Source organism: Paenibacillus sp. FSL R7-0302 (genome assembly GCF_038006885.1).
Classification (GTDB): Bacteria; Bacillota; Bacilli; order Paenibacillales; family Paenibacillaceae; genus Paenibacillus_AQ.
Genome location: NZ_JBBOWB010000001.1, coordinates 5,014,034 through 5,071,704, shown reverse-complemented (window position 1 = coordinate 5,071,704; position 57,671 = coordinate 5,014,034). Strand labels below are relative to the sequence as shown.

The following is a 57,671-nucleotide window of genomic DNA, read 5'->3' as shown; positions in this document are numbered from 1 at the left end:
CGGTGTAAATGAGCTGATTACCTCATTGATGCTGAACTATGTGGCCCTGCTGGCTCTGGATTATGTGGTGTTCGGCCCCTGGAAGGACCCGAAGGGCTTCAACTTCCCGGGTTCGCCGATGTTCACCGCTGCACAGTCCCTGCCGGTGCTTGGCAGCACCCGGCTGCACATCGGGCTGGTCTTCGGCCTTGTGGCTGTGCTGATCTATTATCTGATGATCCGGTTCACCCGCTGGGGCTATGAGCTGCGTCTGATCGGCGCCAATCCCACAGCAGCCCGTTATGCAGGCATCCATATCAAGAAGCATATTATCATCGTTATGCTGATCAGCGGCGGTCTTGCCGGGATTGCCGGCATGGCTGAAGTGTCGGGGGTTACGCATAAGCTGATGCAGGGGATTTCACCGGGCTATGGCTATACGGCGATTATCGTAGCCTGGCTTGCCAAGCTGAATCCGCTGGGCCTGATTGTGACTTCGATTCTGTTCGGCGGCCTGATTGTGGGCGGCTATAGTGTTCAGACGATCGGACTGCCTTCGTCCATATCGGAAATGCTGCAGGGCGCGATCCTGTTCTTCCTGATTGCCGGCGACATGATTCACCGGTTCCGCATCCGCCGGAGCGCATAACAGCATTCTCGTACAGGAGGGAGTTCACTCATGGATTTCACTACACAGTTATTAATCGCCGCCATCTCCGCCGGAACACCGCTGCTGCTGGCTACGCTGGGAGGCATTTTGACCGAACGGGCCGGTATTATCCAGCTTGGCGCGGAGGGGCTGATGCTGATGGGGGCAGTGACGACTTGTATCGTCTACATCCGCAGCGGGAATCTGATTCTTGCGCTGCTCGCGGCGGTAGCCATTACCGCTCTTCTGGGTATGGTTCATTCGTTCTTATGTGTCACCCTGAGGGCGAATCAGACGATGTCGGGCCTGGCGATGACGCTGTTCGGCAGCGGACTTAGCGCCTATCTCGGCAAGTCCATCAGCGGGATTCCGCTTCCGGGCACTCTGCCCAAGCTGGATCTGGAGATACTGAAGCCGGTGCCGGTGCTCGGGGAGCTTTTTGGCAGGCTGGATATGCTGACCTGGTTCAGTCTTCTGCTCGTCCTTGTGCTGCATCTGCTGATTCACCATACCTCGTGGGGGCTGCATCTGCGGGCAGTCGGCGACAATCCGGCTACTGCGGACGTCATGGGCATTCGTGTGCAGCTGATCCGTTACTGTTATGTTACTGCCGGAGCGGCGCTGATTGGTCTGGCCGGTGCGGATATGGTGCTGGCCTATGCACCGACCTGGAATGAGGGGCTGACCGCCGGGCGGGGCTGGATCGCCGTGGGTCTGGTGATTTTCGCCAGATGGAATCCGCTGCGCGCTCTCTTCTGCGCCTACTTCTTCGGAGCGCTCGATTCGCTGGGCTTCCGTATTCAGTTGCTGGGGAGTGCGGTGCCGTCCTATTTTCTGAAAATGATTCCTTACGTCGTAACCATTCTCGTATTAATGTATCTGGGATACCGCAACCGCAACAAGCCCTCCGGTACGCCGGAATCGCTGGGAACGCCATATATCCGGGAACAGCGGTTCTAGGCCGGAAGGGCGCAGGCAGCAATATGCAAATTAGAGGGATGGAGGCTGGCCTATGACTATACCGGCGGACCGGTTGACTCTGGAGCAGATGAACTCGATGGCAAAAACAGACTTTGTGGAGCAGCTCGGCGGCATCTTCGAGCATTCCCCTTGGGTAGCAGAGGAGGTGTACAGCAGGCGTCCGTTCGATTCAGTGCAGGAGCTGCATGCTGCCATGCTGGAGATAGCGCGGCATTCGGAGCCGGACCGGGTGCTGGCACTGCTGAGGGCTCACCCGGATCTGGCGACAAGACTTGCAGTCAGTCCGCTCTCGGCGGCTGAGCAGCAGGGGGCCGGACTGGACCGGCTGACACCGGAGGAATTCGCGCAGCTTACCGGGTTGAACGCCGCCTATACAGCGAAATTCCGCTTTCCGTTCATCTTCGCTGTGCGGGGCAAAACGAAAGAAGACATCCTTAGCGCCATCAGTGCGCGTGTGGACCGTCCGCTTATGGAGGAGCAGGCGCAGGCGCTGCTGGAGATTGGTGCAATCACCCGTTTTCGGCTGGAGGATCTGCTGGGGGCGGAATAGAGGCAGGGCCCTGCATATTATAGGAGGAAGGTGACGCAAATGTCTGGTATGAACGGACGGCTGACAACTCATGTGCTGGATCTGTCACAGGGCAAGCCTGCTGCGGGCCTGTCGCTTCAGCTCTGGCGGCTGGATACCGGAGGGTCTGTGCTGCTGCGTGAGGCGGTTACAAATGAGGATGGCAGGCTGGACGCTCCGTTGCTGGCGGGAGAAGAAATACAGGCCGGAAGCTATGAGCTGCTGTTTATGGCCGGTGATTATTTCCGGGGCGTTCAGGCTGGTGCCGGAGAACCGGAGGCTGAGGAGGAGGAGGGAGCAGGCGCTGTAATCCCGTTCCTGGACCAGATTCCGATCCGCTTCAATATGCCGGACCCCTCCGCCCATTATCATGTACCGCTGCTGGTTGCACCTGGAGGATACAGCACTTATCGGGGGAGTTGAGACGGCAGTTAAGTGTACCGCTGCATCTAATCTTAAGCCAATAGACCGGAGGTGGGCCTATCATGAAGGAAGAAGATTATGAGCTTATCATCAGGAACGGACAGGTGGTCCTGCCCGAAGAAGTCCGCAGGCTTGAGATCGGAGTGAAGGATGGCAAAATCGCTGCACTGGGCGAAGTCTTACAGGCCTCGTCCGGGACCAGAATTCTGGATGCGGAAGGACAATATGTGCTGCCCGGCATGATCGACATGCATGTTCACTTCAATGAGCCTGCGTTCGGTCACTGGGAGGGCTTCCGCAGCGGGTCGGCTGCTCTTGCGGCCGGCGGCTGCACCTGTTATGCGGATATGCCGCTGAACGGGAATCCGCCGACAGTGAATCTGGAGGCGCTCCGGCTGAAGGCGGAGGCCGCAGCGGGGAACTCGGCGGTGGATTATGTGCTATGGTGCGGACTGGTGCCCGGGAATCTGGAAGAGCTGGAGGGACTGGCGGCAGCGGGCGTTACCGGGTTCAAGGCGTTCATCTCGAATCCCGGCGGTGAAGGCGAGGGCCGGTTCCGTGAGGTGGACGATGATACCCTGTATCAGGGGATGCACCGGATCGCCGCAACCGGCGGGATTCTCGCCCTGCATGCGGAGAGTGAAGCGATGACCTCGGCGCTGGGTGTGGCTACCCTCCGTGCGGGCCGCAGCGGTGCGCGTGATTTTGCCGCTTCGCGTCCGCCGGAAGCGGAGCTGGAGGCTGTAGCCAGGGCGCTGCTGTACAGTGAGCGGACCGGCTGCAAGCTGCATTTCGTCCATATCAGCACAGCGGCAGCCCTGGAGCTGATTCATGAGGCCAAGCTGCGCGGTCTGGATGTTACCGCAGAGACCTGTCCTCATTATCTCATCCTGGATGAAGACAGCATGGAGACTCTCGGGGCGCTGGCGAAATGCGCTCCGCCCCTGCGCAGCAGCAGTGAACGGGACCGGCTGTGGACGGCGCTGGCTGCGGGCCGGGTGGATCTGGTCGCCTCCGATCACTCCCCCTGTCCGCCTGAATTGAAGCTGGCGCCCGGGCTGTCCTTCATGGAAGCCTGGGGCGGAATATCGGGAGCGCAGAGCAGTCTGGAATTGATGTTCCATGAAGGTGTTCATGTACGAGGCCTGCCGGTTACGCAGATCTCGGCGCTGCTCTCCGGGCTTCCTGCCCGGCGGTTCGGGCTGGACGGGCGTAAGGGCTCCATCACGCCGGGGCTGGATGCCGATCTGGTGCTGCTTGATCCAGATGCAGCTTATACCCTGCGTGCAGAGGATCTGTTGTACCGCCACCGGCATAGCCCTTATGTCGGAATGACCTTATCCTGCAAGGTGACGGCAACGATCTGCCGGGGCAATATGGTCTATACTGCCGCGGAAGGCGTTATTGCCGACAGCGGAGGAGAATGGCTGCGGATCAGGCACAGCCAGCCGGGGCTATGAAGTCGCCGGTCCCGCAGGTCCCGGCCGGAGAGATGCTGAAGCTGCTGGACGAACTCGCAGCCTACAGCGCTCCGGGTCCTGGAGTTACCCGGCTGCTGTATACGCCGGAGTGGCAAGGGGTTCAGCAGTTTTTGCAGGAGAGAATGGCTGGACTCGGGCTTGAGGTCAGGATGGATCAGGTGGGGAATGTCTATGGCACACTGGCCGGTTCTCAGGTCAGCGACAAGGTCATCCTGACCGGCTCACATATCGACACGGTGGTGAACGGCGGACGGTATGACGGCGCTTATGGGGTAGCTGCTGCTGTAACTGCGCTGCACTATCTTCTGGAGACCTTCGGTCCGCCGCTGCGGACACTTGAGGTGGTATCCTTCTGTGAGGAAGAGGGCAGCCGCTTTCCGCTGACGTTCTGGGGCTCGGGGAATGTGACCGGGCTGTATAACGGGAAGGAATGTATAGACTGCGCAGATGCGGATGGAATCACGCTGGGGGCAGCGATGGCGGCCTGCGGCCTGGCAGGGGATGAAGGGTTGGCCGCTGAAGCTGCGGCGGGTCTGGAGGGAAGCTTCTGGCGCAATAATAGTCCTGTGCGCAGTGATATTGCCGCATATGTCGAGCTGCATATTGAACAGGGGATTATTCTGGAACGGATGTCCCGGAGAATCGGGGTCGTGCAGGCTATCGCCGGACAGCGGCGGTATCTTGTCAAGGTCGGCGGGACGGCCAATCATGCAGGGACTACGCCGATGGGGTTAAGACAGGATGCACTCGCCGGGAGTGCGGAGATGCTGCTGGCGCTGGAGCGGTCCGCCCTGGCGGCGGGTGATCCGCTGGTAGCCACAACGGGTCGGCTCGAGGTCTATCCGGGTACATCCAATGTGATTCCCGGCGAAGTGCAGTTTACGCTGGATATCCGGCATAGCGAAGCCGGGGTGCTGGAGCGCTTCTGCGGAGCAGTCCTGGCGGAGTTCGCAGAGCTTGGGCACAGGCGCGGCCTGACGCTTGAGGTACAGCCGCTGTTGGAGACAGCCCCGGCACACATGGACCAAGAACTGCGCGCGGCTCTTGAAGAGATCTGTCTCCGGCAGGAGAAGCCTTACCTGAGCATGGTCAGCGGTGCGGGACATGACGCCCAGCTGTTCGCCCCGCGCTGCCCGGCTGCGATGATCTTCGTGCCGAGCCGGGGCGGGATCAGCCATTCGCCCTGGGAGTATACCTCCCCGGAGGATCTCACTGCTGGACTGGAAGTGCTGACGGCCATATTATATAGATTAGCTTATGAATAAGAGGCGCTGTTCACTGCAGCGACGACCAAGCTTCGGGTTGTAATTCTAATTGTGTTATAAATAGCGGGATCTGATCACTTGAAAGCCTGGAGGGGGAGAGAATCATGAAGCGGTACGAAGATTTGTCACCGTCCTTGCGGTGCATTATGACCCCCGGCCCCGTGGAGGTTGATCCGCGTGTGCTGCGGGCGATGTCTTATCCGGTGCTGGGACAATTCGATCCTGAATTCACAGAGATCATGAATGAGACGATGGAGATGCTGCGTGAGCTGTTCGCCACCAGGAATCAGTGGGCGTATCCGGTAGACGGGACTTCGCGTTCCGGGATTGAGGCGGTGATGGTCAGCCTGATTGCGCCGGGGGACCGGGTGCTGGTTCCGGTCTTTGGCCGTTTCGGTCATTTGCTCCATGAGATTGCTGAACGCTGCGGGGCTGAGGTACTCACGATAGAACAGACTTGGGGCCGTGTCTTTCCGCCGGAGGAGATAATTGAGGCTATACGGCGCTTCAAGCCGGATGTGGTGGCGATGGTTCACGGTGAGACCTCTACAGGCCGTGTGCAGCCGCTGGACGGGATCGGGCGGGCCTGCCGGGAGCAGGATGCGCTGCTGATTGTGGACGCGGTGGCGACGATCGGCGGGGTGCCGGTAGAGACAGATGCCTGGATGCTGGATGCCGTGGTCGGCGGAACGCAGAAATGCCTGTCCATCCCCTCGGGCATGGCCCCGGTGACGTATAATGACCGGGCCGAGGCCAAGCTGCTGAAGCGCAAGCAGGTAGAGCGTGGACTTAGAACTGACGCCGCTGCTGTCAGCGAGCTGCCCGTAGTGCGCAGTAATTACCTCGACCTTAGTATGCTTCAGGATTACTGGAGTCCTCGGCGGCTCAATCACCATACGGAGATGACCTCCATGCTATACGCTCTGCGTGAAGGTCTGCGGCTGGTCCTGGAGGAAGGGCTGGAAGCGCGGCATGCCCGGCACAGGTTCCATGAGCAAGCCCTTACTGCCGGACTATCAGCTATGGGGCTGGAGCTGTACGGAGAGGCGGAGAGCAAGCTGACGGTAGTCACCTGTGTGCTCATTCCGGCGGGGATAGACGGGGAAGCCGTCCGTTCCATGCTGCTGCACCGTTTCGGTATTGAGATCGCCAGCTCCTTCGGACCGTTACAAGGCCAGATCTGGCGGATCGGTACCATGGGCTTCAGCTGCCGGGAGAATAATGTGTTGCGTCTGCTTGGCGCGCTGGAGGCCGTGCTTATCCGCCACGGGTACGCGGTACCTGCCGGGCAGGGCGTTCAGGCGGCACTTGACGTATATGATTCAAAAGTAAGATAATCATACAATGCGATTTGTTTAAGTGACGGCTTGCGCCCCGGAAGGGGTGTCAGGGCCGTTTTTTCTAAAAAGATAAGAGTAAATAACAAAATTATATAAATTGAACTTAAGTATTTAAGTTAAGGGGAAAGTGGCGGAGGGGAATTTTGGAACTGGAGGAGCGGTAGCGACCGCCTTTGTCTGCGGATTTCAACCGTTAAAAACGGGATAAATCAAGAAATCTGCAGAAGGGCAGCGGCCGGAAGTCCAAAACTTCTCTGGAGTCACGACTCATCCCAAAACATCAAAGTCATTAGTTCAATTTATATAACAACCGGAAGGGAGTGCACATGATGACTTATACACGACAACCATTGGCCGACTGCGTGCCTGAGCTGGTAGCTACAGCCCGCGGAGATCAGAAGGCTACACTGGTCATTACAGGCGGCAAGCTAGTCAATGTCTGCTCCGGTGAGATTCTGGACGGCATGTCCGTCGCTGTACAGGGCGGGCGCATTGCATACGTCGGCAAGGACGTCTCCCATACGATTGGGGAGAGAACGCAGGTTATTGATGCGGCGGGCAGATACATTGCTCCCGGCTTGATTGACGGACACTGCCATATCGAGAGCACTCAATTGACGGTGACTGAATTCGCCCGCGCAGTGCTGCCGCTGGGAACGACCGGAGGTTTCTTCGACGCCCATGAGATAGCCAATGTATTCGGGCTTAAGGGGATTAAGCTGATGCTGGACGAGATGCGGGGAACGCCGCTGGCTGCCTATATGCAGGTGGCTTCCTGTGTCCCTTCTGCGGGCGCAGAATTTGAGACAACCGGCGCGTCTATCGGACCGGAGGAAGTAGCGGAAGCCTACACCTGGGGCGAGGATGTGATCGCGCTCGGTGAAGTCATGAACTTCCCGGGTGTTGTGTACGGTGATGAGAAGATGATCGGAGAGATCCAGGCCACGCTGCGTGCGGGACGGTATGTTGACGGGCATTTCACCTGGCCGGCGAGTGACTGGAGACTTCCGGTCTATGCCGCAGCAGGGGTGACTGGGGATCATGAGTGTGTGACCGCGGAAGATGTGATCGAACGCGTGCGTCTGGGGATGTATGCCAAAATGCGCCGCGGCTCTGCCTGGCATGATGTCGCCAAAACCATCACGGCGCATACCGAGCACGGGCTGGACCCGCGCCGGATGATGCTGGTGACGGATGACCGCAGCTCCGAATCGCTGCGCGATGAGGGGCATATGGATTTTGTTGTGCGCCATGCGATCTCCCAGGGGGTGAAGCCGGTCACGGCTTTTCAGATGGCAACGATCAACACCGCTGAGCGCTTCGGCGTATCCCGCGATATCGGCTCTATCACGCCGGGCTCCTGCGCGGATATCATTCTGCTGGACGGTAATCTGGCCGATGTTCATGTGGTCATGACGATTGCAGCTGGCGTTGTTGTGGCGGAGAACGGCAGCATGACGGCTGAGCTGAGCCCTTACACCTACCCGGATGAAGTGCTGGCCTCTGTGCATTTGCAGCAGCCTCCGGTTCCCGCAGACTTCGTGATTCACGCGCCCATTGCGGAAGGTGTTCTGGCCACGCGGGTCATCCAGGTCATTGAGAATCATGTGGAGACCGGCGAGCTGATCATGAGTCTGCCAGTGGCTGGATCGGAGCTGGTTGTGCAAGACGGCCTGTGCAAAATCGCTGTTCTGGAGCGGCACAAGGGAACGGGCAACAAATCCGTAGGGGTTGTGCAGGGCATCGGCTTCCGCGAGCCTGCGGCTATAGCGATGACTGTAGCTCATGACAGCCATAATGTGCTGGTCATCGGCAATGATGATGGACTGATGGCGCAGGCGGCGGCTGCCGTGGCGGATGCTCAAGGCGGGGTTGCGGTGATTACCGCTGCCGGGACCACCTTGTTCCCGCTGGCGATTGCCGGACTAATGTCCGCAGAGCCGTTTGAGATTGCCGCCGCACAATCCGCTGCCATCAGCAAAGCACTATATGATGCGGGCTGTACGCTGAACTATGCTTTTATGACCCTGTCTCTGCTGGCCCTGGCGGTTATTCCCGCACTGCGGATCTCTGATAAAGGCCTGGTGCGGATCTCCCCCGAAGAGGGAATTCAGCTGGTACCATTGTTCGTCAGCTAAGGCAGCGGGACATCCTGCCGGGGAAGATATACTAGTATTCTAATCTTGAGCCATTCAGTCTTTCACAGACTGGGTGGCTTTTTGTTTGTTGTTTAGGAAATTAGAGTTCCTGTCTATTGTGGATGAGCTGTGCAACAATGCTATCCATACAATCGGTCGGTGAGAGAAAACGCTTAGAATTGGCAAGAGATAGGCGGAGCACCGCCAGGAAAGGAAGAGACAACATTGGATTCCACGTATAGTTCACCTAAACTCGCCGGAGGTGGGCGAACGTAGATGGAGAGCAGCAGTGCACTTGTATTAGGGTTTGATACTTCCACTCTTAAACAGCGGAGCGTGCTCCTAAGCGTCGCCGTAATTCATACTCCATATCCTGCACCGCTTTGTCCTTCGTCTGTGGGCATAAAATAGACAATAATTAACCGATTTTTAGTAGCGTGAAACAGAAAATTTTAAGTTTTTAATGAAAAGCATTAACAATAGGGGCGGAAAAGACGATAATACTTTTAAATTAGTTAAAATTATTGTCGAATCAGCAAAATTCAGCATATACAGATAGTCCAAACATGAGGAACGGGGTGCATGAGAATGATGAGATTAGAAACACAGGACATCTTGAATATCACCAGGAAGCAAATTGCCGGTATTTTTAAAATGGAGCCGGTTGAACTGAAATTTGTCAATGATTATCAGGGTGAGCAATACCTGCTGACCAACGATAAGCTGCATCTCAGCAACCAGCATTATTGGGCAAAGGTCATGGATTGTGTGTTCGAGAACCATGTCAGACCTGTTCTGATGTGTGAGGTGCTCTACTTCCTGCGCAATGAGTTTCTGGAAAGTGACATTAAGCTAATGTTCTCCTATGATTTTGCGGAGGGCTCGGAGGGGGAAGCAGCGGCTTCGGCAGAGATCAGCTTCAAGGATTCGCCGGATCTGCAGCCTGATGAGATTGCCGAATTGATTGATTTTGCGCTGACTTTGCAGGATAAGCAGTGGTTCGAGGAACTGACTGCCAAATATAAACAGCTCACGGTTCAGTAATCGTACTATTTAAAATAAAACGCCCGGCTCACAGGATGATGGCATCCCTGAGACCGGGCGTTTGTGTTGTCTTCATTCGGCGGAAGACAGCCAGCCCTGGGCGGAGCAGTCTACCCGTTCTGCGAGGAAGCTGATCCATTCTTTCGTGTCGTTCAGACAAGGGGCCACCTCCAGCATCTCAGCGTTCCCGCCGCCCATGGCGAAGAGCTCCCGGCCTTCTACGGCCAACTCATGCAGCGTTTCGAGGCAGTCCGTGACAAGTCCGGGTGAGAAAATCAGCGGCCTCCGGATTCCGCGTCCGTGAAGCTCCTTCAGCGTATCCGCAGTCGACGGACCGACCCAGGTCTCCGGCCCGAAACGGGACTGGAAGGAGAGCTGCCACCGTTCCGGGGTCCAGCCCATCGCTTCTGCGAGCAGACGGCCTGTCTCCTGGCACTGCTGCGGATAGGGATCTCCGGTCTCGGCATATCGGCGGGGAATGCCATGGAAGGACAGGACATAATAATCCGGCTCTTCACTCATTGCGCGGATCTGCCGCCGCAATAAGGATTGCATCGCTGCAATGTAGCCGGGGGCATCATGGTAGGCTTCTACGAACCGCAGCGCCGGAACGAAGCGTTTGGATACCTGCCCGTAGCGGCTATGCCGTCCCAGAGCGGCGAAGCTTGCAGCTTCATAGACGGAAGCTGTTGTTGTTGAGGAATACTGGGGAAATAACGGAAGAACGATGATACGGGTCACTCCCGAAGCTTCCAGCTTGTGAAAGGCTTCGGCCATACCGGGTGTGCTGTAAGCAAGCCCCAGCTCGACTTGATAGCTGCTGCCCAGCAGTGTCTGGAGCGCAGCCTGCTGTGCTCTGGAGTGGACGAGCAGAGGCGAGCCTTCTTCCATCCAGATCTCCTGATAGAGCTTCGCGGACCGGCGCGGACGGGTGCGCAGAATAATGCCGCGCAGCAGCGGCTGCCAGAGCAGCGGATGATAATCAATAATTCTGCGGTCAGACAAAAATCGCTTGAGATAGGGGCGGACCGCCTTGGCGCTCGGGGCGTCAGGGGTTCCGATCTGAGCAAGAATAACGCCTATACACGACTGATTCATCAGCAGCTGTTACTCCCTTCCATGAACATGACATCGTTTTAAAATATCATATTCAAGCCCAATCGCACAATATAATATATCTCACGGTTATCATATGAAGGAGGATATGGGAGATTATGAGAGGTGGAAGAAGTATATATTTTGTGTTCTTGCAAAAAAGTGATGTTTCTTATAGGGTATGTGATTTTCTACACAGAGAAAAGAGTTTCAATTTTGTTACCATCAAGCCAGAAATATTCACCAGCAGCTTGAAGTCCACTTATGTGAATTAATTCACTTCAATATGTGAATTGTTTCACCTTTTGAAAGATTGTATATATAGATGAATCTTTTCTTACACGGGCTGGGCCGAGCAGGAATGAAGGAAGGAGTGGGAGACGTTCAGGAAGAGTTGGCTGCTCTTCGTAATCACAAGGAAATGAATGGACCAAAACGGTTTGAAAACGCTACATACTACTGGGGAATAATAAAGGAGAATACGCATTTGAAAAAATTAATTTCTTTGACTGTAAGCGCAGCCTTGCTGCTCGCGCCATTTGCCTACACGATTAACGCACCTGCCTTGAACCTGAAGGTGGATGCGGTTTCAGCAGCCTCGGAAGAAGCGCCGGCAGCGACTGCTAAACCAGCTCCGAAGGCAACAGCCAAACCGGCAGCCACTCCGAAGGCAACAGCCAAACCGGCGGCAACCCCGAAGGCAACAGCCAAACCGGCAGCAACCCCGAAGGCAACAGCCAAACCGGCGGCAACCCCGAAAGCAACAGCCAAACCGGCGGCCACTCCTAAGGCGACAGCTGCACCGGCGGCTTCCGCCAAGGCTTCTGCGAAGCCAGCGGCAACTGCAAAGCCTGTAGCAACAGCAGCACCAGTTACTGTGCACAAGGATGTATATCAGGATGGAGTATATGTAGCCTATGGCGATGCGTATTCCAAAGGTACAGAGGGTGCAAAGGTAACGATTAAGGACGGCAAGATCGCCGATATCGAGCTGCTCAGAACCAGCCCGAAGATCATCGACCGCAATGCCCGTGAGAATTACAGCGGCGTGTGGGCAGCCTACGGCCTGATGAAAGACAGATTGATGGGCAAAACCAGAGACGGCGCGGCTGCGGTTGACGCTGTATCCGGTGCAACCCGTACCAGCAACGGCTGGAAACTGTCTGTTGACAGAGCTTTTGAGCGATCGCTTGCGCACCAAGCGGCTGATGCCACTTATTTTGACGGAGTCCACATGGGCGTAGACCCTGAGGCCAAATATGCAGTGTTTGCTACCTATGAAGCAAACAAGCTGACTGCGGTGAAATTGTATCCGCTGAGCGCTACCGGAGATTTCGTGGATGAGAAGACATATACGGCTGAACAGACCGCAGCGATTGCAGCAATCACTCCTGCACTGCTCGCCAAAGGTGCTGGAGCGCAGCCGGTAGCCGGCTTCGAGGCCGAGAGCAAAGCCGCAGTGAACGCCTTCTGGGATGCCGAACAGAATGCCAGCATCAACAACAAGGCTGCTTATGTTGACGGATTCTACTCTTCCTACGGTACAGCAAGAAGTGTAGGCGTAGAGAGAGCGGATGTTGTGATCCGTAACGGCAAGCTGGTGGATGTGAAGCTGTTCAGACTTGGCAGCAACCTGATCGACAGAGGGGCAACCGCCTATGCCGAGGTTGTGAAGGCTAATGCTCCGATGACAGCCAAATTGCTGGCTAACGGCTCTTATATCGCTAACTATAATGAGAAGGTAGATGGAATCTCCGGAGCCACCGAGAGCAGCCATGGCTGGAATCAGGCGGTAGAGCGGGCCTTCGAGAAAGCCTTGAAGACTCCGGGTGAAGGTCAAAGCTTCGATGGTAAATTTGCCGGTGTGGATAATCAGTCCAAGGTTATGCTGCTGGTTGATATCGATGCGGATCAGGTAACGGGCATCAAGCTGAGCCTGTTCGGCGCAGACGGCAAGCTGATTGCAGATGACAAGCGTACCGAAGAACAGAAATCACTGGTCGACAAGCTGACCGCAGGACTGCTCGCAAGCGGCGTGCAGGCTCCTGATATCGCCGGACAGGAAGCCCTGTCGGCTGCTGCGAAGGCAGCGCTGGCTGATGCTTTGACCAATGCTTCCAAAGTACAAGGCACTTATAAAGACGGCACCTTCACCGCTTATGGTGATGCTTATGACAAAGGCACCAACAAAGCAGACGTTACACTGCGTAACGGCAAGATCGTTAATGTGGCTCTGTCCCGTGTAGGCATGAACATGGTGGATCTGGGCAAAGCCGCTTATGCCGAGGTGCAAAAAGCAATTCCGGTGCTGACCGCAAGCTTCCTGGCCGCAGGCACAAGAGAAGGCGCTCAGGATGTGGATGCGGTATCCGGCGCTACGAGCAGCAGCAATGCGCTGAAGGCAGCCGTTGACAGAGCTTATGGTAAAGCGGAAATTACGGAAACGGATAAGGCCGCGTACTTCGACGGGATTTTCATCGGTGCAAGTGTGGATAAGACTGTAAATGTTATGGTTACTACTAAGTATAATGTTCCAGTAACTATGGCTGTGTACTACCTGGATGATAAAGGTAAAGTAAGATATAATCTGACGGATGATGAGCTGCTGGTGAAATACGAGATCGAGAATACCTCGAACGGCAAAGGACTGCATAAGTACGGGTACCGTGCAGCAGCCTTTGGAGCGAATGATGCCCAGAAAGCCATCTCCGCCAAAGCGGTAGAAGCGATCAAAGCTGCGCTCGAATCCGCCGGCAAATAACTGAATCCATTCACTAAGGGTTGTCTTTGGCCATACAAATGGCCGGGACAGCCCTTTTTTCAGGTGCGGACATAAATAGAAATGCCGATCGTATAGTAATTTAAAGGGATTTGGGAAGGGAGTGTCAAACCTCTAATATACACACTAATATACCCAGCAGGCCCAGGCCTGTAAGTCATAGGAGGCTTCACAATGACATTAATCAAACAGCTAGCCCCGCAGGATGAATTCACCGGTTTCTATCTGCTTAGAGAACTGGTGCTGAAACAGACGAACGGGACTCCTCCCAAGGATTACTTCGATATTGTACTAGGTGATGCCAGCGGCCAGATTTCGGCCAAATACTGGGACGTCAGCGTGACGGATAAGGAGACTTTTTTCCCGATGGCGCTGGTGAAGGTCCGGGGGATGGCTCATACGTACCGCGAGAAGCTCCAGGTCAAAATCACCAAGCTCAGACTGGTCAATGAATCCGACGGGGTATCGCTGACCGACTTCATCCGCTCGGCCCCGGTGCGTCCTGTGGACCTGGTCCATACGATTAAGAACGAGATGGCGAGTATTGCCGATCCGGAGATTGCAGCGATTGTGAACTTCTGTGTAGGGAAGGTTGAGGAGAAGCTGATGCATTATCCGGCGGCCAAGACCCATCATCATGCCTATTTCGCCGGGCTTGCTTATCACATGGTCCGTATGCTGGAGATTGGGGATTTCCTGTGTAAGCAGCGTCCGTTCCTGAATCCTGATCTGATGAGAGCGGGCATTATCCTCCATGATATCGCCAAGCCGGAAGAGATGATCTCGCAGTATGGCATTGTGTCGGACTACAGTGTGAAGGGCAAGCTGATCGGGCATATCTCCATGGCCTCCAGCTGGATTACCGAAGCGGCAATCCGCACCGGCATTGATCTGGAATCCGAGAAAATCCTAGCGCTTCAGCATCTCGTCTTATCCCATCATAATCTGGGTGAGTGGGGAAGCCCGGTCCAGCCCCAGACGGCTGAAGCGGTTGCCCTGCATCATATCGATGCGATGGATGCCAAGCTGCAAATGGTGGAGGACGCCCTTGATACCACTCCGGAGACGGAGGAATGGACGCCGTTCATTAGAGGACTGGAGAATAAGGCCGTCTACCGGCTGAAGATATAACGATTGAGACCCTTGTTTCTCTGAAAATAGATCAGGACGCAGAACGTATGCGAAAAACCGAACACATTTGGCGCTGCGATGGGAAATAAACCAGATGTTCAGGGAGACACCAGCATCATTCAGCCGTTATCTTCAGCCTCCGCTGCTGCGGCGGATTCTGCCTGTGCCTTCGCGGCACTGTCCGCTTCCAGGCCATAGTGGCTGCACAGGGCGCGGAGTCCGCCCGCGAACCCCTCGCCAATTGCAGCAAATCTCCATTTGTCCTTATAACGGTAGAACTCGCCGATAACAACGGAGATGCCTGGCATAATGTTCCGGCCAAAGGGGAATACGGCCAGTCTGACTCCCGTCCGGGAATCAACCAGTGATACGGAAGCGTTCCAGACCGGGCCCGGATTCCGGTCACCGCTGAACTCCGCAACCGTGAAGGCCAGCGCAATCCGCGTGATGGCTGCAGGCAGGCTGGTCAGCTGAAGATACAGATGTCCCATGTGCGCAGCGGGCTTAGAGCAGAAGACGGAACCGCTAGGGTCTTCCATATTCCCAGAGAAGATAAGCTCCCGCTCTTGCTTACAGCGTCCGCTCTCCCGGAGCAGGAAGGCAGCGGTCTCCGGCTGGCTCGCTTCCGGGTGCGAAGCCGGTGCATCCCACTCCACAGCGGCAAGGAGTCTGGAAGCGCTGAGCTTATCGCCGATATCGACTCGCTGCCCCCGCACCAATATGGGGACAGCCGCACCTCCGGCGGCTGGCGATGCTTCCGCCGGAAGCTTACCGGGCGATGCCGCTGGCGCTTCACCTGGCGACTGCCCGGCCACCGTTCCGCCCACCGGCAATCCTGGGCTAACATCGACCGCAGGACTGGCCGATGCCTTCTTCCCGGCGGCCGGCTTCTTCGCGGCCTTCTTGGGCGCTGCCTTGAACGGCGTATACCCGCCGTCATACATCGTCCCGGCCTTGTAGCCCTGGCTGCCGGCTAAGAGCAGCGGATCGAACTGCTGCCACTGCTCCATCAATTTCAGGAGAATCAGTGCAGAAGCTCTGGCATCCTCCAGGGCATCATGGTGCTTCAGCCGGATGCCGAAATGCGCCGAGATGACATTCAGCTTATGGGAGGGAAGGTCCTGGAGCATTTTTTTGCCGAGCAGGTAGGTACATAAATATTGAAAGCCGGGATAGCAGAGAGAGTAGTCATCCAGGCAGTAGCGCAGCACACTCATATCGAAGGCGGCATTATGCGCGATCACAATCTCTCCCTGCAGCAGCGGCTCCACCGTGGGCCACAGCTCGGCGAAGGTAGGCTGGCCTCTGACCATCGAGGGCGTAATGCCATGAATGGCAATATTCATCCCGTCGAACCGCTGCCGCGGATCAATCAGCCAGTTATGTTCCGCTGTAACGATACCGTCCCGGACTTGAACAAGCCCCAGGGCACAGGCGCTGGAGCGGCCGGAATTGGCAGTCTCAAAGTCTATCGCAGTAAAGTCCATCAGGTAAAGCCCCTATCTATCATCTAATACCTTTCATATTATAGGAGCAATGCTGGAAATACAATCTGTTCAGGTTGTGCAAGACTGCCTCGATGGGGTATACCTTATCTATGAACTTCTGGAATAGACTGCTATGAAGAGGAGATGAAGGACTTGCAGCTGTCAAAAGGTCAAAAGGTCGAACTCACCAAAGGAAGAGAGGCTCACGAGATATCCATCCAGCTTCGCTGGAACACGCAGCATAGCGGAGTGGGCGTCGATGCGGCAGCCTTTCTATTGTCGGATCAGAACCGGTGTGAACGGGATGAGGATTTTATATTTTACGGGAATCCGGTGTCGAGGGAGGGGGGAGTAGCGCATTCTGCGGAGGGGGAGAACGGGGCGGACCTGTCCATTTCGTTATCGAGAATACCTCAGCATTATGCCCGCATTGCGGTAACCTTGACGATCTATGAGGGCGAGCAGCGCAACCACCGGATGAAGGATCTGTCCGGCTTGCAGCTAACGCTGACAGACCGCAGGACTGGGGAAGAGCTGTACCGCTTCGAGTATGGGGCGGATCTGTCAGAGGAGACAGCCGTCGTAGCCGGGGAGCTGTACCGCCATCAGGGAGAGTGGAAGTTCAGTGCCATTGGCAGCGGGTATAATGGAGGACTTGCAGCCTTGTGCCGAAGCTACGGGCTTGAGGTGGAGCAGGAGTCCGGGAACGAAGCCGCAGCGGCGGCTGAGGTATTGGAGCGAACACCTGAAGTAGTGGAGCAGACATCTGAGCTAGTGGAGCAGGCACCTGAGGTGGTGAATAAGACCCCGGAGGTAATCCGTCAGCCCGAGGCGGAGCCTCCGGTGAATGTGTTGTCTTCGATTAATCTGCGCAAAAAGATCGTGGAGCTCACCCTGGTCAAAAAACAGCTCACCGGTGTAACCGCAAGAGTGGGTATCGTGCTGGACATCACCGGCTCCATGCGCAGCCTCTATGCCAGAGGGGTGGTGCAGGAGGTGGTAGAACGTATCCTCGCGGTTGCCAGCAAGTTCGATGATAACGGCTCCCTGGATGTGTGGGTCTATGATACGGAATTCAGCAGACTTCCGCCGGTTACCGAGCAGGAGCTTGGCAGCTATGTCTTCACTCATATTATGAACAACGATTCAATTCATAAGTTCGGGCGCAATAACGAACCGCCGGTGATGAATGATGTTATTGAAAAATACACCAAGGAGGAGCCGGACACGACGCCAGTGTTCATTATCTTCATCAATGACGGCGGTGTGGTCAAACTGACCCGCAAAGTCATTATGGCTGCCTCCTCGCTTCCGGTCTTCTGGCAGTTTGTCGGCATCGGCGACTCCGACTTCGAGGTGCTGAAGCAGCTCGACACGATGAGCGGCAGACTGGTGGATAACGCCAGCTTCATCCATCTGGACCGGATTGAAGACGTATCCGATGAGGAGCTGTATGACCAGCTGCTGAATGAATTCCCGCAGTGGCTGAAGGCAGCGAAGGCGAAGGGTATTCTGTAGCAGCATTCGCAGGGAAGCGTGGAACAACCGCTCAGTAGCAGCAATCACATGGAGGCGTGGTGCCCCGCTCAGTAGCAGCATTCATATTGAGTCGTGGTGCCCCGCTCTGAAGCGGCAATCACAATAAGCTGTAGTGCCACCGTACAGTAGCAGCATTCACATTGGGCCGTGCTGTTCCGGTCTGTGAGGGCATCCATATCGGGCTATGTTTGCTCCCTTACTGGGGCCGGATAGCACTGCAACGCGAGGAATGTTGCATGTTTTGCAGCTTTGATTCCCGGATACTTAGGCGTCCAAGGGGATTGTTGCAACAAATGCAGGAATTGCCCCGTTAAGCCGCCCGGAAGAGGAGAAATGCTGACTTTTAGACAACAATTTCGAATTTTGGTGCGGATGGAGAGGGGATTGTTGTCTTTTGGGCAGGATTTTTGCAATTTCCCGGCTCAAGTTGCCCCCCCCCCCAAACGTAGCCCTACACTGCTCCGCTGAATCACCGTTATAAGCCGTAATAAGCTCTACTAAGCCGTAACAAATCGATAAGCCCTAATAAGCCCCTAATGTGCCGTAACAAAAGCACAGCTTAGCCCGTTATCCTGGCTGTAGAAGTTGGTTCCGCGTGTGAACCGGCGGAGACCGGCAGCTCCAGACGGTAGCCTTTGACCAGAGTATCCCCGTTCTTCAAATCCGTTTCATAAGCCCGCTTGAAGCCTAATCCCTCGTACAATTTAATCGCAGAGGCCATCATATCCGAAGTATGAAGATTTAAGCTGGCTCCCCCTAGCGCAACAGCCCTTTCTGCGGCTTCACGGATCAGAAGTCTGGCCACCCCGCGTCCCCGGACCGCCGGAGATACGGCCAGCAGACGGATGATCGGTGTATGGATGCCAAGCTCCGGCCTGCCGTAAGCAGCCTCTGAGGAGGTGAACAGCAGCACGCTCCCTACAATTTGTCCGTCCAGCTCCGCTACAATCCGGGAGACGGGTGCATCGCCATGAACGGAGCCGAGAATAGAATCCCGGTACTCCGCCCAGAACGGTTCGGGCAGCACGGCTGCATATTCGCTGTAAGCTTCGAGCAAGACCCCGGCAATGGCTTCACGGTCGGAAGCTGCGGCTTCACGGATTACAAGTTCTGCTGAGTGATTCATCTGGTGCCTCCTGTCCGGTAATGGTGTTTTGTTATTATAATCTATAAATCCGATAAGTATAAGAGGGATTTAATGATTTTGATTAATGGATAGAAAAGTTCTATCTGTAATTGTGATCAATGTAATGGTTAAGGCCGTATGTTACACAATAAGTCTGTTGACAAAAAAAGGGCCGGTGACTAAGATATAAACAAATTCTATAGGAAAGTGCGGCCCTAATTCATTGTTAGTCGATTGGAATAGTAAAAATTATAAAATGCGGAGGGGGATTACGCTTGAATATCGAGAACATTGAGGCTTTTGTCTACATTAACCACTACGGAAGCTTCAACAAAGCGGCAGATGTGCTCTATATCTCGCAGCCGACAGTGACGGCCCGTATCCAGTCACTGGAACGGGAGCTGGACTGCAAAGTATTCGACCGGCTGGGCAAGCAGATTAACCTGACGGATAAAGGCCGCCAGTTCCTCCCCTATGCGCAGCAAATTCTGCAGGTCTATCAGAACGGCAGGCATCAGATTCAATCCAAAGGCCAAATCCCCGGCGAACTGAGGATCGGCAGCACCGTATCGGTCTCCAATTATCTGATGCCCCGTCTGCTGCTGCATTTGAAGCGGCGGTATCCCCACATCCGTATGAAGCTGACGACTGCTCCTACGGAAGTATTGATTGAGAAGCTGAAGGCGAAGGAGATCGATCTCGCTTTTATCCGCAAGGTAGTGAATCCGGCCATCCAGTCGTTCCCTTTCTGTGAAGACCCGATCTCGCTGTATGTGTATGCCGGTCATCCGCTGGCCCGCAAGGGCCGCGCTTCGATCCGGGAGATCTCTGAGCAGACCCTCGTATTCTTCGAATGCGGCTCGCTGGACTGGATGCGTCTGCACCGGGTATTCGAGAGCATGGAGCGTCCGCCGGGCATTGTCTATCAGGTGGATAACCTGGAGACCGCCAAGAAGCTGGTGCTGAAGCAAGCGGGAATCTGCTTCCTTCCAGCCTTGAGTGTGCAGGATGAGGTAGAGGCGGGAACGCTGGTAAGGGTGGATATCACGGAGACCGAAGGCATCTCCCTGCGGACCAGCCTGATCTCACTGAACGGGGAGAACGCGGAGTTCCTGGACACCCTGCTGGAGCTGGGGACGGGGACGTTGAGTAAGCTGAATTGACTTCTTGAATAACCATATTAAGAAACTCTATTAGCGCATGGCAGCGTGCAGTGATAAAGTTAATTGCATATAATCACCACTAAACAGATAGGGATTATCTAAATTGAAAAGGGGTTTGAGAGATGAACAAGACCATTTCGTTCGCATCCACACTTGTACTAACACTGCTGATCGCTGGCTGCGGCACCAATAACAGCGCAAATAACGGCAAGGTAGCGGAGGCAGCATCTCCGAATAGTCCGGAGTCCACGGCTGCTGCCGCCGATCCGGCTAAGGTGACAAAGATCGTGGTCGGCACCGGCACCGTTTTTCCCAATGTCTGCTTCATCGATGAGAACGGCAAGCTGACCGGCTTCGATGTAGAGCTGCTGAAGGAGATTGACAAGCGCCTGCCGGAGTATGAGTTTGAATTCCAGACGATGGACTTCAGCAATCTGCTGCTGAGCCTTGAGACGAAGAAGATTGACCTGGTGGCCCATGTCATGGAGAAGAACCCGGAGCGGGAGCAAAAGTACGCTTTTAACAAAGAAGCCTATGCTCACTGGAGAAACCGCATCGTTGTAGCCAAAGGCAATGATTCCATCCAGACACTGGATGACTTGAAAGGTAAGAAGGTGCTGACCGGCGCGACCAGCGCACAAGCGCAAATTCTTGAGAATTATAACAAGGAGCACGGTGCGGATTCAATCCAAATTGTCTATCAGAACGGTGCCGCCAATGATACGGTCAGCCAGATTGATTCAGGAAGAGTGGATGCTACACTTGCTGCGGATTTCGTATTGCCGATCATCGACCCGCAGAGCAAGCTGCAGGCGGTAGGTCCCGAGCTGTCCTCCGCTGATATTCTGTATGTGCTGCGCAAGGATGATGCCCCTTCGCAGAAGCTGTCGGATGCCATTGACGGTGTGGTCAAGGAGCTTAAGACAGACGGCACCCTTGGCAAAATAAGCACACAGTGGCTGGGGGCGGACGTCACCACCTCATCGGTTCAATAATGCGCAGGCCCATACAGCGGAAAGGAGGTGCAGGATGGGTGCACCGTTTGATCTAGGTTTTGTCTTCTCGTTCCTGCCCAAGCTGCTGACTACGCTGAGCACCACGCTGCTGATCGTAGCCTGTTCGCTACTCGCAGGAATGGTTGTCGGATTTATCATTGCGCTTCCCCGCCTGTATAAGGTGCCGGTCCTGAAGACCTGCGCTGAGGTGTACATCTCTTTTTTCCGGGGGACGCCCATTCTGATTCAATTATTCCTGTTCTATTACGGTCTGCCTGAAGTGCTGAAGCTGGTGAATCTGGATATGACGCGGACTCCGGTGCTGGTGTTCGTGATTCTGACTTACGGTCTGCATACCGGGGCCTTCATGTCGGAGATGATCCGCGCCTCGGTAACGGCTGTTGATAAAGGCCAGGTGGAAGCGGCTTACGCTACGGGGATGACCTCTTACCAGGCTTTTACCCGTATTGTGCTGCCTCAGGCGCTGGGAATTGCGATTCCCGTCTTCTCGAACCTGGTCATCGCGCTGCTGAAGGATACTTCGCTGGCGTTCACGCTGGGAGTGATGGAGATGACGGGCAAGGCTCAGACCCTGGGCAGCGCGACCCAGCATTTCATTGAGACGTATATTGCACTTGCTCTTATCTATCTTGTGATCAGCTTGTGCATTGAGAAGCTGCTGCTGGTGGCGGAGCGCCGGTTACTCCGGCATGAAGCTCAGGACAGCCCGGCGAAGAAGCGGTTCACTCTGCAGCGAAAAGCATCCTACCGCACAATCGTTGCGGATATGGGAGCGGGTAAAGGAGGCGGCACGTTATGAAGCTGGACCCATCGTTTATCTGGACGGCCTTCCTGCAGATTCTGGGAGCCATTCCTACGACGCTGTATATTACGGTTGTGTCGGTGCTGGCAGGCTTCGTTATTGGTACGGCTGTGGCCCTGATCCGGATTTATAGAGTCCCCGGGCTGTATCCGCTGGCCGCAGGGTATGTCACATTCATCCGCGGCACCCCGATGCTGACGCATCTGCTGCTGATCTATTTCGGGCTGCCGATGATCATCGACGGGCTTGCTGCACAGTTCGGCTGGAGCTTCCGCTCGGTATCGATACCGATGATCGGCTTCGCCTATATTTCTTTCTCCATTACAGCGGGGGCCTATATGTCCGAGGTGGTGCGCTCCGGACTGCTGGCGGTGGATCGCGGTCAGCTCGAAGCGGCCCATTCCATCGGGATGAGCACTCCGCAGGCGTTGCGGAGGATTGTGTTCCCTCAGGCGCTGGCGGCGAGCCTGCCGAATCTGTCGAATTCCGTGATCGGGATGCTGCACGGGTCTACGCTGGCTTTTACCGTATCGGTGGTGGATATCAATGCCCAGGCGCAGATTGTCGCTTCAACCAACTGGAAATTCTTCGAGGCCTACCTTGCGGCGGCGCTGATCTTCTGGGGACTGACATTCCTCATTGAGCGGGCAACGGCCCTGATTGAGAAAAGGATAAATCTATATAACCGGGGGGGAGTCGCATGATTAAGCTGTCACAGCTGTCGAAGTCGTTCGGGCGCCATCAGGTGCTGAACCAGATTGATCTGGAGGTGTCCAAGGGCGAGGTGGTGGTCATTCTCGGTCCCAGCGGCTCCGGCAAAACCACCCTGCTGCGCTGCGTGAATGTGCTGGAGAAGCCCAGCGGCGGCGAAATCTCCATTGGGGACTTCAAGCTGGACTTCCGGCACGCCCGTAAGAAGGAAATCCACCAGCTCCGGCAAAAGACGGCCATGGTCTTCCAGCAATATAATCTGTTCCGGCACAAAACCGCGCTGGAGAATGTGATGGAGGGCCTCCTGATCGTCAAGAAGCTGCCGAAGGAGGCAGCGAGGGAGAAGAGCATCGCCCTGCTGGAGAAGGTCGGCCTCGGCGCCAAGCTGGATGCCTATCCGAGCCAGCTCTCCGGCGGCCAGCAGCAGCGGGTCGGGATTGCCCGGGCGCTCGCACTCGAGCCGGAGGTCATCCTCTTCGATGAACCGACCTCGGCACTGGACCCGGAGCTGGTGGGCGAAGTGCTTGCGGTGATCCGCAAGATCGCCAAGGAAGGCATCACGATGATTGTGGTGACGCATGAAATGGGGTTTGCCCGCGATGTGGCGAATCATGTGGTATTTATGGACGGCGGAGTGATTGTCGAGGAGGGCACACCTACGGAAGTATTCAACCACCCGCGTGAAGAACGAACGAAGCAGTTCCTGAAGCGGATTACGCCGGAGCTGAACTATTCCATCTAGGAGGCATATCTATGGCAATTACAATCAGCGTACTCGACCAAAGCCCGATCTATCCGGGGGAGACACCGGAAGAGGCTTTTGCACATACGATCAGGCTGGCGCAGCTATCGGAACGCCTCGGCTTCCGCCGCTTCTGGGTATCCGAGCATCATGATTCCGAGCAGGTAGCCGGGTCTTCTCCCGAGGTACTGATCTCGCACCTGCTGGCCAGGACGGAGCGTATCCGCATCGGCTCCGGCGGAATTATGCTTCAGCATTACAGCCCCTATAAGGTGGCTGAGAACTTCAACGTGCTGGCTTCGCTGGCCCCGGGACGGGTGGACTTAGGGGTAGGACGCGCTCCCGGAGGTCTGCCGCGCAGCACACAGGCCTTGCAGCAGGGAGGCGTGGAAGCCGCTTCATTAACGGACAAAATCACGGAGCTGGACAAATATGTGCATAACCGGCTGGAGGCGGAGCATCCGCTGCACGGATTGAAGGCAGGCCCGCTCCCCGGCATTCCGCCGGAACTGCATGTACTTGGTGCCAGTGTCGCCAGTGCCGAGATCGCAGCCAGCCTGGGCTTGCCGTATGTGTTCTCCCTGTTCATCGGCGGCGATCAGGCTGTTGCTCTAGAGGCGGTGCGGGCTTACCGCAGCGGCTTCAATAGAAGCGGCGGGCAGGAGCCGCAGGTGATTATCGCGCTGGCTGTCATCGTGGCCGATACGGAAGAGGAGGCTGGAGAATTGGCCGGAGCGCATAAGCTGATCCGCATCCGTTTCGCCAGCGGCAAGCTCCTGACGCTGGCCAGCCGGGAGCAGGCCGAGGAGTTCACACGCCAGAGTGAGGAAGCGTACACGCTGGAGGAGCGGGAGCCTGAGATTACCAAGGGGACGAAGGAGACGGTACGTGAGCAGCTGCTGGCGTTGGCCGAAGCTTCCGGGGTGGATGAGTTCATCATCACTACGAATATACAGCCATTCGAGAAGCGGCAGCGTTCCTTCGAGCTGCTGAGTGAGGCGCTGGCCGAAGTGCCGGCGGAGGCATAGCGCAGTGAAGACATCTGATTAACAAGCAAGGAGGCCCGCTAATGACAAATTCAGCCACGGAATCTGCGGCACAGGAAGTACATTCGTTATCGTTCAAGGAGCGGCTGGTTGAAATCAGGCGTCATCTGCACCGGCACCCGGAGCTGTCAGGGGAAGAGGTTGAGACTACCGCATACATCACATCGCTGCTGAAGCAGGCGGGGGTGAAGATTACAGATTCCGGGCTGAAGACCGGGGTCATTGCCGAGGTCGGCGGTCAGCAGGGCGGGCCGGTGATTGCGCTGCGGGCTGACATAGATGCCTTGCCGATCCAGGAAGAGACCGGGCTGCCCTATGCTTCGCTGTATCCGGGCAGAATGCATGCCTGCGGGCATGACTTCCATACGGCAGTGCTGCTTGGAGCTGTGTATCAGCTCAAGGAGCAGGAAAGCGCCTTGAGCGGAACGGTTCGCTTCCTGTTCCAGCCTGCCGAGGAGAAGGCGAAGGGAGCGCAGCAGATCATCGCCGCCGGAGGGCTGGATCAGGTCCGTGCCGTGATCGGAATGCACAATAAGCCGGATCTGCCGGTAGGGACCCTTGGCATTAAGGCCGGTCCGCTGATGGCGGCCGCAGACGGCTTCGCTGTCAGTATCCGGGGCTTCGGCTCCCATGCAGCCGTGCCGGAGGCCGGGATCGACCCCATTGTAGCTGCCTCGCATATTGTAACGGCGCTGCAATCCATCGTCAGCCGGAATGTGAGCAGCCTGGGCAGCGCTGTAATCAGCGTCACGCAGATCCACAGCGGCAATTCGTGGAACATCATCCCGGACACGGCGGTGCTCGAAGGAACGATCCGTTCCTTCGATGGGGCGGTGCGAGGCAGGGTGCTGAAGCGGTTCGAAGAGGTGGTCACGGGTGTGGCCGCTGCGCTTGGAGCTGAAGCCAGCGTGCGCTGGATTGGCGGACCGCCGCCGGTCATCAACGATGCGCTGCTGGCCCGGCTTGGGGAAGAAACGGCAGCGAAGCTGGGCTATACCGCTGTACAGCCGGTGCCGTCACCAGCCGGGGAGGACTTCGCCTTCTATCAGCAGGAGGTTCCCGGATTGTTTGTCTTCACCGGCACGGCCGGAAGCCGGGAATGGCACCATCCCGCGTTCGAGTTGGACGAAGCGGCGCTGCCGGTAGGCGCCGGATTCTTCAGCGGTCTGGCCGTCCGTGTGCTTGAATATCTCGCGGTGGAAAGGGGTGCAGATCATAGCGGAGCGTTCTGATTATGAAGTTATTATTGTCGGTGCAGGCTCCATGGGAATGAGCGCCGGCTACCATCTGGCCCGGCGCGGTGTGAAGACACTGCTGATCGATGCCTTCGATCCGCCGCATACGGAAGGAAGCCATCACGGGGAGACCCGGCTGATCCGGCACGCCTACAGCGGAGATCCGGCCTATATTGACCTGGCGCTCCGTGCCCAGGTGCTGTGGGAAGAGGCGGAGACAGAGAGCGGCCTCAAGCTGCTGGCTCCGTCAGGTGTGCTCAATCTGGCGGACAGCCGTGTGTATTCCTTCGCCGGACGCCATGCGGAAGCGCAGAAGCGGAAGGTGCGGACCGAACAGCTGGATGCGGCGGAAATCCGCCGCCGCTGGCCAGCCCTGAACCTCCCGGAATCCTTCGAGGCTATGTATGAGCCGGATGCCGGTTACCTCTATAGTGAGCGGTGCATTACCGCTTACCGGCAGCTTGCGCTGGCTCACGGTGCGGAGCTGCTGACGAATACACCCGTGCTGAAGGTGACTGCCCGCGAAGGCAGTGTCACGGTCCATACGAAGAATGGCGATTACCATGGAGCGGCTGCTGTTCTTAGTGCCGGGGCCTGGTTCAGTTCATTGTCGCCCTTCGTTAACTTGCCGATTAAGGCGGTACGCAAGGTAGTAGGCTGGTTTGGGAGTACGCCGGATTTCGATGCCGGGAGATTCCCCGGCTTCACGCTTGGTTCAGAGGATGGCGGATTCTACGGCTTCCCCAGCATAGGCGGGGCAGGACTGAAGATCGGCCGCCATGATACAGGCGAAGAATGGAGGCCCGGTGAACCGTTGGCACCCTTCGGCAGCCTGGAGAGTGATGAAGGCGACCTTCGCCGTGTGCTCGAAGCTTATATGCCCGGCGCAGCCGGGAAGCTGCTTAAGGGCTCTGTCTGTAAATATGAGCATACGCCGGATGAGGATTTCATTATTGACCGCCATCCGGTCTATAGCAATGTGCTGCTGGCCGGAGGCTTCTCGGGCCATGGCTTCAAATTCTCCAGCGCGGTTGGCGAGATTCTCGCGGATCTGGCTGCCGGGGGACATACCGGGCAGAATATAGCTCCATTTGCATTGTCGCGCTTCAATAGCAGTGCATCCGATTTGAAATCATAGAGGGTGTGCGATGATATCTGGAGGACCGAGGAAGTGGAGCGTCCCCCCCCTTCATATGGTTAGGCGTAACGGACACTCATTCGGGGATAGTTGTAGAATGTACACTTAAAAACAGCGAAAAGGCGTACATGTATCGTATAACTGTAGTCTGTACAACTAAATCTGCCCGAATGGTTGAATATCAGAAGCAAATGGATTTTTAGTTGTACGAACTACATTTAAACAGATGACGGGTTGTAAATTAGACGTTTTAGATGTACAAAGTGCAATTAAACATAGTGGCTTGAACAACGGTAATCAAAACCTATACTGGAGGGAATCGCAATGAGCAGTGTGGAGCTAACGGGCTACTTGAATACACATGAGCAATTGGTGCGGGCGATAGAGGGGCTATCAGAAGAGCAATTAAGGTGGAAGGCGGAGCCGACAAGCTGGAGCGTGACCGAGGTACTGGCCCATCTGGCGGATCACAGCATTGTGGTCTCCTTCCGCATCCGCGATATTCTGGCGGATACGAAGGTTCAGCTCCCGGCGTTCAATCAGGATGCCTGGGTCAGCGGACAGCATAGCAATCAGGGGAAGGCCGCAGACAGCCTGGAGCTGTTCCGCAGCCTGCTGCATTATAACAGTCTGCTGCTGGGAAGGCTGAGTCCCGCAGAATGGGAGAAAAGCGGGATTAACTTCAAAGGCGAGCCGGTGCGGATTACCGATATTGTCCGCAGCTTCTCTGCCCATGTGCAGAATCATCTGGCCCAGATTGAACGGGTAAAGCAGGGAGTACAGGCTAATCAAGCTGCTCAAGCTTCACAGCAAGCGGCTCTATAAGGATATTTCTTGAGGAAGCGGGCGGTCTGAATACCAATTCGAGGAGGAATGAACATGACGAAATCAAGACAGTTGAAGCTGGGAGCTCTATTGCACGGAGTGGGAGGAAGCACCTCCATGTGGCGCCATCCCGATGCGAAGCCCGATGCCAGTGTGAACTTTGAGCTATACAAGGAATGGGTACGCAAAGCGGAGGAAGGCAAGCTGGACCTGATCTTCATTGCAGACGGTCTGTTCATCAATGAGAAGTCCATTCCTCATTTCCTGAACCGTTTCGAGCCGCTGACCATTCTTAGTGCATTGGCGGCGGTCAGCAGCCGGATTGGTCTGGTAGGTACTTTATCTACCTCTTACAGTGAACCGTTCACGGTGGCCCGGCAATTCGGCTCCCTGGATGTCATCAGCGGCGGACGGGCCGGCTGGAATGTGGTGACTTCTCCGCTCGAAGGCTCCGCGCTCAATTACAGCAAGCAGGAGCATCCGGACCATGGCAAACGGTACCGTATTGCCGCCGAATACCTGGAGGTGGCACGCGGGCTGTGGGATTCCTGGGAAGATGATGCGTTTGTCCGCAATAAGGACACGGGGGTCTTCTTTGATCCGCAGAAAATGCATACGCTCGATCACCAGGGTGAATTCTTCTCGGTGAAGGGACCGCTCAATATCGCCCGCTCGAAGCAGGGGCAGCCGGTTATTTTCCAGGCAGGTTCCTCTGAAGTCGGCAAGGATTATGCCTCCAGCGTGGCGGATGCCATCTTCACGGGTCATGACTCGCTGGAGTCCGCGCAGGAATTCTATAAGGATGTGAAAAGCCGGGTAGCCTCCTTCGGGCGCAATCCTGATGAAGTGCTGATCTTCCCGGGCATCGCACCGATTCTCGGGGCCACCCCGGAGGAGGCGGAGCGCAAATATCAGGAGGTGGCCGGACTGGTAACGATTGAGAATGCGCTGAACTATCTGGGCCGCTTCTTCGAGCATCATGATTTCTCGCAGTATCCGCTGGATGAGCCGTTCCCAGATGTCGGTGATCTGGGCCGAAACAGCTTCCAGAGCGGCACGGACAAAATCAAAAAGGATGCCAGAGAGCAGGGCCTGACTCTGCGGCAGGTTGCCCTGCAATCGGCAACGCCGCGCAGCAGCTTCATCGGGACGCCGGAGCAGGTGGCTGATCAGCTTCAGGCCTGGTTCGAGGGCGGGGCAGCTGACGGCTTCATGCTGGCTGCTGCTGTACCGAACGGGCTGGAGGAATTCGTGGATCAGGTGGTTCCGATTCTGCAGGAGCGCGGGCTGTTCCGCACCGAATACGAAAGCGATACCCTGCGGGGCAACCTCGGCTTGCCGGTTCCGGAGAACCGCTACACCAAGGTCTCTGAACCGGCCGGGCAGCAGTGATTCTTAGACAAGGAAACAAGTTCTTGGCGCTCTTTCCAGCCAAGAACTTGCTCCCGCTTATAGTGCATTTATTTGAACTCTCCCGTAACCGGTATCGCAGGATCGTAAGGGATAATAATGGAGCCCTTAAGAATCCGTTCATCCCAAGGCCGTGTTGGACATGTTGTATTGAGCGGAGTAAGTTCATAGACGAAATTGCCTACCGGGAACTGTTGGTACAGGCATAGCTTGACTAAGGATTTACCGGATGGTAATGCTCCTGAAGATGCGCTGTCAGGGGAAAGCCCCATGGAGTCAGACGCCGGCGAATGGCATACATACATCGTAATATAAGCCAAGTCCACGGTGATTTGTTGATAATAGTGCCTGCCGCTCCAATCCTGGAACAAGGCGCAGCCGGTTAATGTATTTCGTTTGCCTTGAATGACCCGCTGAACATAAACCCAGAGATTTCCCACATTGGTGTTGGTCCAAATATACACCCAGGTGTTTGTACACAAGGTTTCAGGAGTCGGGGGAATCGGGATGAACGGCGGGGTGGGATTTGACTGCGGCGGCAGGCCAATAGTCTCTAAATTGCAGGTTTGCGGGGACAGCATTTGATTTTCCAACAGAATCGCTCCTTGGCATTGAAATAAGTTATAGAATATATCTATGCGAATGCCCAGGCAAAGTTACAAATAATGGTAAAAACATATCTCTTCTAGGTCGATGCAATTTAGGACATCCTTGAAAGGGGATACAATTTAAAATAGCAATAGCACAGAAAAAGGTTGTTCCTTCTGCCAATATGGCGTTAGGAGCAACCTTTTTGGATTCAGGAAGAACGGTTATGCGCCCCTGTTCAGGTAATTGCCCGTACGGTTTGTCTTTCCACAATGGAGTGGGCACAGATTAGACTCTCCGCAGGCTCCCCCGTTTCAATCATGCCGATCAGCTTCTCTGAAGCGAGCATTCCAATGTCATACAGCGGCTGGCGAACGGTAGTCAAGGGCGGATTGACCATCCGGGCTAACCGGAGATCGTCGTATCCCATGATGGAGATATCCTCAGGCACGTTCATTCCATGCTTCGTAACGACCGAAAGAGCACCAATCGCCATTTCGTCACTGGCCGCGAAGACAGCAGTAACCTCAGGCGTTCTCCGTAATATGGCTTCCATAGCCCTGCAGCCGCTGTCGTAGGAAAAGTCTCCATACACGAGGTAACGGCTATCAAAGGGAATTCCGTGTGCTTCCAGCACTTTACGGTATCCCTCGACCCGTGGAGTTCCGGCGATGGGATCGCCCTTGGTTCCGCTGATCATGCCGATGCTGCGGTGGCCTTTGGTGATCAGATAATGGACAGCGTCATAGGCCGCCTGATAATCATCGACCTTCACATAAGGTACATTGGCATAATCCGTCTGGGAAGAGACCAACACTACTGGAACCTTCATGCTTCCCAGCATGTCGTAATACTCTTGCTTGAGCACTTCACTGGAAAAAATAATCCCGTCCACCTGCTTCTCGCGCAGAAGCTGCAAATACTTCAGCGTACGTTTGCCGTCCTGATCGGTATTACAGACCATCACACTGTAATTGCGGTCATGGACGAATTCGCCGATTCCGTGGAGCAGATCGGAGGAGAAGGTGCTTGACACATCAGGAAATAATACGCCGATGGTTTGGGTGCGCTTGTTAATCAGTCCGCGGGCGATAGCGTTCGGCTGATATTGCAGCTCTTTGATGGTCTGATCTACCTTTTGTTTCGTTTGATCTGAATATCCGCCTAAGTTATGCAGAACCCGTGAGACGGTGGCAATGGATACGTTCGCCTTTTGGGCAACATCTTTAATTGTGGGATTCATGGACTCTCCTGCCTGCTGCTTAGCAGTAAACGTTTACTGAAAATATAAGGCCTTGCTTTTTCTTTGTCAATTGAAATTAATATTTCGGGGGAATTAAGCGTTGACAAGGAAAAATAAACAGGATACCTTTAGGTGAAAGTTTACGTTGACGTATGAAATCACACTTAAAGAGCTGGACTTTACACATTTGAGTAAACGTTTACTTAAACATATCAGTATACTGAGGTAACTCAATCTTAAGTTCTGTTGTAGAAAGGATGCATGGTGAAAAACAGGAAGAACTCGCTGGGCGCAAGACTGATTCAACTGTCTGCTGCAATAACGATTCCGCTCCTCTCCGTTCTTTTTGCCGGGGGATATTATGCCAAGGGAATTGTACTCGATCAGGTATCCAGATCCTATCAGAATCTGGTCAACTCCAATCTTAAGATGATGGAGAGAAGCCTGGAGGACATTACGATTAATCTGGTCGATATTGTCGATCATGATGTGAATTTCCTTCAATTGAATCAGCCGGGGCTGACAGAGTCTGAATATTATTTTGCCCGCATGGGGATTATGCAGAGAAATCAGGCCTACCAGGCCTATTACCATAGCGTGGACATGTTCTATCTGTACTCCGGTGTTAATGATACCTTAACCCTATCCAATGTATTAGGAACGACAGAGGAGGATATGGACCAGATACGGGGGTGGATTACGGCACAGGTTCAACATGAAGAACATCTGGAGACGCTTCAGTACAAGTGGTCAATCGTTAACATTGCCGGAGATTATTATTTAAACCGGACCGTCAGCAATAATCTGGGCCATACCGCTTGTATCGGCGCGTTGATCCGGATCGACTCCATGCGCTCACCGCTGGGCAATCTCAACCTGCAATCGGGCGGTGATGTGCTGATTGTGGATAATGAAGGGAATATCTTAACAAGTCCTTCAGCATCCATGGGCTACGACTTCAAGCTGCCGGGTGAGAAAATGAATCTGAATTCTTCCTTTTCGTTTACCCATGATGGCCTGAAGTGGTTTGTGGTGTCCAGCCAGTCCTCCGCATTGGGAATCAACCTGTCTGTGGTCATTCCCGCCTCCGAGCTGCTCCAGGGACTCAATGCCTTCCAGATGATTATTAATGTGCTGCCCTTTATTATTTTGCTCATTTTACTGGTCTACTTATATTATTTCCGCCGTATGGTCATCCGCCCGATTCTGGATTTGCTCAGCGGCATCCACCGGATCCGCAACGGCGCCATGGAAACCAAGCTTCCCGATTCGAACCTGGTGGAGTTTCAGGCGCTGAATCAGGCATTTAATAGCATGGTTGTGGAAATCCAGGATCTGAAAATTGATGTCTATGAGGAACGGATTCATGCGCAGAAGGCAGAAATGAAGCATTTGCAAATGCAAATTAATCCGCATTTCTTCCTGAATACGCTCAATATTATTTTTCAGCTTGCTGATCTGAAGCGTTTCGAATTGGTCAAAAAGACAGTACGGCATATGGTGCAGTATTTCCGCTTTATGCTTCAGGTCAAGGATAACCGCATTACTTTGGGACAAGAGCTTGAACATCTCCGCAATTACCTGGAAATTCAAAAGATGCGCTACCAGCAGTCGTTTGAGTTTCAGATCACGGTTGCCGAAGAGCTTAGCCGCGCCTCCATACCGTCCTTAATCGTACAGCCCTTTGTAGAAAATGCCATGCTTCACGGCATGAGTCTGAAGGCAGAGATCTTTCATCTGGAGATTTCGGCGGGTCTCTCAGAAGAAGCGGCCGGTACAATGATCATTGAAGTCGCGGATAACGGAAAAGGCAGCAGTGCAGAGAAGCTGCAGGAGCTGAATTCGCCGGATTACAACCCGGCCACAGATGAAGGGCATATCGGGATCTGGAATGTGAAGCAAAGGCTGGCGATGATCTATCAAGGGAGAGCCGGAATTCACTTCAGCGGCAATCAGCCGTCCGGATTCCGTGTGCGGCTTAGCCTGCCTATTGAATATACAGAAGGAGAACGTTGAGCCATGCGATTATTGATTGTAGATGATGAACAATTCGCGGTGGAGGGGCTGCTCTACTGCTGCGACTGGAAGGCGTATGGGATTGAAGAGGTCTTGACGGCGAACAGGGCCGACAAGGCCAGGGAGCTGCTGAATGATCAGAGAATAGAATTGCTGATTTGCGATATTGAGATGCCGGATGAAGACGGACTTTCACTGGTTGGCTGGGTGAGAGAGCACTCTCCCTGGACGGAATCGATATTTCTGACCTGTCATTCCGAATTCTCCTATGCCAGGAAAGCCGTTAACCTCGGGAGCTTTGATTACTTGCTGAAGCCTGTTGACACAGAGGAGCTGTTGTCAGCTGTATCGGGGATGATGGCGGCCATCCGTGAGAAGGAAGAGTATGAGTCCTACAACCAGATGTATCATAAGTATCTGAATCTGTGGCAGCAGGAGAAGCCGAAGCGGGTAGAGCGCTTCTGGCAGAATTTGTTGTCCCGCAGCATCCTGTCGTTCGGGGATTTCTTTGACCGGGAGCTGGCGGGTGCGGGGGTAGGGTTAAATCCTGACGATCAGGTGCTCCCGGTTCTGATCAGTATTGAGGAGTGGTCCAAACCGCTCAGCCCGCGTGATCAGGAAATCATGGAATATGCGGTGAAGAAAGCGGCGGAGGAATGTTTTACAGAAGAGCTTCCGGGGGAGGCCATCACCGATAAGAGCGGGGTTTTGTTCATTCTGCTGTATGCCGGAGGTGTGGAGGGAGAACCTGCGGCTAAGAAGATTAGCCTTCAGCAGCTCACGGCCATAGGTAAACGTTTTATCCAAGCTTGCCGGGAGTTGTTCAACAGCATTGTAACCTGCTATGTCGGCTCGTTCAAACCCCTTCAGGAGCTGCCGGGAATGTGTGAAAGTCTAAAGACTATGGAGCGTGACAATATCTCCCGGACCCAATCCGTGCTCGTATACTTACCGCAGGACCAGATGCTGTCCGCCAATTCTAATTCGGAGGATATCCTGCTGGATGATCTGATCTCTTATATGCTGAACGGCAAACGTGAGTCCGCTGTGCAGTTCATTCATCATCTGACAGCGAAGCTGGAAGCCAATCCTTGCTTTCAGGGAAGACATCTGGATGCCCTGCATCAGGATACCCTGCAGATTATCTACCGCTTCCTCCAGGTAAGAGGAATCAATGCGGGAAGCATCGCCCTGTTTACAGACTGGACAACCGCCCGGATCCGGGGACTGCTTCAATACAGGCATTGGGCTGAAGGAATCGTATCGGCGGTCATGGAAGCGGAATTCGAGCGGCAGGAGAAAGGCGGTGTGATTGAGCGTTCCATCCGCTACATCCAGCAGCATGTGGAGGAGGAGATCTCCAGGGCCAGTGTCGCTGACTATGTGGGCTTGAACCCGGCTTATCTCTCCAGGCTGTTCAAGAAAGAGACCGGCCAGAATCTTATTGATTTCCTGATTTCGGTGAAGATGAACCGCACCCGCGAGCTTCTGGACACCACGGATATGCCGGTCAGCGCGATCGCGCAGCAGGTGGGCTACAGCAATTTTTCACATTTCACCAAAATGTTCCGCAAGCAGTTCGACGTCAATCCCCAGGAATACCGCAATGTCACAAAACGAATAGATTAAGGTTATAAAAACGGCAGAGCAGCTGCAGGCCACTCCTTATAATGAAGCCATAACCCAATAAGAAGGTGTGGAACTATGGCTTCGGAAATCAACTCAAAATGGAAAAGCATATGGAAGTACAGGGCCTTGGTCGTGCTGGCACTGCCTGGTGTGCTGCTGATGCTGATCAATAACTACCTGCCCATGTTCGGTATTTTCCTGGCCTTCAAGGACCTGAATTATACGGCAGGAATCTGGGGCAGCAAATGGATCGGACTGGACAACTTCAAGTTTCTGTTTGCTTCGAACGACGCCTGGCTGATCATCAGGAATACCTTGCTGTACAACCTTAGCTTCCTGATCATCAATACGATACTCGCTGTGATGCTGGCCCTTCTCCTTAACGAGGTCAAGAATAAGCTTGCCTCCAAGTTCTTTCAGAGCACAGTAATCCTGCCCAATTTCATCTCCATGGTCATTGTCGGCTATATCGTGTATGGATTTCTGAATCCGGAGCTGGGATTTATTAATAAATTCATTCTGGAGCCCTTCGGAATTGATCCTAGAAACTGGTATGCGGAAGCAGAGCATTGGCCTTATATCCTGACCCTTGTCAACACCTGGAAGGGTGTGGGGTACTCGGCCGTTGTCTATCTGGCAGCCATTGTCGGGATCGACTCTGAATATTATGAAGCGGCCGTCATTGACGGGGCCACACGTTGGAAGCAAATGACGAAAATTACGATTCCGCTGATTGCGCCGATCATTATCATCATGACACTGCTGGCGATCGGCCGGATTTTCAACGCTGACTTCGGTCTGTTTTATCAGGCAACCATGGCCTCCGGTATGATCAAAGAGACAACGGATGTTATCGATACCTATGTATACAGGGCGTTAATGGTTACCGGTGATACGGGACTCGCCTCCTCGGCAGGGCTGCTGCAATCGGTAGTTGGCTTTACACTTGTCATTACCGTCAACCTGGCCGTCCGTAAATTCAGCAAAGAAAATGCTTTGTTCTAGAAGGAGAACATCATGGAGAAAAAACGAACGAATCCCTTTATCCTTATTGTCCTGTCCTTGTTCAGCCTTGCCTGCCTGATCCCGTTCTGGCTTATCTTTATGATCTCGGTCGCCGACGAAGACTGGGTAACTGCGAATGGATACAGCTTCTGGCCCGGTAAATTCAGTCTTGTCGCTTATCAGTATTTATTGGAAGATGCCGGGAAAATATTGCGGGCCTACGGTGTCTCTGCTTCGGTAACACTGATTGGAGTTGTCGTCAGTCTGTTTGTGACTTCGGCCATGGCCTATGCATTATCGCGGAAAGAGTTTCCGCTCAGGGGTGCTTTAAGCTTCTACATCCTGATCACGATGCTGTTCTCCGGCGGCTTGCTGCCCTGGTATCTGGTCTACACCCGGTTCCTGCATGTTCAGGATACGCTGATGGCGCTTATCATTCCGGGTCTGATCGGCGGCTTCAACGTGATCATCATGCGGACCTTCTTCACGAACAGCATACCGCCTTCCCTGATTGATTCCTCTCAGATCGACGGGGCAGGTGAATTCCGGACCTACTTTAGCATTATTCTGCCGCTGTCCTTGCCTGTAATGGCCACAATCGGGTTGTTCACCACCGTATCCTACTGGAACGACTGGTTTACAAGCCTGGTCTTCATCCAGAATGAGAAGCTGTTCTCGCTGCAATATCTGTTGACCAAAACCTTAATGAACGCTTCGTTCCTGCAGACGATTGCCAATAAGGCTTACAGCTCAACCGCACAGGTCACAACGCCGCTTGAATCCATCCGGATGGCGATGGCGATGATTGCAATCGGACCGCTGGTGCTGGTATTCCCTTTCCTGCAGAAGTATTTCGTCAAAGGCCTTACCGTAGGCGCTGTGAAAGGCTGATCCCAGTATAATGCTGGATTAGTATAAGCAAGTTCAGAAGGATGAGGAAGAATACAGAAGGATTCCAGGGAGGTCTACTATTTATGAAGTGGTTGAAAAAGAGTTCTGTTGTATTGACATCGCTTGTGCTGACTTCAGCCCTAGTAATCGGCTGCGGCGGGAATAATGCTGCCAATTCACCGGCGGGCACAGCCCAGCCGGGAGGCACTGCCAGCTCCGAATTGAAGCCTTACGAAGTGGTCATGGTATTCCCCGATGCGCCGCAAAACGATAATCAGCGGGTACAGGATGCGATGAATGATTATCTGGCACAGACCTATCCGGACATGAACATGACGGTCAAGCTGAATCCCATCGACTGGGGCGCCTGGAGTGATAAAACGAACCTGATGATGGCCTCCGGCGACAAAATGGACCTGCTGTTTACAGCGGATTGGCTCGGATTTCAGCAGCAGGTGACCAAAGGGGGCTTGCTGCCGCTGGATGATCTGCTCGCTAAATACGGCCCGGACATCGAAGCTGTGGAGAAGGACTATCACGGGCCGGCTAAGCGCGGCGGCAAGCTGTACGGTATTCATACCCACCAGGAGCTGGGCGGTGCGCAAGGGGTTTATTTAAATAAAGAGCTTGTAGACAAGTACAACTTCGATCTGACTGCACTGAAGTCCGGTAAAGTCGAGGATCTGGAGCCCATGCTTCAGACCATCAAGGAGAACGAACCGGGGATTACGCCTCTGGTGGCACCGAGCTTTCCTCTCGAAGCGTACTATTCATCCACGAATCTGGATTCTATTGTGAGTATTGCAGCGATTAACACCGTGGGAACAGCGGCAGATGATTATACCGTCATCAATTCCTACTCGACTCCGCGGTATCTGGAGCTTGCCAAGCTTACCAACAAGTGGTACAAGGCAGGATACATTAACAAGGATGCACTGACACCTGGTCTGGACGCCTGGAAGAAGATTCAAGCGGGTAAGGGCTTCGCCTTTGTCTCAGACATGGATATTATCGCGGATATGGAGATCGGCACAGCAGCCGTATCACCCAATGGTTCGATTAAAGCGGGCCGTGAGATGCTGCAAATTCCGCTTAATATTGACCGTTTGCAGACAGGGAAGATGACAGCAACCATGTATGCGATTGCAAAAAGCTCTGGCGATCCGGAACGTGTCATGATGCTGCTTAACCTGTTCTACAAGGACAAGAAATTGCTGACCCTGTTCAACTTCGGGATTGAAGGCACCCATTATGTGCTCCAAGACGGGCAAATTGCGCTGCCGGAAGGCAAAACGACAGATAATGTCGGCTACTACCATGATATTATGTGGCAGCTCGGCAATCAAATGCTCAACTATACCCGTGTAGGCGAAGATCCGAATAAATATAAGAACTACGAGAAGTTCAACGAACTGGTATCCTCTAATCCTTCCCGGATCTTCGGATTTGTCTTCGATCCGGAGCCGGTAAAAAATGAATTGATCTCGATCGACAACGCCAACAAAACCTTTGTTGACGGTCTGAAGTCCGGTCAGCTCGATCCGGAGGAGTCTCTGCCTAAAATGCTGGAAAAACAAAAAGCGGCGGGAGCAGACAAAGTACTCGCGGAAGTGCAAAAGCAGCTGGATGCCTGGCTGGCTGAAACAGGCAAGAAATAAGCGAAATGACTAAGCTCAATCTACATGGAATGGAGTATTCATATGGACAATGGCGTATTAACGCATATAGATATATATCCTGATCAGGCCCAGTACAAAACCGGTCAATCTGGCAGTATCATCATTGAAGTGGAGACCCGGGAGAAGGCGGTTCTGCAACTGATTATCGGCTTCTGCAAGCTGGAGCAGCAGGTTGCTGAAGAAAGACTTAACATCAGTACGGAACCAGGCGTGAGACAGAGCGTACCCGTTCCCTTGTTCACTGAAGCTACGGAGTGGGCGGGTTACGGGGTTAAGGCTGCAGTTCTGTGCAATGAAGCTGTAGTGTCAACCGCTTATACCTCATACGATATTGCCGATCACTGGAGCCGGGCGCCGAGGTATGGATTTTTAAGCGATTTTCGGAATGAAGAATCCGGAGATGCGCGTGACGTTGACAGCATGAACAAGTTCCACTTGAATGTCATACAGTTCTATGACTGGATGTACCGCCATGATGAGCTGGTTCCGGCAGAGGATGAATTTACCGATCCGATGGGCCGGACGATGTCCTATAAGGTGGTCCGTGAAAAAGTCGCAGCCGTACACGATAAGGGGATGGCTGCCATGGCCTATGGAGCGGTATATGCAAGTCTTAAGGACTTCCTGCAGGCGCGTCCGGAATGGGGATTGTACAACCGCCAGGGAGATCCGTTTCACTTAATAGATCTGTTCTATATTATGGATATTACACCGGATTCGCCTTGGACCGATCATATTGTTGAACAATTCCGTCAGGCCGTACAGGCCGGATTCGACGGAATTCATATGGACCAATACGGCTTTCCCAAGAAAGCCGTACGCCGGATCGCTGGAAAAGAAGAGCTGGTCGATTTGGCGGAATGTTATCGGGCTCTGATTAACCGGACCCAGGCGGCTGTGAAGGAAATTAAGGCAGAGGCCGGGGTTATTTTCAATAATGTGGGTAATTACCCTATAAATAAGACGGCCTCGTCGGATCAGGAGGCGCTTTATATTGAAGTCTGGCCGCCGGTAGTCCGGTTGCGGGAGCTCAAAGGGCTGATTGATCATGCGCGTTCACTCGACCCGCACAAGCCGGTGATCCTCTCCGCCTATCTGCCCTCCTTCTACCCGGAAGCCGGACATGACAAGGAATGGGCGGAGAACGGGGCGCTGCTGACGATGGCCTCCATATTCGCCAGCGGGGGATATCACCTCTTGCTGGGTGAGGATCATGGAATGCTGACGATGCCCTACTATCCCGATTATGCAGTGATGCGGCCTGAATTTGCCACCGAGGTCAGACGCTACTATGATTTCATCGTTCGTTTTGGTGTGCTGATCCATGATGCGCAATTGGAAGATGTGTCTTATACCTATACCGCCGGGGTTAATACCGAGATTACCTTCGAGGGCAATGTCCCTTTTGCACCGAACGGAGATATTGACTCTGTCTGGACGATCATTAAGCGCAAGCCGGGCTATCAGATCCTGCAGCTGATTAATCTTGCCGGGCTTGAAGATGATTATTGGGAGCATGGTAAGAAACAGCGGCCTGAAGCTCAAAATGATGTGGTGTGCACATTGCTGATCGAACAGCCGATTGAATGCATTTATACGGCCAGCCCGGATGATCAGGCCCAGGAAGTGATTGTCCTGGATTACGAGGTAGTTCCTCACGGGCAAGGACTTGCGGCCAGATTCACTTTGCCGTCCCTGCGGATCTGGTCCATGGTTGTAGTTAAATTTAGCTTACAGGAGTGAATGGCTTGAATAATACGAAATGGTGGCAGACAGCTGTAATATATCAGATCTATCCCCGAAGCTTTCAGGACAGCGACGGGGATGGAATCGGCGATCTCCGGGGGATTATCAGCAGGCTGGACTATCTGGAGCAGCTTGGCATTACCGCAATCTGGCTAAGTCCCGTATACAAGTCACCCAATGACGATAACGGCTATGATATCAGCGATTACCAGGATATTATGAACGAATTCGGAACGATGGATGACATGGATGAGTTAATCGAGCAAGCCAAGCAGCGCAATATCCGGATGATAATGGACCTGGTCGTTAACCATACCTCGGATGAGCACCCGTGGTTCATTGAAGCCCGCAAAGGAAAGGATAACCCGTACCGTGACTACTATATCTGGCGTGATCCGGTTAATGGCGGCGTTCCCAACTCCCTGCGTTCAACCTTCAGCGGATCGGCCTGGGAGCTTGACGAAGCAAGCGGGCAGTATTATCTGCATTTGTTCAGCCGCCGGCAGCCGGATCTGAACTGGGAGAACCCCAAGGTCCGTCAAGAGGTATGGGACATGATGAATTTTTGGCTGGATAAGGGCGTCGGCGGATTCCGCATGGACGTCATTGATCTGGTCGGCAAAATCCCCGATCAGGAGATCACAGGGAATGGTCCGAAGCTGCATGAATATCTGCAGGAGATGAACCGGGAGACCTTCGGAGCGCATGATGTTCTAACGGTGGGAGAGACCTGGGGGGTGACTCCGGAAGTAGCCAAGCTTTATTCCAACCCGGACCGCAAGGAGCTGTCGATGGTGTTCCAGTTCGAGCACATCGGTCTGGATCAGCAGGGCGGGGGAGAGAAGTGGGATCTGAAGCCTCTGGATGTAAGCGAATTGAAGCAGGTGCTGGCGAAATGGCAGACCGAGCTGGGGAACGAGGGCTGGAACAGCCTGTTCTGGAACAATCATGATTTGCCGAGAATTGTATCGCGCTGGGGCAACGATAAGCAGTACCGTGTGCAGAGCGCCAAAATGTTCGCCATACTCCTTCACCTGATGAAGGGTACGCCTTACATTTATCAGGGCGAGGAGCTCGGAATGACCAATTATCCGATTGAGGATATCAGCGAAGCGCAGGATATTGAGGCCATCAATATGTATCATGAACGGATCGGGCAAGGATATGCCAAGGAAGCTATCATTCATTCCATTAATGCAAAGGGGAGAGATAACGCCCGGACTCCGATGCAGTGGGATGCTACGCGTAACGGAGGATTTACAACCGGAGAGCCATGGCTGCCTGTACATCCGAATTATGAGGAAATTAATATGGAGGCAAGTCTGAAGGACCCGGATTCGGTGTTCCATTGCTACCGTAAGCTGATTGAACTGCGGAAGCACAACCCGATTGTGGTATGGGGCGAGTTCGAACTGATGACCGGCGTGCCGGATCAAGTGTTCATGTACTTCCGCCGCTATGAAGGACAGACCTGGCTGGTAACGGCCAACTTCAGCGGGGAGCCCACCACACTGGAATTACCGGAGCTGGGTCACGCCGGATTCATTATCGGCAACTATTCCAGAGATGATGTGGATTTCAAGCAGCTGCAATTACGGCCTTATGAAGCTTTTGCTGTCATACTTGCTTAAGCTAACCTGTCTAGGCCTATTTGGAACAAAGTTCATTGCATCAAAAGGATGCCTCCCTGGTAAAAAGGGTGGCATCCTTTTTGTTATTGCTGAGCTTACACCGTCAGCTTATTTGCGGTTGCGGAGGCGTTCCAGCTCGGCTTCCACCGCGCTATTGATGGAAGATTCATGAGCCGCTGCGGCCAGCCCCGCTTGCTCGGCCATTGCTTCCTGCATAGCGATCTTGTCTTCCATCCGCTCGAATCCGCGTGAGGCTGTGCCGTTATTCAGCACCTGGCCGGGATAGCCTGCCGGAGAAGCAGTGCTGTAAGCCTGGGCTGCTTGCTTGATCTCCGCGGCCTTGCGGGCACGTTCAGCCAGCTCGGCTCTTTTGGCTTTGAGGCGCGTATGTTCTTCCTTAACACCGGCAAGCTGTACCTCCAGCGAGGCAAGCGCTGCCTGCGTCTCTTGAAGTCCGGCGGTGCATTCCTGTCCGCTCTCCGTGTAGCGGAGCTTAGCCATTACCGCCAGGCGGGCAGCAGGTTCATTGCCCTCGCTCATGAACTGTACTGCTTCCGCTTCACTGCGCTCTGCGAGCACCTTGTATTCGTAGATCCGGCGCTCCAGCACACTGGCTGCTGCCTTGAGTTCACGCTGTTTGCTTTCGGCATTAGCGATCTTGTCCTCCAGGTCCCGCAGGTATTGCCCGGTCAGCAGGATTGGATCTTCCAGTTTGTTCAGTCCTTCGTGAATAGCGGCCTTGGTTAATGTTGTGATTCTTTGGAATATGCTCATTATAATGATCTCCTTTTTATGTGGGTTGGTTAAGGTATGACGCAAGAATTTAATAGAAGGAATTAGTAGTTGAAGCCGTCATCGAATCCGCCGTAGGATTCCTGGGGAACAATTAGGCTGCCGATGATATACAGAAAGACTACAGTGCCGAAGCTGAATATCGTAGCGACAGCAACAATCAATCTTACGAGGGTCGCATCAACGCCCAAGTAGCGTGCCAGCCCTCCACATAAGCCGGTGAGTTTCTTGTCTGTTACGGAGCGGGTTAATTTTTTTGTCATAATATATCTTCCTCTCATATTAGATGACCGCCGGTGTGGCGTGTTCATTTCCGTTGTCTATGTATGTATTGTACGTAATTATTCATCTTGGCAAAACGGCCTGCAGACTGTTCTTGATTCCCGACCTTAGTCGGGGATGGGGACCGCAATAGGACGGGGAGAGGCCGGGAAAACACTTTAGATGCGCGCAGCCGTGCGGATTTTACACAATGGGGTGCTGAGGTTCATCCGGGGTTAACACTGGAGGATTAGACTGAACTCTAGCGCAGCCTAACTAACATACGGGAGGACTAGCCTCATGGGAATTCACAAGTATTTCCGGTCACTGAATGAGCTGGAGCGCATCATCCGCTGCCCGGGCAAATTCAAATTCGAGGAGCACAGCGTAGCGGCCCATTCCTGGAAGGTCGTGCAATATGCGAAGACGCTGGCCGACATTGAAGAGAAGCACGGCGCGGTGATCGACTGGAAGAAGCTGTACGAGATTACGAGCAGCCATGATTACGGAGAGATTTTTATCGGGGATATCAAAACGCCGGTGAAGCACTCCTCACTCCAGCTCAGATCACTGATCCAGCAGGTGGAGGAGGGCATGATCGACAACTTCATCAAGGAGCATATTCCGGACGAATTCAAAAGCATCTTCTACCAGCAGCTGCGCGAGGGTAAGGATGAGTCGCTGGAGGGACTGATCCTGGAGGTTGCAGATAAGATGGATCAGGTGTATGAGGCCTTCGCCGAGCTGCAAAGAGGGAACACGGAGAAGGAATTCGTGGTCATGTACCGCAATGCGCTGATCAAGATCAAGCATATTGACCTCAAGTGCGTGGATTACTTCCTGGCAGAGATTCTGCCGGATATGGTGAACGAGGAGACGCTGTCTCCGATTGATATCAGACAGATTACGGAAGAGGCGCTGGCTCTGTAGATGAGCTGTGGCTCTTTTTTTGATGCCAGACAGCCGATCCGTTAAATGCAATATGCAGCACAATGGTCAGCACTAGCGACTCCGTCACCTGCGCGAACAGCCCGAAGAAGATCCCTCCGCTCAGCGCGAACAGCATAAACCGGATACTCTCGCGGTTCAGCCGGTAATACTGCAAATGGGAGACGGCGAACAGGAACGCAGTAAGGAGAATAGCGCCGCTGACATCGATGATTCCCGTGGCATGGAGTTGCCCAAGACCCGGATGCTGCGCGAGAATGGGCAGAACCAGCCCCCGGAAGGCAATCTCTTCAAAGATCGGGAAGCACAGCACGAAGTTGACTGTATTATAAGTACCCACTGGATTATAACCGGAGGACCGGGAGATGATCAGGTTCACAAGCAGTATGATAAGGAACAGCGGAAGCACTCTCATCACCTGATGCGGCATGCCAAACGTATAGCTGCCACTCCAGAGAACGCTTCCGGCAATCATGGCGGCTCCCCAATAATAGATTGTATACCGCACCTGTGTTTTAGCGATCAGCCCGAGAACCCGCTCGATGATCCGGTAGGAAAAAGACAGCAGTACAGCAATAACGCATAACTTCAGTAATAGCATGAATGTTAATCCTCCTGAGATGGTGAAAGTGTTATGATAAAGGAAAAATAAGGATGGTGTATTTCTGTTGCAATATTTTAATCTTATACCAATTTCTACTGCATTAGTCTGGTTCAGCGTTCTGTTCCTGATCGTATGGGCTGTCGACTTCTTACAGGGCGGGTCCCACGTACAGCTTCAATCGGGTAGCCTCCGGGAGCGGACTAAAGCCATACTGGCGGATATTCTGATCTTTGCTGCTTTGAACGGCTTGCTTATGTACGTCCTTCATCCCATGAATAATCTGCTGCTGATCTCGCTTGTTGCAGCGGGACTGCTCGTTACATACTACTTGTCTTCAAAAGCGGACAGGAAGCGCTTACCCTTCCGGCCCTGGATCTTGCTGATCCACGTTTTGCTTGGCGTCAGCTTCTACCTGCTGTTCGGTATGCTGCTGATGAGCAAGCTGATCTTTACCTATAACCTTAACATGACGAATCAGTTTGATATACTCTTTTTTGTCTATGGCCAGGACCGGCCGGTGGTGTATGGGGTGCTACTGATTATGGCTGTATTGTATTTCGTAATCGGGAAGCTGCTGCTGCGGCCTCTGTATAGCTGGTGCGCGGTGAATTACTACCTGCCTGCGAGAATGAACATTAAGCTGGTTGGAGGAGAGCTTCTAAGCGGAGTGTATATTCTGCGGGACACTGATAGAAGATTCCTGACAGCGAGCGACAGCCTGAACCCGGGACCGGAGGACAGACTCTACAGGATCAACCGGGAGCGGATAGAGGTTATGGAGCGGGACTCTGAATGAAGTCGCGGGAGTAGCCGTTCGAGTATAATAGAAGAAACATAGAGTATAGACGGGACAGGAGGAGCCGGATGGGACAGACAAGGGAACAATTTAGCTGGGTAGGCAGTAATGAGATGTATTTGGATCAACCCACTACATCTGCATATAAGAGTATGGTTATTGGCCGGTACGGAGGAAACACTGCGGCAGGTGCCAATAAAAATGAAGATGGGGTATATGTATTAAGCGAGCCGGGCGGGGGCTGGGAGTTCGCGATGCTCCTGGATGCGCACAATACTGCAGAAAGTGCTGAACTGCTGGTTCGCACGATCAACGGTGAGGCAGGTGGAATCATCAGACTGCTGGCGCTGCCGGTCCAGCAGGCGTTCCGGGCGCTGGAGTCTTTTTTGCTGGCGATTTTCCAGTCTGAGGCATTTCTCAGCCAGTGTAGGCAGGTAACAGGGGAGACCGCATGCCTGATCTGTGTCCGGATGGAGAATTATCTCTGGTGGTTCTCGGTGGGGGATAATTCGCTCTATCTGCTGCATCCCGAGCTGGCGGCACGCGGGCAATATGCGCTAGGTCAGCGTAATTACTTCGAGTGGATCGGCTTCGTCAACACCTTCGCCCAGCCTGTGGCCTGTTACTCCTCCGGCATCCGCGAGCTGCGGCAGGGCCGCAACATCATCGTGATGACCACGGATGGTCTGCTGGAGGTGGGGGAAAGACTGCTGGAGGACCCGCGCAGGCTGTATGAAGCTTTTACGGGTAGAGAGGATCTGGAGGAATGTGTGGCGGGAGTATTGGCGGGGGTGCATGAACAGCTTGGGCGGGATAGCGCAACGGTGGTGGCCTGGTGCTACTATAATAGTAGAGAAGCTGCGATGCCGAGTGATTGAGGGTTATTTTCGTTTTGCAACACCTGGATGAGGCTGAGAAGAACCTGTACCAAGAGTTTTCTGTGGATGGGCTGGCATAGGACATTCGGCATGAGCCGGATAAGTTTGCCCATTTTCTAAAGTGATGTCTATTATATAATGTAGTAAAGATCAACTTAGATACAAAGCAGGTGATGAAGATGGATTTTACATTAGAAGATATCAAGGATATCTGCGGGGATACCTTTTATAAGCGCGGACGATCTTATTATAATTCGGGGCGGGTAAGCAAGCTGGTTTTGGATGCGGAGAATAACCGCTATACCGCCCAGGTAAAGGGAAGCAGAGCGTATCGCGTGCAGATCGACTTTTATTATAACTTGAATGGAGAGCCAGAAGCCCACTGTACTTGTCCCGCCTATGAGAACTATGACTGCTGTAAGCATGTGGCGGCAACACTCATGGCCATACACGCACTGCAGATCAAGAAACCGGCAGGTAGCGAAGTGCAGAAGCCGGGCTCTGCCTCCGTTGCCTCCAAAAGCAAAGATAAACGCAAATATAACCAGATGGATCTGTTGATTTCCTCACTTGCCGAGATGAAACCTGCTATGAATAGAGAGAAAGCTCCTCTGTTTGAGCATGAAGAACAATTGCAGTTTGAGTTCATCTTAAGCACGCTGTACCAGCAGCCCAGAGGATTTACGCTTGAAATGCGGGTGGGCTATAAACACCGGTATGTTGTGACGAAACTGGGACAATTCCTTGAGCATCTGGAGCAGCGGAAGCCGCTGTATTTTACCAGCAAGTTCACATTTGATGCGGAGCAGCAGCAGATAGGCGCTGCCGACCGGGAATTCCTGGAGGTCATGCTTTTACTCAAAAACTCTGAGAAATTACTTAAACCCAGCCCGAACAGCTATTATAACCCCCCTGAGACTGACGGGAGAACGCTGAAGGTCACTCCGCTGGCCTGGGACAAGCTTAAGCCGCTTCTGCCAGAAGTGAATATTACACTAAGAAGTGTGGGGCACCCGGAGGTTCCTGCTGTTCTTGCGGGCCAAGTCCCGCCGCTTGAATTCTCGATCGGCCAAGGAAAGAAGAAGGATTATGTTCTGACGGCTGCGAATATGGATAAACTTACCTTGCTTGAGGACTATTCTACTCTAATTATGGATGGGCTGATCTATGATGTGGACAGAGCAGCGCTCCGTACAATTGCACTGCTGCAGCAGCAGTTCACGGCCTCCAGCGACATTGCAGTGGCTCCCGGACAAATCGAAGCGGTCGTGCAGCAGGTGCTGCCAGCCTTAAGAAAGCTGGGGAAAGTAAGTGTGGAACAGGCAGTAAGCGAGCGAATTGTGGAGCCTGAACTGCAGGCTAAGCTGTATCTGGATTATGCGGACGGCACCTTAACGTTTCGGCTGGAATTTCATTATGAGGAGATTGTGATCAATCCGCTGGAAGAGAATAGCGTGGATGAAGCGCGCAAGCAGAAAATCCTGATCCGAAATATGCAGCGGGAAAATAAGATCGTTGATATTCTGGACAACTCTCCACTTAGACGGGAACGGCAGCACTGGGTTTCCGTAAGTGAACCGGTCATCTATGAGGCGTTATATGAGCTTGTGCCGGTTTTGGAAGAGGTTGCCGAGCTGTTTGTCACCCCGGCTGTTCAGAGACTTGTGCTGGAGCGTAAAGCTTACCCCAAAGTGAAAGCGGAGCTGAGCGAAGGTCTGGATTGGTTGGATATCTCTTTTGAGCTGGAAGGCTTGAATGAGGAGGAGACTGTTCGGGTCATGCAGGCGATTGTGGAGAAAAGGAAGTATGTCCGCCTGCGCAGCGGGGCTTTTCTGCCCATTGCCATAGACAGCTTCAGCGAATTCGGCACCGTTGCCGAACGGCTGAATCTTAGGCAAAAGGATCTTAAACACTCGGTAATCCGCCTGCCCTCCGTACAAGCTCTTCAGCTTCCAGAGCGGGGCCATGGCTTCAAGCATACAAAGTGGGGCAAGTCGCTCCGGGAATTCCTGGACCAGCTGCGGGAACCGGACAGTCTGGAATTCGAGCTGCCCGCTGAGCTGAAGCCGGTTCTCCGGGATTATCAGGCTCGAGGCTTCCAGTGGATGAAGACGTTGTCCAAGTTCAGGTTCGGCGGAATTCTGGCAGATGATATGGGCCTCGGCAAGACCATTCAGAGCATTGCTTATATCACCTCCGAGCTGGCTGAGATGCCGCCTAAGGTACAAGGGAGAGCTCCGGTGCTGATACTGTGTCCGGCTTCCTTAACGTATAACTGGAGCCATGAGTTTGCCCGGTTTGCACCAGCAGTCAACGTACTGGTGGCGGCAGGTCAGAAAGAGGAGCGCAGTGGACTGCTGGAGAGTAAGGCCATGGAAGAAGCAGATGTGATTATTACCTCTTACCCTCTTCTCCGCAGGGATATTGAGCTGTATGCCGGCACAACCTTTCATGCTCTAATTCTGGATGAAGCCCAGGCGATCAAAAATTCAGCTTCCCAGACGGCCCAAGCGGTTAAATCGCTTAAGGCTGCACGGAAATTCGCTCTGACGGGCACACCGATTGAGAATTCGGTGGATGAGCTGGAAGCTATTTTCAGCACAGTCTTCCCGGCGCTGTTCACCGGACGATTGACCTTCAAGGAGCTGCCCGCCGGACGTATCGCCAGCATCGTGTCCCCCTTTATTCTGCGGCGGCTCAAAAAAGAGGTTCTGGAGGAGCTGCCAGACCGCATTGATACTGTACAGCACACAGAGCTGCTGGACGAGCAGAAACAGGTATATCTCGCATACTTATCGAGGCTCCGTGACGATACCGAACAGGATCTGCTTGCGGACGGATTCCACAAGAGCCGGATGAAGATTCTAGCCGGAATCACCCGCCTGCGGCAAATCTGCTGCCATCCGTCGCTGTTCCTTGAGGATTATGCGGGCGGCTCCGGCAAGCTGGAGCAATTGCTGGAGATTGTGCAGGAATGCCGTGATTCCGGCCGCAGAATGCTGGTGTTCTCGCAATTCTCCAGTATGTTAGCGCTGATCCGGCAGCGCCTGGAAGAAGCGGGAGTTCAGCCCTTGTATCTGGATGGCTCGACGCCGGGCAAGGAGCGGGTGGAGTTGTGCAGGCTTTTCAACGAAGGTGAAGGGGAAGTGTTCCTGATCTCGCTTAAGGCGGGTGGAACGGGGCTGAATCTGACTGGAGCGGACACGGTGATTCTATATGATCTGTGGTGGAATCCGGCAGTCGAGGAGCAAGCCATCGGCCGTGCACACCGGATGGGGCAACGGAATGTGGTCCAGGTGATCCGGCTGATCACCGAAGGCTCCATTGAGGAGAAGATGCTGGAGCTGCAGCAACGCAAGAAAGGTCTCATCGAAGAGATCATCGAAGCTGGCGAGAACAAGACGACCCGGCTGTCGGAAGAGGATATCCGCGAGTTGCTCCGGGTGTAGGAGGCCCGTACCTATTTTCCCCGTACATGCACTTCTAGGCACCTACCCACATACAATAAAAGGACCATGAACCCGTTGTTCTCCTAACTGATCGGTTTCATTGTACATGTGCGGGAGGTGTCGCCAAGTTGCCTGGAATCATAAGCACGATTGCGCTGCTGATCAAAGAACTGACGCTGCTGGTATCTTACGTAAGGAACAACGCTTTTCCCCAGCCTCTATCGGAGCAGGATGAGAGCAAATACTTAGGCATGATGGCCGAGGGAGATGCCAAGGCACGGAACCTGCTGATCGAGCATAACCTGCGGCTGGTTGCCCATATAGTGAAGAAATTCGACAACACCGGCGAAGACATGGAGGACCTGATCTCCATCGGCACCATCGGCCTGATCAAGGCCATTGAGAGCTACCGCCCGAACAAGGGCACGAAGCTGGCTACTTTTGCGGCAAGATGTATCGAGAATGAAATCCTGATGCACTTACGTTCGCTGAAAAAAACACGTAAAGACGTATCCCTCCACGATCCGATCGGAACGGATAAGGAAGGCAACGAGATCACCCTGATCGATATCCTCGGCTCTGAGGCCGATGATGTGATTAAAGAGGTCGATCTGAAGATTGAGAAGAGCAAGATCTATCGGAATCTGGACATCCTGGATGACCGGGAGAAGGAAGTCGTCGTCGGCCGCTTCGGACTGGACACTGGCGGAGAAGAGCGGACGCAGCGGGAGATTGCGAAGGAGCTGGGGATCTCGCGGAGTTATGTGTCAAGGATAGAGAAAAGGGCACTCATGAAGTTGTATCATGAGTTTTATAAGGTGAAGCGGTGAGTTTATCGAGTCTGTCTTTTTGACAGGCTCTTTTTTGTAGAAATTAAAACATGTAGTCTGTGAAAATAAGGATCTTTATCTAAAATAAATGATTTTATGTTATAATTTGGAGGGGTGGTTAATACGAGCGTGAGATAAGCCTTTCTGTTAAGCGGTCAATACATGAATAAAAAACATGTGAAAAAGGACAAAAGGCGCTGTATATGTTATTAGGATACTCATTAAAATAAGAAAGTAGGTCGTACGTGTCAAAGAAATTACTTGAGGTACATAAACCCTTATTGTCTACTTCCAATGTATATGGAACGCTTCTTTCCATAATTTCTGACGATGAACGGATAAGACCATGGATCTATTCTAACTTTATACAAATCAGATACGTCATTGACTGGGATGTATATTTTTTTGATAACCATGATTTCCTGATTGATATTTGCCCTTACATTAACAAGTCAACCCTGGATAGATCTTTAATCACACAATGGACCTCTTTTAAGGATTTTATAATTCATGCAATAGATAATGATTTTTATGTGTGGTGCCATTTAGACCGTTTTTATATTCCCGGATATGATGAGTATCTTAAACAGAGTAATTTTCATGAAACGCTGATATATGGATATGATATTAATGAAAATACAGTATATTTTTCAGACAATATGGCAGATGGAGCTTTTAAAAATTCAACGTGTTCTTTCGAGATTATTGAGGCTGCAAATAAAGAGGTTTATAGGGAACGCAACTTTATTTCCAGAGTGATACTCCTGAAGAAAAACAATAAGACGGATAACTATACTATCAATAGAGAATACATTATTGATGGATTGCAGCGTTTGCTATTTTCCAAACGGAGTTTTGACTTAATTAACAATGAAGTTCTATGTATCTATGGATTAGATGTCTATCATCATTTGAGTTCTCGTATAACGAACCGGAAGGAGGATTTGCCGAAGCTTGACATCAGGGTATTTCATTTGCTCTGGGAACATAAGAAGCTTATGGTCATGCGATTGGAGTATTTAAACCAAATTTCATGTTTAGTGAATGCCCAGGATTTAGTTAAGGAGTCTAAGGCTTTAGATGTTAAGAGCTATATCACAAGAAACATGGTCCTAAAATATAATATGAAGCCTAATAAAGACAGCCTGGAAAGTATTAACCGGGAATTAATATCCATAAGGAACAATGAACAGATTCTGTTGGAGCGTATTCTGACAAGAATTTAATTCATATATTTATATAATTAACATTTCATCCCTTTTATGACATGTATCACGTCTAAAGTATGGAAAAAGGCTTATAGTTTTTATAAGAAGTATTTTCTATTTCTATGGGTTTGAATATGAAAGGAGATACTCATGAATATTAAAGACATCGTTCGAACCAGCATATTGGAATGTATACATTTTAATATGAGTGAAACGGATTTCTCAGATGAAGTAAGTTTGGGCGAAACAATCGGACTGGATTCAATGAGCTACATCCAAGTTGTCGTTACTATTGAAGATAAGATCGGGATTTCCTTGTCGGATGAAGTATTAAATATTTATGAAGTTAAGACATTCTCCGATTTATGCCGGGCTGTGGAAAAGAGTATAAGTGAAGGTGAAAAAATTGGCCAGACTTGAGGATTTATTGAAAAAGAATAAGTCCACTTTTATTTGTACAGACGAAGCTTTGGCTTTAGATGGAGAATCTCTCTATGAGCGTTCCCTGCGCTGCAGAGCTTATCTGCAGGAGAACGGAGTCACAGTAAACAGCAGAGTTATTGTGATAAGCAGAAATTGCACGGACTTTATTATTAAGCTATTTGCCGTACTGGGTTTGGGAGGCGTCGTAATTCCATTAACACATAATACGCCATCTGACATTATTGAGGAAAGCATTGATCTTACACTGCCCGGGTGTATATGTATTTCCAGTGGAAGAACCGATGTATCATTTTCATGCAGAACCATCCAGATTAATTACGAAGATTACAGGCATAAACCGCTTTTGGAGCCTGCTTCAGGCTTGAGCGATGACAGCATTGCTCTGGTAATGATGAGCTCAGGGACGACTGGCAGAAGGAAAGGCATTGCCTTAACACACAAGGCGATATACAGCAATATACAAGGGATAGTAGAATATATGCGGCCTGCCCCTACAGACAGGTTTCTGACCTTGAAAAATTTCACACATGTCTCCGTACTAGTCGGCGAAATACTGACATGTATTTATTCAGGGGCACATTTATTTGCTCCAGATCCGTACTGCAGTATGGCTAAGATGCTGCAAAATATCAAACATTATGCGCCCACGTTCTTATTTGCGAATCCGCAGCTTCTGAAACGCTTAAAGGATTATACGAAGAAGACGGGAAGCGATATCCGGGTCAGAACCATTTACACAAGCGGAGCAGTATTGAGTGGTACCGAGGCTCAGGAACTAAGCGCAGTATTTGCTGGCAGTAAGATTCTGAACGTATATGGCTTAACTGAAACGGGCCCCCGGGTTACTGCGCAGACGGACTCTAATGATGCAAAGTACGGTTCAGTAGGCAGACCAATAAAGGATACGATCCTTTATATTAAAAACGGGAATTCTCAAGAACAATGCAGTTCACATGAAGTGGGGGTGATATGTGTCAAAAGTCAAAGCCTCATGTCCGGATACGTGCATTCCAATTTTAAAATTCAATATATAAATCAGAATGATTTTTTTGAAACAGGCGATTTAGGATATTTAGATGATGATGGCGACCTATTTATTCTCGGGCGAGCCAACGATACGATTAATGTATCCGGGAATAAAGTAAATCCTGTACTTGTTGAAGAAACGATTAGAAGGCTTGAGGGTGTGGAGGATTGTATTGTATTCGGGGTTTCAGATCAGGTCTATGGCAGCAGAATAGTATGTCTATTGGCAGGGAATATACAAGATGTTAAGGAGCATATACTTATTCAGTATTGTAATTCAACTCTGTTTCCGCATGAACGGCCAAAAGAATTTATAGTTTCTATGAGTGTTCCGGTAAATGAACATCAAAAGAGGTCGCGATATTGGACCGCAAAGCTTTATGAGGAGGGCGCCCTCCAATATAGAAGGTTACCTTTTTAGGAGCATGATATATGGACAATAATTATCACAAAAGTTTGGCCTGGGCATGCATGCATGTTCCGTTTTACCGGCACTATTTTCAGGAAAGGGGTATCACCCCGGACCAGTTACAGGACTTTCCTGTTGTGGACAAAGCTTTATATCTGAACGAACCCGAACAATTTTTAAGCGATTCTGTTTCTGAAGCTCAATTAAAATATTCGTTGACCTCCGGCACTACAATGATGCCGCTGAAAGTAGTAAAGGCACAGCAGGATTATTATACACAAATGAAAAATATATGGAGTTGCAGGTCAGCAGAGTATGGACTCAGGACTGACACGAAGTGTTTGAATCTGTTCTTTTTTAATGAGCGTCAGGAAATATCATATCTATCGGATCGTGGGACAACCTTCAACATTAATACGTCTCTAATGGATTTAGAATGGTTTGAGAAGCAGGCGGATGAAATCGAAAACTTTAGCCCTTTATATGTAATCGCTTACTCTGGAGGATTTATGAGGTTTCTTGCATTTTATGAAAAATATTCGAGGACATTCCCGGAAACAATCCGCTACATCGAATTTATCGGTGAACCCCTGCTGCAATATCAGCGTGAAATTATTACCCTGTTTACCGGCGCACACCTTATTGAGAATTACAGCAGTACAGAGGTTATGGGGATCGCTTTATCATGCAGGCAAGGCCATCTTCATTGTATCTCCAAAAATGCAGTGGTTGAAATTATGAACAGGGGAAGGACATGTCAGTACGGAGAAGAAGGTGATGTCGTTCTTACCAGCCTATTTTCCAAAGCCATGCCGTTTATTCGTTACCAGATAGGCGACATCGGGCTTTTGAGAAAGGGAAATGAGTGCAACTGCGGAAATCCCAATGACATTATTGAATTAACTAAAGGGAGGGCAGCAGACTTTATCGAGCTGCACAGCGGCGAGAGAATTCATTCCGTCATTCTATGTAATGTAATAGAAAATATAAGCTGCAGCCTGAACAACTGTATATTTAAATTCCAGTTCAGACAATTGTCCAGTTCACACATTGATATCTGGCTGTCATTCAGAACCGGGCTGGAGCTGATGTTCGTTCCTTTTAAAATGTTTTTTTTAAAAAGAATCAAGTCGGTAATTTATGCGGAAATCATCTGGGAGTTTCATATGGAATCCTTATTGGAATTGAATGAGCACAAGAAAAGCGTACATTTTCTAAGGGAAGGATAAGCATAAGTGATCAAGCTACAGATAGGAGATACCCGACATAAATGCAGCTATCTACCGGTTTTTGAACGGGAGTTCCTTACTCCACTGAAGTGGGGAGAGAAGGACACGATAGCTGGAATAATATGCGAATTTACTGATTCACTGCAAATCATTAACCAGAGCTTTATCTATTGCGAATCCGTAACTCCGGCTTTATTAAATAAAATACGTGCAGGCTCCCATTGTATCAAAGCTATTTTCAGCAAGGAAATTGTGCCAGTACAGTTGTATGGAGTAACGGATTTGCCTTATCTTTTCACCTTGCATGCCGGTGCAGCCGTCAATGGTTGCAGCCAAGCCATCTTGGAGATTGATCTAACGGATTACTTAAGGAAAGAATACGACACCTTTGATCTTATGTACTGGAAAGCGTATGAAGTGGAACACCTGCATCATCGGCTGACAGGAGATTTTACATTAGTAGAAAATTATCTTGGAATAACCCGCCAGCAGCGATTACAGGTCATATTCGCCAAGGATATTAATGATCTGTCTGATTTAACTGGTCAAAATTCTTCGTTTGCCTATAGAAATCTGGTCGTGGGGTTAACATATAAGCTGGGAAAATACCGCCCCGAGCTTCATGAATATACACATATACTTCTTTATAACTGGGGAAGTCCTCCCTTTTTATTTGTGGAAGGAATGGCCACACTAATTAGTGACTTGCTGCTTATAAATGAAAATAACAGAAAATCATTCGATATTTTATCGAAAGTTTTTTTGAAAAAATATCCTGTATTTCATTTAAAGGAGTTATTCACGGTGGATTATAAAAGCGAAAATTTCCATATTCACATGTATCATATATCTGCATCATTTGTTTATTATTTGATCCGCATTTTTGGTCTGGACAAAGTCAAGGAAGGTTATCAGATCATATGCCGGAAAAACGGTTTGAGTGACAATTTATCGGTTTTCCAATCCCTTTTCGGACAACCGTTGGAAATGGTGGAGAAAGAATGGTTAACAGACATAGGGATACAGGTGGTGAACGGTTATTAACAGGCTCATCAAATTATTAGGCTCTTGCGACCTTTCCGATGTGTCTTCACTAAGAGTCATATATAAAAACAATAATGTGTATTCATACAATGGAGTAACTATAATCTGTAATGAAACACATAAATCAAAACCCGAGTATGTGAAGTTTACCATTCAGATCCCGGCTGGAATGTTGGGTCTGGAGAATCGCAATAGATCTTTAGATGCATCAACAGCGGACTTTTGTTTACGGTCTTTTGTTTCTCTTATAAAAAAGATAGATTTGGAACAAGAGCATAAGACGGGGAAAGAGAAATTCACAGGCAAAATGTACATACATGAGCCTAACCAGAAGGTCGTTGTCCGCAATAGCTGTTTTTTTAAAGAAGATATGCTGAATATTACAATGGTTATCCGTTTTCCTGTACACATGATGGAAAAGCGGAATGTTGTTGCAGGTAAATTATCAGTTAAAATCGTTAGAAAGGAATTGGGAAAGGCTGTTAGAGAATTTGTTGACTTCTTCGATAATGATGCATGCGGTCAATTTAATACAGTGTATAAAAGACAAATGGAGATCCGGAGTTTATTACAGGAGCAGAAATTGGTGTGCTTTATAGCCAATAATAGTCTTCTCCCGCGGGGGGAAGGAGAGCAACCGTTAGGCAATGCCACTCCTTTTATTTCTCCGGCTGAAGATGAAATCGAAATTATATTATCAGACGGCTTTGTTATTAAAGGAATGGGGATCACCGAAGGCGTTACAGTTATAACCGGAGGAGGTTATTCAGGGAAAAGCACTTTGTTAGACAGTATTCTTTCGGGCGTTTACAATCATGTTCCCGGGGACGGGCGTGAGTATTGCATAACCGAAGAGAGAAGCTGCAAAATCATCGCAGAAGATGGACGCAGTGTATCTTCCCTGGACATTACCCCTTTTATACGAAATATCCCGCATTCTAATACCAAGGCCTTCAGTTCCTATCATGCCAGTGGAAGCACCTCGCAAGCTGCCAATATTATTGAAGCTGTTTCCTTCGGATGCAAAGCATTACTGATAGATGAAGACAGAACAGCAACTAACTTTATGATACGTGACTCCCGTATGAAGCAGATTATTCAAGATGATCCCATAGTTCCTTTTACAGACCGTGTCCGGCATTTGTATAAAAAAGCGGATGTTTCGACAATTCTTATTATTGGCGGAAGCAGCGAATATCTGGATCTGGCTGATAATGTGTACATGATGAGAAACTATACGCTGCATAACTTTAATAAAGAACTAATGCCATTTAAGCAAAATGGATACGAATTCTATGAAAGAGAAGACGAACATGAGGTTCAGTGGAAGTTAGAAAGACTGGTCAAAACGGACTCACTTTCCTCCTTCAAAAGAGATGCAGAAAGCAATCGGATTTTCGAATATGTGCATATCGACAATTATACTATACATCTTGGAAAAGATATGGTGGATGTTTCTCGTTTGGATACTATAATTTCACAGGAGCAAATAGTGACTATTGCATTTATACTCCGGTATCTGGCTAACCGTACGAAGGAACCGTCATTCAATCTTTACCGTTCCGTTCAGGAAGTATTTGGCCTTCTTTATGAACAAGGACTTGATGCAATATACTCAAACAGCTTTGATATTCCTTATCATATGGAATTGCCCGCAATGCATGATGTTTTGTTTGCTTTCTCCAGAATGAGTATGCCTGAATACGTCTGAGTACAGCCTGAGCTTTGCATGCAGATTACATTTGTAGCAGGGAGGTGGACTTGATGCAACTATATATTCATAATGACCTCACAATAAAACCGTACAATGAGAAGCTCTACAGTGTGTATATCCATCGTAACAGGGTGTCATTTATGGATGAAGGTACCCTGGAATGTTTGCTGATGATAGGCAAGGGACTTGAAGAGGAGGATTTCAAAGCTGCTATAAGCGTTAAGTTTCCTTTAGTCAGAGCGAATAAATTGATTAACCGGTTACTGAATCAAGAGATTCTTACCTATAATCAACCCAAATATGCTTGGATATCCAACAATTTTGGGGCGTCAAGGATATCACATGAAGAGGCTGGGGCTGTAATGGAAGTATTAAATTCCAAGCGGTTATTCCGTTATGGTGAACTGACCTTGGATAGCCTACGTCATTTAAGGTACTCGCCGTGCACCAGATTAGAGCATGAAATATCCAAGCTAATCGGAACGCGTTATTGTTTAG

General features: G+C 51.9%; 49 protein-coding genes and 1 pseudogene (2 of these 50 running past the window's edge). 42 read left to right on the top strand and 8 right to left on the bottom strand.

What is annotated here, in order from left to right; genetic code table 11:
* The 9 genes from MKY96_RS21790 to MKY96_RS21750 all read left to right on the top strand — a co-directional run.
* On the top strand, positions 1–628 hold the 3' portion of the coding sequence (locus MKY96_RS21790) for an ABC transporter permease (protein ID WP_445671495.1). The gene continues 458 nt to the left of window position 1, outside the view; only the last 628 of its 1,086 coding nucleotides appear in the window; the start codon falls outside the window, past its left edge; it ends in the stop codon at positions 626–628.
* A 30-nt stretch (positions 629–658) separates the two neighbouring features.
* Positions 659–1,588: an ABC transporter permease gene (locus MKY96_RS21785; protein WP_340943221.1), complete on the top strand. Its 930-nt coding sequence runs from the start codon at positions 659–661 to the stop codon at positions 1,586–1,588.
* Between the two features lie 52 nt (positions 1,589–1,640).
* Positions 1,641–2,159 carry a 2-oxo-4-hydroxy-4-carboxy-5-ureidoimidazoline decarboxylase gene (gene uraD / locus MKY96_RS21780; RefSeq protein WP_340943220.1) on the top strand — a complete coding sequence of 173 codons (519 nt, stop codon included), beginning with the start codon at positions 1,641–1,643 and terminating at the stop codon, positions 2,157–2,159.
* 48 nt (positions 2,160–2,207) lie between these two features.
* Entirely contained in the window at positions 2,208–2,600 is a 393-nt protein-coding gene (gene uraH, locus MKY96_RS21775) for a hydroxyisourate hydrolase (RefSeq protein ID WP_340944701.1), read from the top strand.
* 62 nt (positions 2,601–2,662) lie between these two features.
* The gene (allB, locus tag MKY96_RS21770; RefSeq protein WP_340943219.1) at positions 2,663–4,060 is read left to right on the top strand and encodes an allantoinase AllB; all 1,398 of its coding nucleotides are present in this window, start codon (positions 2,663–2,665) and stop codon (positions 4,058–4,060) included.
* Positions 4,024–5,346: a Zn-dependent hydrolase gene (locus MKY96_RS21765; protein WP_340943217.1), complete on the top strand. Its 1,323-nt coding sequence runs from the start codon at positions 4,024–4,026 to the stop codon at positions 5,344–5,346. Before allB ends, MKY96_RS21765 begins: the two co-directional genes overlap by 37 nt.
* Before the next feature lie 104 nt (positions 5,347–5,450).
* On the top strand, positions 5,451–6,683 hold the full coding sequence (locus tag MKY96_RS21760) for a pyridoxal-phosphate-dependent aminotransferase family protein (protein WP_340943216.1): 1,233 nt from the start codon (positions 5,451–5,453) through the stop codon (positions 6,681–6,683).
* A gap of 332 nt (positions 6,684–7,015) precedes the next feature.
* Positions 7,016–8,824 carry an adenine deaminase gene (locus tag MKY96_RS21755; RefSeq protein WP_340943215.1) on the top strand — a complete coding sequence of 603 codons (1,809 nt, stop codon included), beginning with the start codon at positions 7,016–7,018 and terminating at the stop codon, positions 8,822–8,824.
* Positions 8,825–9,412: 588 nt separating this feature from the next.
* Positions 9,413–9,868, top strand: coding sequence for an IDEAL domain-containing protein (locus MKY96_RS21750; RefSeq protein WP_076076971.1), 456 nt, complete (start codon positions 9,413–9,415; stop codon positions 9,866–9,868).
* 72 nt (positions 9,869–9,940) lie between these two features.
* Here MKY96_RS21750 and hemH read toward each other — a convergent pair whose 3' ends face one another.
* Positions 9,941–10,966, bottom strand: coding sequence for a ferrochelatase (hemH, locus tag MKY96_RS21745; RefSeq protein WP_340943213.1), 1,026 nt, complete (start codon positions 10,964–10,966; stop codon positions 9,941–9,943).
* Between the two features lie 484 nt (positions 10,967–11,450).
* Here hemH and MKY96_RS21740 point away from each other — a divergent pair, with 484 nt between their 5' ends.
* Entirely contained in the window at positions 11,451–13,724 is a 2,274-nt protein-coding gene (locus MKY96_RS21740; RefSeq protein WP_340943212.1) for an FMN-binding protein, read from the top strand.
* Positions 13,725–13,916: 192 nt separating this feature from the next.
* Complete coding sequence (locus MKY96_RS21735; RefSeq protein WP_340943211.1) at positions 13,917–14,873, top strand: 3'-5' exoribonuclease YhaM family protein; 957 nt, start codon at positions 13,917–13,919, stop codon at positions 14,871–14,873.
* A 119-nt stretch (positions 14,874–14,992) separates the two neighbouring features.
* Here MKY96_RS21735 and MKY96_RS21730 read toward each other — a convergent pair whose 3' ends face one another.
* Complete coding sequence (locus MKY96_RS21730) at positions 14,993–16,360, bottom strand: TerD family protein (RefSeq protein ID WP_340943209.1); 1,368 nt, start codon at positions 16,358–16,360, stop codon at positions 14,993–14,995.
* A 144-nt stretch (positions 16,361–16,504) separates the two neighbouring features.
* Between MKY96_RS21730 and MKY96_RS21725 the strand changes: the two are divergent.
* Both MKY96_RS21725 and MKY96_RS21720 read left to right on the top strand, forming a co-directional pair.
* Positions 16,505–16,978, top strand: a pseudogene (locus MKY96_RS21725) (TerD family protein); the annotation flags it as partial.
* Positions 16,979–17,212: 234 nt separating this feature from the next.
* Positions 17,213–17,878, top strand: a complete 666-nt coding sequence (locus tag MKY96_RS21720; RefSeq protein ID WP_340944699.1) for a vWA domain-containing protein — start codon at positions 17,213–17,215, stop codon at positions 17,876–17,878.
* Between the two features lie 580 nt (positions 17,879–18,458).
* On the opposite strand, the gene MKY96_RS21715 is transcribed toward MKY96_RS21720, so the two are convergent.
* Positions 18,459–19,025 (bottom strand): GNAT family N-acetyltransferase, encoded by a 567-nt coding sequence (locus tag MKY96_RS21715; protein ID WP_340943207.1) that lies wholly within the window; start codon positions 19,023–19,025, stop codon positions 18,459–18,461.
* A 275-nt stretch (positions 19,026–19,300) separates the two neighbouring features.
* On the opposite strand from MKY96_RS21715, the gene MKY96_RS21710 reads away from it, so the two are divergent.
* From MKY96_RS21710 to MKY96_RS21665, 10 genes are all read left to right on the top strand, one after another.
* Positions 19,301–20,188 (top strand): LysR family transcriptional regulator, encoded by an 888-nt coding sequence (locus MKY96_RS21710; RefSeq protein WP_340943206.1) that lies wholly within the window; start codon positions 19,301–19,303, stop codon positions 20,186–20,188.
* 122 nt (positions 20,189–20,310) lie between these two features.
* On the top strand, positions 20,311–21,183 hold the full coding sequence (locus MKY96_RS21705) for a transporter substrate-binding domain-containing protein (protein WP_340943204.1): 873 nt from the start codon (positions 20,311–20,313) through the stop codon (positions 21,181–21,183).
* Positions 21,184–21,217: 34 nt separating this feature from the next.
* Positions 21,218–22,003, top strand: a complete 786-nt coding sequence (locus tag MKY96_RS21700) for an amino acid ABC transporter permease (RefSeq protein WP_340943202.1) — start codon at positions 21,218–21,220, stop codon at positions 22,001–22,003.
* On the top strand, positions 22,000–22,710 hold the full coding sequence (locus tag MKY96_RS21695) for an amino acid ABC transporter permease (RefSeq protein ID WP_340943200.1): 711 nt from the start codon (positions 22,000–22,002) through the stop codon (positions 22,708–22,710). Before MKY96_RS21700 ends, MKY96_RS21695 begins: the two co-directional genes overlap by 4 nt.
* Complete coding sequence (locus MKY96_RS21690) at positions 22,707–23,459, top strand: amino acid ABC transporter ATP-binding protein (RefSeq protein WP_340943196.1); 753 nt, start codon at positions 22,707–22,709, stop codon at positions 23,457–23,459. Before MKY96_RS21695 ends, MKY96_RS21690 begins: the two co-directional genes overlap by 4 nt.
* Before the next feature lie 11 nt (positions 23,460–23,470).
* Complete coding sequence (locus tag MKY96_RS21685) at positions 23,471–24,487, top strand: LLM class flavin-dependent oxidoreductase (RefSeq protein WP_340943194.1); 1,017 nt, start codon at positions 23,471–23,473, stop codon at positions 24,485–24,487.
* A 41-nt stretch (positions 24,488–24,528) separates the two neighbouring features.
* Positions 24,529–25,737, top strand: coding sequence for an amidohydrolase (locus MKY96_RS21680; protein WP_340943192.1), 1,209 nt, complete (start codon positions 24,529–24,531; stop codon positions 25,735–25,737).
* Entirely contained in the window at positions 25,694–26,878 is a 1,185-nt protein-coding gene (solA, locus tag MKY96_RS21675) for an N-methyl-L-tryptophan oxidase (RefSeq protein WP_445671494.1), read from the top strand. The genes MKY96_RS21680 and solA overlap by 44 nt, the downstream gene beginning before the upstream one ends.
* A 324-nt stretch (positions 26,879–27,202) precedes the next feature.
* Positions 27,203–27,703, top strand: a complete 501-nt coding sequence (locus MKY96_RS21670) for a DinB family protein (RefSeq protein WP_340943191.1) — start codon at positions 27,203–27,205, stop codon at positions 27,701–27,703.
* A 54-nt stretch (positions 27,704–27,757) separates the two neighbouring features.
* Positions 27,758–29,095 (top strand): LLM class flavin-dependent oxidoreductase, encoded by a 1,338-nt coding sequence (locus MKY96_RS21665; RefSeq protein ID WP_340943189.1) that lies wholly within the window; start codon positions 27,758–27,760, stop codon positions 29,093–29,095.
* A gap of 68 nt (positions 29,096–29,163) precedes the next feature.
* Here MKY96_RS21665 and MKY96_RS21660 read toward each other — a convergent pair whose 3' ends face one another.
* Positions 29,164–29,706 carry a hypothetical protein gene (locus MKY96_RS21660; protein ID WP_340943187.1) on the bottom strand — a complete coding sequence of 181 codons (543 nt, stop codon included), beginning with the start codon at positions 29,704–29,706 and terminating at the stop codon, positions 29,164–29,166.
* 233 nt (positions 29,707–29,939) lie between these two features.
* On the bottom strand, positions 29,940–30,944 hold the full coding sequence (locus MKY96_RS21655; RefSeq protein ID WP_340943185.1) for a LacI family DNA-binding transcriptional regulator: 1,005 nt from the start codon (positions 30,942–30,944) through the stop codon (positions 29,940–29,942).
* A gap of 261 nt (positions 30,945–31,205) precedes the next feature.
* On the opposite strand from MKY96_RS21655, the gene MKY96_RS21650 reads away from it, so the two are divergent.
* The 7 genes from MKY96_RS21650 to MKY96_RS21620 all read left to right on the top strand — a co-directional run bounded on the left by MKY96_RS21650 (position 31,206) and on the right by MKY96_RS21620 (position 41,541).
* Positions 31,206–32,960: a sensor histidine kinase gene (locus MKY96_RS21650; RefSeq protein ID WP_340943184.1), complete on the top strand. Its 1,755-nt coding sequence runs from the start codon at positions 31,206–31,208 to the stop codon at positions 32,958–32,960.
* A gap of 3 nt (positions 32,961–32,963) precedes the next feature.
* A complete protein-coding gene (locus MKY96_RS21645) occupies positions 32,964–34,589 on the top strand; it encodes a helix-turn-helix domain-containing protein (RefSeq protein WP_340943183.1) in 1,626 nt (541 codons plus the stop codon).
* A 75-nt stretch (positions 34,590–34,664) separates the two neighbouring features.
* Positions 34,665–35,594 carry an ABC transporter permease gene (locus tag MKY96_RS21640; protein WP_340943181.1) on the top strand — a complete coding sequence of 310 codons (930 nt, stop codon included), beginning with the start codon at positions 34,665–34,667 and terminating at the stop codon, positions 35,592–35,594.
* A 12-nt stretch (positions 35,595–35,606) separates the two neighbouring features.
* Complete coding sequence (locus tag MKY96_RS21635; protein WP_340943180.1) at positions 35,607–36,485, top strand: carbohydrate ABC transporter permease; 879 nt, start codon at positions 35,607–35,609, stop codon at positions 36,483–36,485.
* A gap of 83 nt (positions 36,486–36,568) precedes the next feature.
* Positions 36,569–38,143 (top strand): ABC transporter substrate-binding protein, encoded by a 1,575-nt coding sequence (locus tag MKY96_RS21630; RefSeq protein WP_340943178.1) that lies wholly within the window; start codon positions 36,569–36,571, stop codon positions 38,141–38,143.
* 24 nt (positions 38,144–38,167) lie between these two features.
* Positions 38,168–39,907, top strand: coding sequence for a glycoside hydrolase family 66 protein (locus MKY96_RS21625; protein WP_340943176.1), 1,740 nt, complete (start codon positions 38,168–38,170; stop codon positions 39,905–39,907).
* A gap of 5 nt (positions 39,908–39,912) precedes the next feature.
* Positions 39,913–41,541, top strand: coding sequence for a glycoside hydrolase family 13 protein (locus MKY96_RS21620; protein ID WP_340943175.1), 1,629 nt, complete (start codon positions 39,913–39,915; stop codon positions 41,539–41,541).
* A gap of 108 nt (positions 41,542–41,649) precedes the next feature.
* Here the strand turns inward: MKY96_RS21620 and MKY96_RS21615 are convergent, their stop codons facing one another.
* Both MKY96_RS21615 and MKY96_RS21610 read right to left on the bottom strand, forming a co-directional pair.
* A complete protein-coding gene (locus MKY96_RS21615) occupies positions 41,650–42,315 on the bottom strand; it encodes a PspA/IM30 family protein (protein ID WP_340943173.1) in 666 nt (221 codons plus the stop codon).
* A gap of 62 nt (positions 42,316–42,377) precedes the next feature.
* Positions 42,378–42,596: a PspC domain-containing protein gene (locus MKY96_RS21610; protein ID WP_340943172.1), complete on the bottom strand. Its 219-nt coding sequence runs from the start codon at positions 42,594–42,596 to the stop codon at positions 42,378–42,380.
* A 298-nt stretch (positions 42,597–42,894) separates the two neighbouring features.
* On the opposite strand from MKY96_RS21610, the gene MKY96_RS21605 reads away from it, so the two are divergent.
* The gene (locus MKY96_RS21605; RefSeq protein WP_036691104.1) at positions 42,895–43,524 is read left to right on the top strand and encodes a YfbR-like 5'-deoxynucleotidase; all 630 of its coding nucleotides are present in this window, start codon (positions 42,895–42,897) and stop codon (positions 43,522–43,524) included.
* Here the strand turns inward: MKY96_RS21605 and MKY96_RS21600 are convergent.
* Entirely contained in the window at positions 43,499–44,143 is a 645-nt protein-coding gene (locus MKY96_RS21600; protein ID WP_340943170.1) for a CPBP family intramembrane glutamic endopeptidase, read from the bottom strand. The genes MKY96_RS21605 and MKY96_RS21600 overlap by 26 nt on opposite strands.
* Positions 44,144–44,417: 274 nt before the next feature.
* Between MKY96_RS21600 and MKY96_RS21595 the strand changes: the two genes are divergently transcribed.
* From MKY96_RS21595 to MKY96_RS21545, 11 genes are all read left to right on the top strand, one after another.
* On the top strand, positions 44,418–44,942 hold the full coding sequence (locus tag MKY96_RS21595; protein ID WP_340943169.1) for a hypothetical protein: 525 nt from the start codon (positions 44,418–44,420) through the stop codon (positions 44,940–44,942).
* A 68-nt stretch (positions 44,943–45,010) separates the two neighbouring features.
* Positions 45,011–45,820, top strand: a complete 810-nt coding sequence (locus tag MKY96_RS21590) for a protein phosphatase 2C domain-containing protein (RefSeq protein WP_340943168.1) — start codon at positions 45,011–45,013, stop codon at positions 45,818–45,820.
* 179 nt (positions 45,821–45,999) lie between these two features.
* Complete coding sequence (locus MKY96_RS21585; RefSeq protein WP_340943167.1) at positions 46,000–49,269, top strand: DEAD/DEAH box helicase; 3,270 nt, start codon at positions 46,000–46,002, stop codon at positions 49,267–49,269.
* 128 nt (positions 49,270–49,397) lie between these two features.
* A complete protein-coding gene (gene sigK / locus MKY96_RS21580) occupies positions 49,398–50,099 on the top strand; it encodes an RNA polymerase sporulation sigma factor SigK (RefSeq protein WP_036691086.1) in 702 nt (233 codons plus the stop codon).
* Positions 50,100–50,344: 245 nt separating this feature from the next.
* Positions 50,345–51,325: a hypothetical protein gene (locus tag MKY96_RS21575; protein ID WP_340943166.1), complete on the top strand. Its 981-nt coding sequence runs from the start codon at positions 50,345–50,347 to the stop codon at positions 51,323–51,325.
* Positions 51,326–51,457: 132 nt separating this feature from the next.
* Positions 51,458–51,727, top strand: coding sequence for an acyl carrier protein (locus tag MKY96_RS21570; RefSeq protein WP_340943164.1), 270 nt, complete (start codon positions 51,458–51,460; stop codon positions 51,725–51,727).
* The gene (locus MKY96_RS21565) at positions 51,705–53,198 is read left to right on the top strand and encodes a class I adenylate-forming enzyme family protein (protein WP_340943162.1); all 1,494 of its coding nucleotides are present in this window, start codon (positions 51,705–51,707) and stop codon (positions 53,196–53,198) included. Before MKY96_RS21570 ends, MKY96_RS21565 begins: the two co-directional genes overlap by 23 nt.
* Positions 53,199–53,209: 11 nt before the next feature.
* The gene (locus MKY96_RS21560) at positions 53,210–54,415 is read left to right on the top strand and encodes a hypothetical protein (RefSeq protein WP_340943160.1); all 1,206 of its coding nucleotides are present in this window, start codon (positions 53,210–53,212) and stop codon (positions 54,413–54,415) included.
* A 6-nt stretch (positions 54,416–54,421) separates the two neighbouring features.
* Positions 54,422–55,459 (top strand): hypothetical protein, encoded by a 1,038-nt coding sequence (locus MKY96_RS21555; RefSeq protein WP_340943158.1) that lies wholly within the window; start codon positions 54,422–54,424, stop codon positions 55,457–55,459.
* A gap of 139 nt (positions 55,460–55,598) precedes the next feature.
* Positions 55,599–57,170, top strand: a complete 1,572-nt coding sequence (locus tag MKY96_RS21550) for a P-loop domain-containing protein (protein ID WP_340943157.1) — start codon at positions 55,599–55,601, stop codon at positions 57,168–57,170.
* Positions 57,171–57,223: 53 nt separating this feature from the next.
* A protein-coding gene (locus MKY96_RS21545) for a DegT/DnrJ/EryC1/StrS family aminotransferase (protein ID WP_340943154.1) crosses the window boundary here: on the top strand, positions 57,224–57,671 show its beginning. 995 nt of this gene lie beyond the right edge of the window; 448 of the gene's 1,443 nt are visible here — the first part of the coding sequence; its start codon is at positions 57,224–57,226; its stop codon lies beyond the right edge, outside the window.

Excerpts from the sequence above, each read along its gene's own strand:
- MKY96_RS21785 (WP_340943221.1), top strand. The coding sequence starts at position 659 with ATGGATTTCACTACACAGTTATTAATCGCCGCCATCTCCGCCGGAACA.
- uraD (WP_340943220.1), top strand. The coding sequence starts at position 1,641 with ATGACTATACCGGCGGACCGGTTGACTCTGGAGCAGATGAACTCGATG.
- uraH (WP_340944701.1), top strand. The coding sequence starts at position 2,208 with ATGAACGGACGGCTGACAACTCATGTGCTGGATCTGTCACAGGGCAAG.
- allB (WP_340943219.1), top strand. The coding sequence starts at position 2,663 with ATGAAGGAAGAAGATTATGAGCTTATCATCAGGAACGGACAGGTGGTC.
- MKY96_RS21765 (WP_340943217.1), top strand. The coding sequence starts at position 4,024 with ATGGCTGCGGATCAGGCACAGCCAGCCGGGGCTATGAAGTCGCCGGTC.
- MKY96_RS21760 (WP_340943216.1), top strand. The coding sequence starts at position 5,451 with ATGAAGCGGTACGAAGATTTGTCACCGTCCTTGCGGTGCATTATGACC.
- MKY96_RS21755 (WP_340943215.1), top strand. The coding sequence starts at position 7,016 with ATGACTTATACACGACAACCATTGGCCGACTGCGTGCCTGAGCTGGTA.
- MKY96_RS21750 (WP_076076971.1), top strand. The coding sequence starts at position 9,413 with ATGATGAGATTAGAAACACAGGACATCTTGAATATCACCAGGAAGCAA.
- hemH (WP_340943213.1), bottom strand. The coding sequence starts at position 10,966 with ATGAATCAGTCGTGTATAGGCGTTATTCTTGCTCAGATCGGAACCCCT.
- MKY96_RS21735 (WP_340943211.1), top strand. The coding sequence starts at position 13,917 with ATGACATTAATCAAACAGCTAGCCCCGCAGGATGAATTCACCGGTTTC.
- MKY96_RS21730 (WP_340943209.1), bottom strand. The coding sequence starts at position 16,360 with ATGGACTTTACTGCGATAGACTTTGAGACTGCCAATTCCGGCCGCTCC.
- MKY96_RS21715 (WP_340943207.1), bottom strand. The coding sequence starts at position 19,025 with ATGAATCACTCAGCAGAACTTGTAATCCGTGAAGCCGCAGCTTCCGAC.
- MKY96_RS21705 (WP_340943204.1), top strand. The coding sequence starts at position 20,311 with ATGAACAAGACCATTTCGTTCGCATCCACACTTGTACTAACACTGCTG.
- MKY96_RS21700 (WP_340943202.1), top strand. The coding sequence starts at position 21,218 with ATGGGTGCACCGTTTGATCTAGGTTTTGTCTTCTCGTTCCTGCCCAAG.
- MKY96_RS21695 (WP_340943200.1), top strand. The coding sequence starts at position 22,000 with ATGAAGCTGGACCCATCGTTTATCTGGACGGCCTTCCTGCAGATTCTG.
- MKY96_RS21690 (WP_340943196.1), top strand. The coding sequence starts at position 22,707 with ATGATTAAGCTGTCACAGCTGTCGAAGTCGTTCGGGCGCCATCAGGTG.
- MKY96_RS21685 (WP_340943194.1), top strand. The coding sequence starts at position 23,471 with ATGGCAATTACAATCAGCGTACTCGACCAAAGCCCGATCTATCCGGGG.
- MKY96_RS21680 (WP_340943192.1), top strand. The coding sequence starts at position 24,529 with ATGACAAATTCAGCCACGGAATCTGCGGCACAGGAAGTACATTCGTTA.
- MKY96_RS21670 (WP_340943191.1), top strand. The coding sequence starts at position 27,203 with ATGAGCAGTGTGGAGCTAACGGGCTACTTGAATACACATGAGCAATTG.
- MKY96_RS21665 (WP_340943189.1), top strand. The coding sequence starts at position 27,758 with ATGACGAAATCAAGACAGTTGAAGCTGGGAGCTCTATTGCACGGAGTG.
- MKY96_RS21655 (WP_340943185.1), bottom strand. The coding sequence starts at position 30,944 with ATGAATCCCACAATTAAAGATGTTGCCCAAAAGGCGAACGTATCCATT.
- MKY96_RS21650 (WP_340943184.1), top strand. The coding sequence starts at position 31,206 with ATGGTGAAAAACAGGAAGAACTCGCTGGGCGCAAGACTGATTCAACTG.
- MKY96_RS21645 (WP_340943183.1), top strand. The coding sequence starts at position 32,964 with ATGCGATTATTGATTGTAGATGATGAACAATTCGCGGTGGAGGGGCTG.
- MKY96_RS21640 (WP_340943181.1), top strand. The coding sequence starts at position 34,665 with ATGGCTTCGGAAATCAACTCAAAATGGAAAAGCATATGGAAGTACAGG.
- MKY96_RS21635 (WP_340943180.1), top strand. The coding sequence starts at position 35,607 with ATGGAGAAAAAACGAACGAATCCCTTTATCCTTATTGTCCTGTCCTTG.
- MKY96_RS21630 (WP_340943178.1), top strand. The coding sequence starts at position 36,569 with ATGAAGTGGTTGAAAAAGAGTTCTGTTGTATTGACATCGCTTGTGCTG.
- MKY96_RS21625 (WP_340943176.1), top strand. The coding sequence starts at position 38,168 with ATGGAATGGAGTATTCATATGGACAATGGCGTATTAACGCATATAGAT.
- MKY96_RS21615 (WP_340943173.1), bottom strand. The coding sequence starts at position 42,315 with ATGAGCATATTCCAAAGAATCACAACATTAACCAAGGCCGCTATTCAC.
- MKY96_RS21610 (WP_340943172.1), bottom strand. The coding sequence starts at position 42,596 with ATGACAAAAAAATTAACCCGCTCCGTAACAGACAAGAAACTCACCGGC.
- MKY96_RS21605 (WP_036691104.1), top strand. The coding sequence starts at position 42,895 with ATGGGAATTCACAAGTATTTCCGGTCACTGAATGAGCTGGAGCGCATC.
- MKY96_RS21600 (WP_340943170.1), bottom strand. The coding sequence starts at position 44,143 with ATGCTATTACTGAAGTTATGCGTTATTGCTGTACTGCTGTCTTTTTCC.
- MKY96_RS21595 (WP_340943169.1), top strand. The coding sequence starts at position 44,418 with ATGAATAATCTGCTGCTGATCTCGCTTGTTGCAGCGGGACTGCTCGTT.
- MKY96_RS21590 (WP_340943168.1), top strand. The coding sequence starts at position 45,011 with ATGGGACAGACAAGGGAACAATTTAGCTGGGTAGGCAGTAATGAGATG.
- MKY96_RS21585 (WP_340943167.1), top strand. The coding sequence starts at position 46,000 with ATGGATTTTACATTAGAAGATATCAAGGATATCTGCGGGGATACCTTT.
- MKY96_RS21570 (WP_340943164.1), top strand. The coding sequence starts at position 51,458 with ATGAATATTAAAGACATCGTTCGAACCAGCATATTGGAATGTATACAT.
- MKY96_RS21560 (WP_340943160.1), top strand. The coding sequence starts at position 53,210 with ATGGACAATAATTATCACAAAAGTTTGGCCTGGGCATGCATGCATGTT.